The sequence below is a fragment of the Neorhizobium sp. T6_25 genome (assembly GCF_002968555.1).
In the GTDB taxonomy this organism is placed as follows: domain Bacteria; phylum Pseudomonadota; class Alphaproteobacteria; order Rhizobiales; family Rhizobiaceae; genus Neorhizobium.
Map to the genome: position 1 here is coordinate 1 of NZ_PVBL01000022.1, position 57,300 is coordinate 57,300.

Sequence of the window (57,300 nt, forward strand, 5' to 3'; positions counted from 1 at the left end):
AGGAGCATGATATCGGGCCATTCAAAACCAAAGCTGCAGCGATGACTGAAGCAGAGCGCCTTGCTGCCCTGCAGTGACAATGAAACCAGTCAAGCCCTGAATACCCTGGTGTCAGAACAGCGCTTACAAGAGATCACTGTTGCCCCATACCTTGCATTGTTGGTGGACGGCACTTCTGAGACTCAGATCTCTTGCTTTTACGAATATGAAGTCAAGCACTCTTCCTATCGGCAGTGCAGTTCGGGGAAACATGACAGCGACAACCGCTCAGAACCTCCGCCATCCCCCTGTAGCCAATGCGGTGCGCTTTCCATCGACGTGATAGGGGTTGGCAATGAAACCGATAAGGATCTCCCGCCGGCTGATTTATGCGCTTGTCGTGAGCGCGATCGCCGGAGCGATAGCAGCCTCTACTCTCACGATGATCGTCCTACATGGCGGGACCCACGCCACCTATTGCCCATCAGCCAGCGCTTTCTGGATATTCCGCTGCGTGCCGACCCTGAGAGCGCTCCTTATGTTCGGGTGGGTAAGCCTTTTGACCGGAATGCCAGTTTTCATGTTCCTGATCATCATTCTCGGGATTGGGCGGCGGTAGGCCCGACACCAGCGCCCCAGATGAAGGCGATGGGTCCGCCTGTGGACAGTTCGCCTGTGGATAACGGGGAAAGCGGGGATTGATGACTATTCGGCGCCCCGTGACACTCCCCTCCGGAAGTTGGCCGCCCCGCATGTTGGCGGATCTGGCCGCTGCTTATTGCGGCGAGCGCCATGTCGAGGATTTTCTAGAGCGAGTCGGCACGACGTATCCGCAGCCGCGAGTGGTTGACACAACGAGGCGGAAGTTTTGGTATCGGGACGATCTGGACCGCGCCATGAACATCGGAGCGGCTGAAAGCTCATCGGGTATGGGAGCAGCGTTCCGTGCGAAGATCAGGGAAAAGCGGAACAGTGGGACTGCCTAAGCACGTTCACCGCATCACCAAACGCAGGAAGGCGGGCGACGAGACCGTCTACACCTTCTACACGCGGTTCAGAAACACCAAGGACGCTTGGCCGTCCATTGCCCTTCCGGACCCGCTCGAGCGGGAGTTCTCGGAGCGTTTGGCGATCTGCGAGGCGCTGGAACGAGACGGCAAAGGCCTGCTCCTTGACGGGAAGCGGTTGCCTGAACTGAGGAGCAAGGACTTCTGGCCGGAAGCAGAGCGAGCCATCGGCGCTTTCATCAAGCGCGGGCGCGAGGGTATCAAAGACTTCAAGGCGCTGGTCGATGCCTTCCAGAGCGAGACGAACCCGTTTTGGAGCGAGCTCGCTGCTTCCACGCGCCGCGGGTACAAGGCGTCGGGCAATCTGATCGTCGAAATCTGGGGCGATATGATGCCGGGCGACCTCACCACCGTTGACGCTCAGGAAGCCATCGACGCCCTTGGCGAGACCCCGGCTACGGCGAACCAATTCCGAGCGTTCCTGTCTCGCCTCATGGCTTGGGGTGTCCCTCGCGGGTACTGCAAGGCCAACCCTGTTGAACACACAGAGAAGATCCCGGGCGGCGAGCCATGGGTACCGTGGCCGAACTGGGCCTTCGAGACACTTTTCGAGCATGCACCGTTTCACATGCAGATCATTGCCATGTCGGCCTTCTTCACCGGCCAGCGCCAAGGCGACGTCATTGCGATGCTGAAACCGAAGGCTGGCGAGAACGTCATCGCCGTCAGAGCGCAGAAGACGAAGAAGACCGTGTGGATCCCGATCCATTCGGCCTACCGTAAATGGATCGACCGCGTTCCTTCCAACGACAGCCTCATCCTTCATGCCGGATCACGCACCAGGTCTTACAAGACTGCCGACGGTTTCCGGACGGAATGGCAGAAGCTCATGAACGAGGAAGCATTCAAGCGATTCCGGGAAGAACGAATCGTCTTCCACGGCCTGCGAAAAAACGCGGTGATCAATCTTCTGGAGGTCGGCTGCACCGAAAACCAGGTCGGGGCGATCTGCAACATGTCGGCGCAGATGGTTCAGCATTACGGGAGGGAGGTGGCGCTTCGAAGCTTGGCGAGGGACGCCATGAAGCTAATGGAGAGCCGGTGGAGTGAGATCGAGCCGGCAGCTTTCCGGAACAGGAACGGAACGTGAATTGGCAACCGTTTCCAATTCACTGGAAACCATCGCCAAATAATATTCGCTAAGTATTTGAAATAGTGGTGGGTGATGTAGGGCTCGAACCTACGACCCGCTGATTAAGAGTCAGCTGCTCTACCAACTGAGCTAATCACCCAAGAACCGTCTGTGCGAGGCGTGCTCGCCAGCGGTGTGAGGGGCGTATAAAGGGGATCGTTCAGCTTGTCCAGCGGCTCGGCTAAAATTATTCGCCCGACGGGCAAAAAATCCATGAGGTCGGATTTTGCGCCTAACGGAAACCTCTGCGTAGCCCAACAGGCTACGCAAAAACGAAAAGTTTCAAAGTCTTACTGCGTCACAATATCGCAATCATCGACAAGCGGCGAAATTCAAAGATAGAGCGTGCCTTCCGCGACCTTGATTGCCTGGCCGCCGATGCGGGCCCTGGCGATCTCTCCCTCCTTCACGTCGATATGCAGATGGATCAGGGACGGACGCCCCATCTCCACCCCCTGCTCCACCAGCACCGGGTGATGGCCGTCCGGGAGAGCATCGAAATGCCGGATCGCGCCGGAGAGTGCGGCGACGGCAGCGCCCGTGGCCGGATCCTCGGAAATCCCCATGTCCGGCGAGAACATCCGGGCATGGAACTTTGCCTGATGGTTCACGCCGCTGCGGCAATAGACATATGCCGATGCAAGCGCGCCTTCGACGAACGGCGCCGCCTTTTCCCACAAGGCCGTGTCGAATTCGAGGTTCTGCACCGTCGCCAGATTGTGCAGCGGAATCATCAGGAAAGGCACGCCGGCGCTCCAGATGGAAGCGACGTGATTCTCGAAACCGATATCCGTCGATTTGACGCTCAGCGCATCGGCGAGCCCCTGCCGGTCGAGCGGAAGCTCGATCTGCACCGGCTTTCTCGGCAGGTCGAATTCGGCAAATCCGGCCTCGCCGGCCCGAAGCCGTACGGCGCAGCGCACAGGGCCAACATTTTCCTCCAGCACGCAGACAAGATCCATGTCGGGCTGCCCGGCCGCGGGCCCTGACCTATGATTGAGTTCGGCGAGCGCCACTGCCGTTCCGACTGTCGGATGCCCTGCGAAAGGTAATTCCTTGCCCGGCGTGAAGATGCGCAGGCGGGCTGCATAGGCTGCGTTCGCGGAAGACTGAACGAACACCGTCTCGGAGAGATTCATCTCCCTGGCGATCGCCTGCATTTTGTCGTCGGCAAGGTCGTCTCCATCGAGAATCACCGCCAGCGGATTGCCGGCAAGTCGTCTGTCTGTGAAGACGTCATAGATGCTGTAGCGACGGGCCAAACACACCTCCCCGTGTTTCGATGGCGCCAAACTGCCCGACCGGTCGGCTCAAAGCAACCCCTGTTCAGCCCTTCGAATGGCCGAAAAACAGGTCGAGAATCGGGAACATCAATGGGCTGTAGGGATGCGCGCCGCGGTCGGCCGAGCGGATCGCCACGGCTCCGGCAATCTCCTTTTCCTCGTCATGCACCATATGGTCGGCAATGCGCGCCAGCATCTCCTGTGCCGTAAGGTCGAAGCGATAGAAGCGGAAGCCGACGACCCGGTGTCCGCCGTAGCAGGCGAAAAGCTGCCGGTCCGCCTTCGCCTCGGCGAGGTCGAGGCCGGTTTCCTCCCGAACTTCGCGGTACATGTTGGCCTCGAGAGCGAGCTTGCCGTCGACGATGTCCAGAAGATCGAGCGAGCCGGCGGCGCAATAGACCTGACCCGGATTGGCGGTCCTTTCGCTCATCCGGACGGCGATGATCGCCCCATCGGACGAAACGGGCACGGCAAAGCCGAAGAGATGGAAGGCGCCGGCGGGATCAGGCTGTCTCCGCCACCATAAGAGCGTCGAATAGGGGATGACATGCGCCTCGCCAATGATCACGCCGTCCCGGAACGAAAGCCTGTTCTGCAGCACCATCTGGCCGTTGAAGAGATGCGGATTGGCCGTCGCTTCGCGCGCCCAGTTCTCTTCGATCTCGTCCCGGTGCGCGACATAGATGGGATGCGCTCCGGGCAGGACCGAGAGATCGAAAGCCTCGACCTCGAAGACGGTATTTTCAGGCGGCCAGCCGCTGATCGTCTGGATGGTCATCGAAGCTCCAGCGACATCACGACGGGGCAATGGTCCGATGCCTTCGGCCGGTCCCAGCCGATGCGCGGAAACCGTTCCACTTCCTGTCCCGGCGGAAAGACGGTGCGGTAAGGTTGGCCGCCGCGGATGATTTCCGGCACGCTATCGGCGTTGTGCTCGGCGAGCGTCGGCGACAGCCAGATATAATCGAGTTGGCAGAGGTGCTGCTCCTCCGGCCCGCGCGCATGATAGAGCGTCCAGCGATCCATCGCGGCGCGGCGCGTAGTCGGGTTCACCACAAAGCCGTCGTCGGTGAAGACATTCAGCGCACTCACCTCTTCGCGCCGCGGCTCGAACCGGTAACCTTCGCGGCGGGTGCCGATCACCTGCACCTTTTCCTGATAATCGTTCATGTCGCCGCAGATGGCGAAGTTCTTGTCCGCCGTCCGCCCCTCGCCGAAGCGGCGCTCGACGATCTGGCGCACCGCTTTCGCCTCCGCCATGCGAACCGCCATCGTGCCGGTGCGACCATCCTGGCCGTCACGGGCATTGCCCATCGATTTGAAGTGCACGACGAACAGCGAGAACGGCTTGGACCCGATCGTCAGCTCCAGTTCAAGGCAGTCGCGCTTGAAGATCTTGTCATGCGCCTGGTTGCTGAGCGCCAGTTCGTCGTTGAAGAGGCCGAGCTCCTGATAGGTCAGCATGGCGTGGCTGCGCACGTCCCGCACCTCGATCTTCTCGCCGCTGCGGGTCTCCTCGCGCATCAGCACGGCAACGTCGATGCCGCGCGAATCATTGCCCTCGACCAGATATTTCTGGCGATAGCCGTTGCCGACCATGCGGTAGAGATACCCGTATTCGAAGGCCTGCAGGGCCGGCATGCTGTCGACCTCCTGCAGGCAGAGGATGTCGGCGTCCGCTTCCGCGATCGCCAGCGCCGAAAGCTGTCGCGTGTCGTCAGTCTCGGCGATCATCCGGGCCTGTTCGAGCTGCTGGTAGACCGCCTTGTCCTGCACGTCGTAGAGCCGCAGCACCCGGTCCTGCCGGAGCTGATTGCGCCAGCCGGAGAAATCGAAGCGCGTCATCAGGTTTTCAATGTTGAAGGTGCCGAGACGCAGCGACATGAGAGGGATTCCTTTTCTTGGAGAACACCATAACCACGGCGACGCCCGGCTACAATCTCCAGGCCGCGCGGATCACGATCGACAGGCAATCGCCGACCTTGACCGGCTGGCGGCTGAAAGCGCGCAATGCCTGTCCGTCCGGCAGAGCGAGACGCAGCGCATAACGCTCGCCCTCGAACAGCACCGAGAGGACGGTGGCCACCTGTCCTTCCGCCGCGATTTCGACGTCCTGCGGACGGACGAGGATGTCGGCGCGCGGCTCCTGTGCCGGTCCGGTGAGGATCTCCTGCATGGCGGGCCAGTCGAAAAGCCGCCGGTCACCGAATGGTGACGGTAGCGAGAGGATCGCCCCCTGCCCCACGAGGCCGCCGACCAACCGGCCCTCCGGGCGCGCATAGATTTCCTCCGGCGTCGCCACCTGCAGCAGCCGCCCCTCGGACATCACGGCAACGTCGGTGGCAAGCGCCATCGCTTCCGACTGGTCATGGGTGACATAGATCATCGTCGCACCGGATCGGGCATGGAACTCGCGGAACGTCTCTTCCATCTCCTGACGCAGGTGCCGGTCGAGATTGGCGAGCGGCTCGTCGAGCAGCACGACGTCCGGCTCGGTGACGAGGCAGCGGGCAAGCGCAACGCGCTGCCGCTGGCCGCCGGAAAGATCCGCCGGACGGCGGTCCGCGTAGGTTTCGAGGCGGACGGCGGCGAGCGCCTCCCTCACCTTGCGTGCACGTTTTTCGCCCGAAACGCCGCGCACCTTCAAAGGGTAACCGACATTTTCCGCGACGCTCATATGCGGCCAGAGCGCATAGGACTGGAAGACCATCGCCATGTTGCGATGTTCGGGCGACACCATCTCGGCTGCGTCCGCCAGAACGCGCTCGCCGAGCAGGATCGAGCCGTCGCTCGGCTGTTCGAAACCGGCGATCATCCTGAGCACCGTCGTCTTGCCGCAACCGGAAGGCCCGAGCAGCGCCAGGAAGCCGCCTTCGCGTACCGTCAGCGACACGTCGTTGACGGCTGCACGGCCGCCTGTGTCGAACGTCTTGGAGAGGCGGTTGAGGATCAGCTTCGCCACGGTACCACACCTTTCGGCAGTCGTTTCGCCATCAGTTCCAGCACCACCATCATCGCGATCACCATGATGACCACAAGGACGGAGAGTGCAGCCGCGATGTTGAAACTGCCGCTGTCATCGAGATTGTAGATCAGCACGCCAAGCGTCTGGGTGCCAGCCGACCAGAGGAGCGCCGAGACTGTCAGCTCGTTGCAGGCGATCAGGAACACCAGGATCACCGAGGCGCCCGCGGCCGGTGCCACCAGGGGCACGAGAATATCGACGAGCCGGCGCGCGAATCCTGCTCCGGAAAGCCGCGCGGCCTCCTCGAGCGAAGGATCGAGCTGACGGAAGGCGCTGACCACGGGCTTCAGGCTGACGGCGAAGAAACTCGAGAAATAGGCGATCAGGATGATCCAGATCGTCCCGTAGATCGAGATGCCGATCACCGGAATGGGCGCCGCGAACAGCAGGATGAAGGCGACCGCCAGCACGATGCCCGGCAGCGCATAGGGGATTTCCGCCAGCGCCGAAATGAGGCCCACAAAGCGGCTCTTGCTGCGCACCAGGAAATAGCCGGTCAGCACCGTCACCACCAGGAGACCGAAGGCGGTGGCGAGCGACAGCGAAAGGGAATTGGTGAACGCAATGCGCGTCGCGGCCTGGCGGAACAGGATTTCCTCATAGGCCTTGATGGTGACGGTCGCCGGGCTGAGCGGCACGCCGTAGGCAGGCGCCAGCGAGCTTGCGACGAGAGCGATGAGCGGCATGGCGAGTATCAGGAAGATCGTCAGCCAGAGCAGGAGTTCGGCAAACCAGCGCCAGGTGCCAAGCCGGAACACCGCGACCTGCCCCGAAAGGCCTATGACGCGATAGTCGCGGCCGCGCAACACCCGTGCCTCGACCATCAGCCCGATGACCGACAGGACCGCAATCAGGCCGGACAGGACCGAGATGTCCGCGAACGTGCGGGGACCGAAAGCCGCGAATTTCGAATAGATGAGGGTCGGCAGCGTATAGATCCCGGCTGGAATGCCCAGGATTGCCGGAATGCCGAAATTGCCGACGCAGGAAACGAAGGCAATCGCCGCGCCCGCTGCGAGACCCGGCAGCGACAAAGGCAGGATGACATCTTTCAGCACCTGAAAGGACGATGCACCGGAAAGCCTCGCCGCCTCCACCGCATCGCGCGGCAGCGCAAGCAGCCCGGCACGGAGCGACAGGTAGACGAGCGCCGCATTCTGTACGCCGTAGAGGAGCGCGATGCCTCCGATCGAATAGAGCGGCTGCGGTGAGCCGAGAGGCGGCGCGAGCCCTAGCGCCTTCAGGAGCGCGCTGGAAGGCCCGGTCATGCCGATCCAGGCAAGCGCCGTCACCTGCGGCGGGATCATCGTCGGCAGCATGAAGAGGAAACCGAGGAAAGCCTTGCCCCGGATGTCAAACAGCGTCAGCAGCAGCGCGAAGCCACCTCCCAGAACGACGGCTGCGATCATGCCGAAGAAGGAGGTGGACAGCGTGTCATAGACCGACCGCCACAGGCCCGGGTCGGACAGAAGTTCGCTCGCCCCACCCCGAAAGGCGGACATGATTCCGGTCGCGGCGAGCCGGCCGAGCGGCAGCACGCTCAGGCAGAAGATCACGGTTACGACAAAAGGAAACAACCAGCGTGGCTGGCTGTTTCCCTGTTTCTGAGGTCGCGTCATATGGCGCTTATATCAGCCTTTGATGCCGAAGATATCCGCGAAGCCCTTGACGTCCTTCTCCGAGTTCTTGAGCGCCTCGGGAGCGTTGATGGGCAGGACCTTGATCGTCTCGCGCGCCGGGAAGCCGGCCGGTACGGCCATGCCGTTGCGGGCCGGGATGTAGCCGAGCTTCAGGAAGCCTTCCTGGCCCTTCTGGGAAAGCACGTAGTCGATGAACTTCTTGGCATTGTCCGCATGTTTGGTGGAGGCAAGGATCGCTGCCGGCTCGGTGACGGCCGAAACGCCTTCCTTCGGGAAGACGAATTCGACGGGAGCGCCCTTCGCCTTTTCGCGGATCGGCAGGTAGTCGACGACGAAGCCGTAGGCCTTCTCGCCCGAAGCGACGGACTTCAGGATCGCGCCGTTGCCACCGGCGGCAATCGCGCCGTTTGCCTTGAGGTTCTTGTAGTAGTCCCAGCCGAGGCCGGGGATGCCGGAGAGCGTCTGTGCGTGGATAAGGGCGGCACCCGAGGCAAGCGGGCTCGGCATGGTGACGAGGCCCTTGGCTTCCGGCTTGGCAAGGTCTGCCCAGCTGGTCGGCTTCATCGCGGCCTGGGTGTTGTAGATGATGCCGGTGGTGATCAGCTTGGTCGAATGGTAGAAGCCGTCGGCGTCATAGAGGGCCTTGTCGTAATTGGCGGCTTCCGGCGACTTGTAGGCCATCAGCTGGCCTGCCTGCTTCATGCGCTCGAGCGTTACCGTGTCGGCGATCAGGAGAACGTCGGCCGCCGGGTTGCCGGCCTGGATCTCGGCATTGAGCTTGGCCATGATCTGCGGCGTCCCGTCACGCACCCACTGCACGTCGAGCCCCGGATTGGCGGCCTTGAAACCGTCGACGGTCGCCTGGGCGTCCTCGTTCGGCTGGCTGGTATAGAGCACGAGATCGGCGGCCTCGGCGGCGCCGGCAATCATGCCGAAAGCCACGAGGGCGGTGAAAGCGGAAAGAAGGTTCTTCATCGGAGCGTCCCTGTTCGAACATAAGCTGCGGACGATAAGCATTCCTGCTTGACAGCCATGTGACAGGCTGGGGGCAACGCCGATCTTCCAGCATGTTTTACCAGCGGCGACCGAAATACGAAGACTAAATTTACTGTTATTCGATCATTCCGGCACAGCGGCACTGCCGGACCCCGCCACTTCAATTGTTTCGCAACCAAATCCTGCCATCTCGTGCTCCAGGGTATATTTCGGGGGCACAGAATGAAAAGCCGGGACAACTGGGGCGCACGACTGCGCTATGGGTTCGACAAGAGCATGGCGGGCGGCGCGATCGCGCTGATCGGCTGGCTGGCGCTGATATCGCTGATCGTGATCATGATCGCCGGCGCGATACTCGCGGTAACCGGCATCGCGCCGGAAGGCGCCGAGTCGCTCGGCTTCATCGAAGGCACGTGGGAATCGCTGATGCGCACCTTCGATGCCGGCACCATGGGCGCCGACCAGGGCTGGAGTTTCCGCATCATCATGCTGCTGGTCACGCTCGCCGGCATCTTCGTCTTCTCGGCATTGATCGGCGTCATCTCCTCCGGCCTCGAGGAAAAGCTCGACGAGCTGCGCAAGGGGCGCTCGCGGGTACTCGAAACCGAGCACACGATCATCCTCAACTGGTCGCCCTCGATCTTCGACGTCATCTCGGAACTCGTCATCGCCAACCAGAGCCGCCGCAATCCTCGCATCGTCATCATGGCGAACAAGGACAAGGTGGAGATGGAAGACGAAATCGCCACCAAGGTCGTCGATCGCAAGAACACCAAGATCATCTGCCGCAGCGGTGATCCGACCGATCTCTACGATCTCGGCATCGTCAACCCGCAGACGTCGCGGTCGATCATCGTGCTCTCCCCCGAAGGCGAGGACGCGGACCCGCAGGTTATCAAGACGGTGCTTGCGCTGGTCAACGATCCCAACCGGCGGACAGAAAAATACATGATTGCCGCCGAAATCCGCGACGCCGACAATGCCGAAGTGGCAAGGATCGTCGGCGGCGGCGAAATGCAGCTGGTGCTCGCCGACGATCTGATCGCCCGCATCGTCGTCCATACCAGCCGACAGGCGGGCCTGAGCGCGGTCTATTCCGAGCTGCTCGATTTCGACGGCTGCGAAATTTACACGCTCGAACAGCCCGGCCTCGTCGGAAAGTCCTTCGGCAATGCAGTGCTCGCTTACGAGAACAGCACGCTGATCGGCCTCTGCGACAAGGACGGCGCAATCCGCCTCAACCCCGACCCGAACCAGGTGATCGTCGCCGGTGATCGCGCAGTCATCATCGCCGAGGACGACGACTCGATCAAAACCTGGTCCGGCGACATGGGCATCGACAAGAATGCCATCAAGGCCATCGTCAAACGCGGCAAGACTGCCGAACGCACGCTGATCCTTGGCTGGAACCGCCGCGGCCCGATCATCGCGACCGAACTCGTCCGTTACGTGGCCCCCGGCTCGCGGCTGATGATCGCCGCAGACACGCCGGAATTCGAAGACGAGATTGCAGCACTTCACCTCGACAAGGCACTGCTCGCCGTCGATCACCGGGTGATCGACACCAGCAGCCGTTCGGCACTCGATGCCCTCGATATCCCGTCCTACGACCACGTCCTGGTTCTCGGCTACAGCGACAGCATGATGGCGCAATCGGCCGACACCCGTACGCTGATCACCCTGCTGCAGCTCCGCAAGATCGGCGAAAAGGCCGGCAAGCACATCAGCGTGGTCAGCGAGATGATCGACGTACGCAACCGCGAGCTGGCGGAAGTGACCCGCGCCGAGGATTTCGTCGTCAGCAACAAGCTGGTCAGCCTGATGCTGGCTCAAGCCTCCGAAAATGAATCCATGGCGGCGATCTTCGAAGAGCTTCTGGATGAGGCCGGCTCCGAAATCTACATGCGGCCGATGAGCGATTACGTCGATATCTCGAAGCCGGTGAACTTCTTCACCGTGGCGCTCGCGGCCCTTCGCCGCGGCGAAATTGCCATCGGCCACCGCCGTCAGCGGCCAGGCGATGCCGACCTCAGAAATCTCGGCGGCGTGGTGGTCAACCCGCCCCGGTCCGAGGTGACCACCTATTCGGACGGCGACATGCTGATCGTGTTGGCCGCCGACTGACCGGACAGCGGAAAGCATAGGCACCAACAAAAAAGCCTGCCGTTCTGCGGCAGGCTTTTTCCGTGGAGAAAACTTAGAAGGCTCAGGCAGCGGCACGGATGGCGTTGGAGATCAGGCGGCCGAGCCGCTTGATACCCTCGTCGATCATCGCCTCGTCTGCGCAGGAGAAGCTCATGCGCAGCGTATTGGCATTGCTGCCGTCCGCGTAGAACGCCCTCCCCGGAACGAAGGCGACTTTTTCCGTGGCGATCGATTTTGCCAGCAGCTCGGCACCGTCCATGCCTTCCGGCAAAGTCACCCACACGAACATGCCGCCTTCCGGGCGCGTCCAGGTGGCATTCTTCGGCATGTATTTGTCGAGTGCCACCAGCATCGCATCACGCCGCTTGCTGTAGACGGACCTGATCTTGGCGACCTGGGCGTCGAAGCCGCGCGAGGCGACGTGCTCGATGGCGATCTGGTTGATCGTCGAAGAATGCAGGTCCGCCGCCTGCTTCATCAGCACCAGCTTGCGGATAACCGGCATCGCCGCGACCACGAAGCCGACGCGCAGGCCCGGCGCCAGCGTCTTCGAGAAGCTGCCGCTATAGATCGTGCGGGTGTTTTCGATACCGCCCCGGCGGGCGATGTCGAGCGCCATGATCGGCGGAATGGCCTCGCCGTCATACCGCAGGTGCTGATAGGCGGCGTCCTCGAGGATTGCGATATCGAGTTCGTCGGCAAGCGCCAGCAACCTTTCGCGGGCCGCCAGGTCGATCGTCTCGCCGGTCGGATTGGAAAAATCCGCAGACAGATAGGCGAACTTGACGGCGCCGCCGGTCTTGGCCGCGGTGTCGCGGTAGGCTTCCGGCGTGCGATTGCCGTTCAGCGACAGCTGGTCGTAATTCGGTTCATAGGCATTGAAGGCCGAAAGCGCGCCGAGATAGGTCGGCCAGGTAACCAGCGCCGTGTCGTTCGGCGACAGGAACAGCTTGCCGAGATAATCGAGCGCCTGCTGGGATCCGGAGGTTATGAAGACGTTATCGGGCGTGCAATCGATACCGATCTTGGCGACGTCGCGAGCGATCCATTCGCGCAGCGGCTTATAGCCTTCGCTGACGGAATACTGCAGCGCCGCCCCCACCTGGGCGCTGGAAAAAATGTCCGAATAGGCCTCCTTGAAAGCCACGTCCGGAAACAGCGCCGGATCGGGAATCCCGCCTGCGAAAGAGATGATATCGGGCTGGTCGAGCAGCTTCAGCAGTTCGCGGATTTCAGAGGCGCGCATGCGGCTGGAGCGCGTCGCAAAGATTTGTTCCCAATCAAGCACGGGATGTTTCCTCTTATTTCAATTTTCTTTGTCCGAACTTTACACAAAGACCGATAGGTCAGCAAGACTGACCTATCGAGGTAGCTGCGATTTTTTGGACCATTGTGCTTTACCACGAACCGACCTATCTTACCAATAAGCGATCGATGCGCCGGAGGTAAGATCATGGCAGTTGCGACCTTGTCGTCCAAATTCCAGATTTCCATACCCAAGGAAATCCGTGAAAAGCATAATTGGCAAGCTGGGCAGCAATTTGCTTTCATTCCAAAAGGAAAGAGTGTCGTTCTCGTCCCGGTGCCGACACGAGACGAATTGCGAGGAATAGCAAAGGGCGCCGACACGAGCAATTACCGGGACAGGGACGATCGGTACTGATGCGCGTTGTCGATAGCTCGGCATGGATCGAATGGCTGATCGACAGTCCTCTGGCTTCTCGCCTGGCAGGCGAGTTTCCTGAAACGCACGAATTAATCGTGCCTACCATCATTCAAATGGAAATGTGCAAATGGCTGATGCGGGAGAAGGGCGAGGAATCTGCCGACCGCTTCATTTCCTATACAACCGAATGCCTCGTTGTTGAACTCGGCACCGAAATTGCCTTGGATGCGGCCGAAGTTTCCCGCCGTTTCCAGCTCTCGACCGCCGATGCCATCATCTACGCGACGGCAAGGCTCCTCGATGCCGACCTTCTGACCTGCGACCGGCATTTCGAACACCTGCCGCATGTCACCTATGTTCAGAAATCGGGGGCGGAACACTAGTTCCACCCCCGAACTTGAAAGCTTAGTTGACGCTCTTGTCGACCAGCTTGTTCTTGCCGATCCAGGGCATCATGCCGCGCAGCTTGGCGCCGACTTCCTCGATCTGGTGGCTGTCATTCATGCGGCGGATGCCCTTGAAGCGCGAACCGCCGGCGCGGTATTCCTGCATCCAGTCCGAGGTGAACTTGCCGGTCTGAATGTCGTTCAGGACGCGCTTCATCTCGGCCTTGGTTTCAGCGGTGATGATGCGCGGACCGGTAACGTATTCGCCCCACTCGGCCGTGTTGGAGATCGAGTAGTTCATGTTGGCGATGCCGCCTTCATAGATCAGATCGACGATCAGCTTCACTTCGTGCAAGCATTCGAAATAGGCCATTTCCGGCGCATAGCCGGCTTCGGTCAAGGTTTCGAAACCGGCGCGGATCAGTTCAACGAGACCGCCGCAGAGAACGACCTGTTCGCCGAAGAGGTCGGTTTCGCATTCTTCGCGGAAGTTGGTTTCGATGATGCCCGAACGGCCGCCGCCGACGCCGCAGGCGTAGGAGAGAGCGAGTTCAAGCGCGTTGCCGGAAGCGTTCTGGTGAACGGCAACGAGGCAGGGAACGCCGCCGCCCTTCTGGTACTCGCCGCGAACCGTGTGGCCCGGGCCCTTCGGCGCGATCATGACCACGTCGACCGAGGTCTTGGGCTCGATGAGGCCGAAATGGATGTTGAGGCCGTGCGCAAAGGCGATTGCGGCGCCGTCGCGGATGTTGCCGGCAATTTCGGCCTTGTAGATGTCGGCCTGGAGTTCGTCCGGGGTCGCCATCATCATCAGGTCGGCCCACTTGGCGGCCTCGGAAACGGTCATCACCTTGAAGCCGTCGGCTTCCGCCTTCTTGATCGTTCCGGAACCGGCCTTGAGTGCAATCACGACGTTCTTGGCGCCCGAGTCCTTGAGGTTCAGCGCATGCGCGCGACCCTGGCTACCGTAGCCGATGATGGCAACGTTCTTGGACTTGATGAGGTTGATATCGGCATCCCGATCATAATAAACGCGCATCGTTTTTTCCTTCCCTATGCGTGAGGTCTGTTGATGATTGTTATCGTCCAGCGGAGACGCCGAGCACGTCCGCCGATTGTTTCTGCGTGCCGTGCAGCGTGAGGAACGAACCGACCGCCCTCTCCGCCTGGCGCGCATTATCCTTGAGGCCGGGTTCCCCGAGCAACATGCGTACATGCAGGTCGGAAACGATCAGGCCGTAAAGCGTGTGATAGGCGGCATCCGCATTGTCGAAGCGCAGCAGCCCTGCCCTTTTCCCCTGGTCGATCAGCGCCATGGCGCGGCGGTCGATCTGCCGGCGGCCGTGTTCGAGCAGAAGCTTCCCGAGCTTCGATCCTTCCCGGGTCGCCTGGCCGATCGCCAGCCGGTTCAGCGCCAGCGAAACGTCGCCGGCCAGAACGACCAGCAGATCGCGGGCAAAAAGCTCGAGGTGATCACGCAGGAGATCGGCGGTCAGCCGTTCGCCCGAACGCTCGAAGGTGCGCACCTTGCTCGCCTGATGGGCGATCATCGCCGCCAGCAGGCCTTCGCGGTCGCCGAACCACTTGTAGAGGCTTTCCTTGGAGCAATTGGCGGCGCGGGCAAGACCGGAGGTGGTCAGCGCCTTCTCGCCGCCTTCCACGAGCAGCCGAAGCGCCTGTTCCAGAACGGCGTTCTGGCGCGGCGAAAATTCGGGCATGTCGGAGGTATCGGCTCTCACGGTTTTAGATCCTTTTGCGTACCGTACGGTACGGTTCTGCTCGTATAAAGCATCCGCTGCCGCCGTCAAGCCCGTTCTTTCAAGGTCCGATCATCAACGATGAAGGTTTTTAAGCTAGACGTTCCCGGAGCCGATACAATCGCCCGAACGATCAGGAGGACATTCATGAACCGGGTATACAGCGCCATCGCCGCCTTCGCTTTTCTTGCCCTTGCCGCTGTTGCCCATGCCGCCGACAACCGTTGCGGCTGGATCCAGAACCCGACGCCCGGCAACTGGTGGCTGGACGACGCCGAGGACACCTGGACGATCCGCACCCAGGGAAGCGAGGACGAGCCCGAAGGCATGGATCTCATCCCGGACATTTCGGAGCGCGACTATGTCCGCACCAATGGCAGCTACGGTTACGCCTGCGCCTGCATTAAGGTCGATGCGGACGGCGACGGACAGATCACCAAAATCTATACGTTCAAGCAACTCAAGCTCGCCCAGTGCCGCAACGACAAGGCGCTGAAATTCCCCGGTTGATCCCCGAGGGTTTTAGGCCTCGCTATTCCGCCGCGGCCAGGATCGCACCCACGTCACGCAGCGGTGATATGCCGTAGAGCCGGCTGTATTCGCGGCTGAACTGCGACGGGCTCTGGTAGCCGACCCGATGGCCGGCGCTGCCGACATCGAGGCCCTCCAGCAGCATCAGCCGCCGCGCCTCATGCAGGCGCAGCTTCTTCTGGAACTGCACCGGCGTCATCGCCGTCACCGACTTGAAATGATGGTGCAGCGAGGACGGGCTCATGCCGACATGGTCCGCCAGGTCCTCGATCCGCAGCGTGCGGTGGAAATTGGCGCGCAGCCAGGCGACGGCGCGGGCGATGCGGTTGCTGCGGCTTTCGGCGGTCGCGATATGAACAAGCCGTGCGCCGTCGGGCCCGCAAAGCACGCGATAGAGGATTTCCTGCTCGATGAGCGGCGCCATGGCCGCAATATCAGCCGGCCGGTCCAGGAGGCGAAGCAGCCGCGTGGCTGCATCGAGCAATTCCGGAGGCGCGACGTTGGAGACGATGCCGCGCATGGCATCAGTTTCGGAACCAGGCCGTGGAACGTCTACCCGCTCCAGCAGCGCGGACAGGCGGTCCGGATCGATGGCAAGCGCGAAACATAGGTGCGGCACCTCCGGACTTGCGACCGTGACGCGTGAGGTCACCGGCAATTCGATGGAGGTGAGAAGATAATCGCCGACGCCATAGGCAATCGTCTCGTCCCCCAGCTTGACGCTCTTGGTGCCTTGCAGGACCAAACCGAGGCAGGGCCGGTAGTCCATGTAGAGCGGTGCGGTCGGGACCGTCCGCCGGCTGAGCATCAGATTCCCAACGGCCGTGAACACTTCCCCATCCTTCTGAACGTGCCGCGCGGCAATCGAGGCCGCCTCGTGATAGGGATTGAAGGGCAGTGTCATGGAGCCTCCGGAATGAGCAGGTGACCGCTTTTCCTATGCCGACTTGCTCCTGAAACCAACAGGCGGGCGATCACTTTTGCAGGATCGTGCACAAAGCTCGCAGGATCGCTCTAACGCCGTTGCGAGGTCCGGAGGCATAGTCCGCGCGTCCAATTCCCTTCCAACCCCAACAGATGAATGGAGCTCCCATGGCTATTGCAAAAGGCTATGCCGCGACCGACGCGTCGAAACCATTGACGCCTTTCACCTTCGAGCGCCGCGAACCCGATGACGACGACGTCGTCATCTCGGTGCAATATTGCGGCGTCTGCCATTCGGACATCCATCAGGCCCGCAACGAATGGGGCAATTCCCGCTTTCCGATGGTGCCTGGCCATGAAGTGGCCGGCGTCGTTTCGGCCGTCGGCTCCAAGGTCACCAAGTTCAAGGTCGGCGACCGTGTCGGCGTCGGCTGCTTCGTGAATTCCTGCATCGGCTGCGCCACCCGCGATCTCGACTACGAACATTTCCTGCCGGGCCTTACCCAGACCTATAACGACGTCGAGGCCGACGGCACGACGCCGACCTATGGCGGTTATTCCGATTCGATCGTCGTCAAGGAAGGTTATGTCCTCTCCTTCCCGGACAATATTCCGCTCGACGCCGGCGCTCCGCTGCTTTGCGCCGGTATTACGCTCTATTCGCCGCTGCGCCACTGGAAGGCCGGTCCCGGCATGAAAGTCGCGATCGTCGGCATGGGCGGCCTCGGCCACATGGGCGTCAAGCTCGGTGCGGCCATGGGCGCCGATATCACCGTGCTCAGCCAGACGCTGTCGAAAAAGGAAGATGGCCTGAGGCTCGGCGCCAAGGATTATTACGCCACCAGCGACGCCGAGACCTTCGCTAAGCTCGCCGGCACGTTCGACCTGATCATCTGCACGGTCGGCACGACAATCGACTGGAACGCCTATCTCGGCCTCCTGAAGTTCGACGGCTCCATGGTGCTGGTCGGCGTCCCGGAACATGCGGTCCCGGTCCATGCCTTCTCGGTTATCGGCGGCCGCAAGAGTCTTTCGGGCTCGATGATCGGCTCCATCAAGGAAACTCAGGAAATGCTGGATTTCTGCGGCGAGCACGGCATCACGTCCGAGATCGAGAAGATCAGTATCCAGGATATCAACGAAGCCTACGAACGCGTCATCAAGAGCGACGTGCGCTACCGCTTCGTCATCGACATCGCCTCGCTGGCTGCGTGACAGCCCAAAAGGTCGAAACAGAAAGGGCGGTCCACGGACCGCCCTTTTTTATTACGCCGACCATTCCCGGTCGCTGAGATGAGCGTGCCGTCGAAACGATACCGCGATCGTTTCCGGCCTGTTTTCCCTACTTAGGCAGCTTGTCGTCCACGCCTTCGACGTAGAAATTCATGCCGAGCAGGACGCCGTCCTGCGCCTTTTCGCCGGCAGGCAGCCACGCGGTGCCGTCCTGCTTGTTGATCGGGCCGGTGAACGGATGCAGTTCGCCCGACTTGATCTTGGCTTCCGTCTCTTCCGCCATCGCCTTCACGTCGTCCGGCATGTTGGTATAGGGCGCCATGGTCAGGATACCGTCCTTCAGGCCATCCCAGATCTGCTCGGACTTCCAGGTGCCGTCGAGCAGCGCCTGGGTGCGCTTGATGTAATAGGCACCCCAGGTGTCGACGATGGCGGTCAGCTGCGTCTTCGGGCCGGCCGCGATCATGTCGGAGGCCTGGCCGAAGGCGAGGATGCCGCGTTCGGCGGCGACCTGCATCGGAGCGGTGGTGTCGGTGTGCTGGGTCAGGATGTCGACGCCCTGGTCGATCAGCGCCTTGGCGGCATCGGCTTCCTTGCCCGGGTCGAACCAGGTATTGGCCCAGACGACCTTCAGCTTGAAGTTCGGGTTGATCGACTTGGCGCCGAGTTCGAAGGCGTTGATGCCCATCACCACTTCCGGGATCGGGAATGAGGCGATGTAACCGGCGACGCCCTTCTTCGACATCTTCGCGGCAATCTGGCCCTGGATATAACGGCCTTCGTAGAAGCGCGAATTGTAGGTCGCGAGGTTCGGTCCAGCCTTGAAGCCGGTCGCATGCTCGAACTTCACATCGGGGAATTTCGCGGCGACCTTGACGGTGGCATCCATGAAGCCGAAGGACGTCGTGAAGACCAGCGAGCAGCCGGAACGGGCCATGCGCTCGATCGCGCGTTCTGCATCCGGGCCTTCCGGCACGTTTTCGAGGAAGGGCGTTTCGACCTTGGCGCCGAGTGCCTTGTCGAGCTGCTGGCGACCGAGGTCATGGGCCTGGGTCCAGCCGCCATCCGTCTTAGATCCGACGTAGATGAAGCAGACCTTCTTCTTCTCCTGAGCCACGGCGCCGGTCGAAAAACCGCCCATCAGGGCGGCCGATGCGGCAAGGGCGATAATCAGTTTCTTCATTTCCTAACCTCTATTGGCTTGAAGACGTTTTGTTTTTGGTTCCGTGGTCACCGGTCGGGGACAAAGGGTTTCCCGAGCGAGGCCGGCGTATTGATGAGCGTCGTGCGACGATTATGCGAAATGATGATCAGCACGACAATAGTCGCCGCATAAGGAAGTGCGGATAGGAACTGCGACGGGATGACGATGCCGAGGTTCTGCGCCACGATCTGCGCATGCAGTTGGCCGATCCCGACGGCGCCGAAGAGGTACCCGCCGGCCAGAACCCGCCATGGCCGCCAGGAGGCGAACACGACGAGCGCGAGCGCTATCCAGCCGCGGCCGGCCGACATGTTCTCCACCCATTGCGGCGTGTAGACGAGCGAAAGCTGAGCGCCGGCAAGTCCGGCGCAGGCGCCGCCGAACATGACCGCCAGGTAGCGGGTGCGGATGACGTTGATGCCGAGGGCGTGGGCGGAGGCATGGCTGTCGCCGATCGCCCGCAGCTTCAATCCGGTCCGGCTCCTGAACAGGAACCAGTTGATGCCGACGACAAGCGCAATCGATACGTAGAAGATCAGGTCCTGGCGAAAGAGCACGCGACCGAAAAACGGGATGTCCGAAAGGTACGGAAAGACGATCGGCTGCAGCTTGATGCCCGGCTGGCCGACGAAGGCCTCGCCGATCTGGCCGGAGAGACCGAGACCGAGGATGGTCAGCGCAAGGCCGGTGGCGACCTGGTTGGCCACCAGCGTCAGCGTCAGGAAACCGAAGAGCAACGAGAAGATCCCGCCGCCCAGAATGCCGGCGAGGATGCCGATATAGGGTGAGCCCGTCAGTTGCGCGGCCACGAAGGCGCAGGCCGCGCCCATGATCATCATGCCCTCGACGCCGAGGTTCAGCACGCCGGAGCGCTCGGTTACCAGTTCGCCGAGTGCGGCGAGAACCAGCGGGGTCGACGCGGTGATGACGGTGAGAAGGATTGCTTCGAACATCAGGCCTTCACCTCCGCCGTTTTCGCGCCTGCAAAGATCAGCCGGATCCTGTAGTGGATCAGCGTATCGCAGGAGAGCACGAAGAAGAGCAGCAACCCTTGAAAGACGCGGCTGACCTTGTCCGAAATGCCGATCGACAGCTGCGCCGCCTCACCGCCGAGATAGGTCAGCGCCAGAACGAGGCCTGAAGCGATGATCCCGAGCGGGTTGAGCCGCCCGAGGAAGGCGACGATGATCGCCGTGAAACCGTAGCCCGGCGAGATGACCGGCTGGACATGGCCGATCGAGCCGGAGACCTCCGAAATGCCGGCAAGCCCGGCAAGCGCACCCGACAGCAACATCGAGAACCATACCATGCGGCGGGCGGAGAAGCCGGCAAAGCGCCCTGCCCGCTCCGACTGGCCGAGCACCGAGACCTCGAAGCCCTTCAGCATGAAGCGCATCATGAACCAGAGCGCCACGGCGGCGACGATGGCGAAGATGAAGGCCCAGTGAGCGCGGCCGGACGACAGTATCTCCGGCAGTACCGCTTCGATCTGGAAAGTCTTCGTGATCGGGAAATTGTTGCCCTGTGGATCTCGCCATGGGCCGCGGACCAGCCAGTCGAGATAGAGCTGGGCGATATAGACCAGCATCAGGCTGGTCAGGATTTCATTGGTGTTGAAGCGGGTTTTCAGCAGCGCCGGTATGCCGGCATAAAGCGCGCCGCCGATCATCCCGAGGATCAGCATCAGCGGCAGGATCAACGGCGAGTGCCAGTCCGGATACATGACCGGCAGGATCGAACCGGTGATCGCACCGATGGTGAACTGGCCTTCGGCGCCGATATTCCAGTTGTTGGACCGGTAGCAAACCGACAGGCCGACCGCGATCAGGATCAGCGGCGCCGCCTTGATCGCCAGTTCGTGGAGCGACCACACTTCCAGCAGCGGCTCGACAAAGAAGCTGTAGAGAGCGCTGACCGGGTTCTTCCCGAGCAGCCAGAACATGATGGCGCCGAAAAGCAGCGTCAGCGCCAGCGCCAGCAGCGGCGAGAGGACCGAGAACAACGTCGAGACCCGGGCACGCTTCTGGAGCTCAATGCGCATGCGCCGTCTCCGGAATGGGATGGCTTTCGTGGATACCGCCCATCAGCAGACCGATGCGTTCCAAGGTCAGCGTGCCGGCCGGATAGGCCTTGGAGAGACTGCCTTCGGAGATGACGGCGATATTCGTCGCCACCTCGAAAATCTCGTCGAGATCCTGGCTGATCACCACAACAGCCGAGCCCGACCTGGCGAGATCGATCAGCGCCTGGCGGATGCGGCTTGCGGCACCGGCATCGACGCCCCAGGTCGGCTGGTTGACGACGAGTACCGAGGGCTGCCGGTCAAGCTCACGCCCGACGATGAATTTCTGGAGGTTGCCGCCGGAGAGCGAGCCTGCCTGCGGATCCTCGCCGCTCTTGCGGACATCCATCGCCTCGCAGATGCGGCGGGTGGCGGACCGGATCGCGTCGAAGCGGATGACGGAAAACGCGCCGCCGGACAGAAAAGCCTTCTTGTCCGACTGGCTGCGGGCGAGCAGGAGATTGTCCGAAAGCGCCATGGCGGAGACGGCGGCATGGCCGTGGCGCTCTTCCGGCACGAAGCCGGCGCCAAGCAGGCGGCGGCCATTGATGCCGGTGCGGCCGACCGCCTTGCCCCGGATGCGGATCGCCTCGTCTTCGGCGACCGGATATTCGCCCGAGAGCGCATCGAAGAGTTCGCCCTGTCCGTTGCCCGCAACACCGGCGATCGCCAGCACTTCTCCGGCGCGGACCTTCATGGCGATGTTCTTCAGCGAGACTGCAAAAGGCGTGCGCGCCGGAACCGAAAGATTGCTGACCTCGATGCGGATATCGCCGAGTGCCGCCGCATTGTCCCGATGGACTTCGGCAACGTCGGAGCCGACCATCATGCGGGCAAGCGAGGCCGGGGTTTCCTGGCTCGGATCGCAGGCACCGGTGACCTTGCCATGGCGCAGGACCGTTGCGCGATCACAGATGCGGCGCACTTCCTCCAGCCTGTGGCTGATATAGAGAACCGACCGGCCCTCGGCCTTCAGCTTGAACAGCGTCTCGAACAGCCGGTCCGCTTCCTGCGGGGTCAAGACTGAAGTCGGCTCGTCGAGGATGATCAGCTTGGGGTTCTGAAGCAGCGCCCGGACGATCTCGATGCGCTGGCGTTCGCCGACGGACAGGTCCGCCACATGCGCCTGGGGGTCGAGCGGCAGGCCATATGCCTTGGAAAGCGACGCCGCTTCGTCCGAGATCCTGGCGAGCGAAATCTTCGGGTCGAGCGACAGCGCGATGTTTTCCGCGACCGTCAGTGCCTCGAACAGCGAGAAATGCTGGAAGACCATGCCAATGCCGAGGTGGCGGGCCTCGCCCGGCGAGGCGATCGTCACGGGCGCGCCCTGCCAGAGGATCTGGCCGGCGCTTGGCTGCAGCACACCGAAGAGCATTTTTACCAGCGTCGATTTGCCGGCACCGTTTTCACCGAGCAATGCGTGGATTTCGCCGGGAGCGATATCCAAATCGATCGCGTTGCAAGCCGCGAAGCTGCCGAAAAGCTTGGTCAAACCTCGAACCGACAGAAGCGGAACGGTCGCCGGACCCTCGGATAACGTCACTGAACCCCCTCGTTCACCGCGTACCTACCTTCTTCGAGGTTTTTCAGGGCAACGCGGCGTATTGACTTTGACGACGTCCAGCGATCCCTCCGGACATTCGACTGATATTGATACCGTTTTTGTTGCTTCGCACAACACTAAAGAAAAGGCCGTTTCCGGAACGCCCAACTATTTTCCGAGACTGGGGAAAAGCTGCAGAACGCCGCCAATGCAATAGAGGTAGATGCCGCTCAATACGACGCCGTAGACGACCCAGTCGGGCGTATCGAAATGCAGGAGCAGCGAATAGCCGCCGAGCGCGCACCAGATGAGGCAGACGGCCAGATTAAGCGGGCGGAGCCGCTTGACGCGGACGGGATGCAGAAAGTTGATCGGCAGGAAGGTGAGGACAACCGATACGGAGACCAGGACCAGAGCCGCCGTGGCGCTCGCATCGACGACGAATAGCGTAAACACGACCATGTTCCAGACGACCGGAAAGCCGGAAAAAAAGTACTCGTCCGTCTTCATGCCCATGTCGGCATAATAAACGGCGCTTGAGACGACGATCGCGCCGGCGGCGACGAAAGACCATGGCTCGCCGATCATGCCGCTCTGGTAAAGCGCAAACGCCGGCAACAGCACGTAGGTCACGTAGTCGATGATGTTGTCGAGCGTATCGCCCGACCAGTTGGGCAGGACTTCCTTGACCCGCACCTTGCGGGCGATCGGTCCGTCGATGCCGTCGACGAGGAGCGCCAGCCCCAGCCACCAGAACATGTCGACGAAGCGATGCTCGGCTGCCGCGACGACCCCGAGGAAAGCGAGGAACGAACCGGATGCCGTCAGGAGGTGAACCGAGAAGGCGCGAATTTCGGCATACGGAACTTTTTTGTAATTGAAGATTCGTCTGATCACGCGTCAGTCCCGCCTTTCGCTTATCCGGCGAGATATGCGGCCAATCACCGCGCATTGCAACCGGCTTGCCCCAACGCCAGACATAGAGCAGTGCTTTTTCCATGCTGCGCTGCCGTGCCCCATGGATATGCCCGTCGCGAAGCTCTAGATAATCGAGAGTACATTTTGCAGAGCAGGACGACGGACATGCAGCATTTCGAGATCGCCGTGGTGGGCGGGGGACTGGCCGGATCGGTTGCCGCACTGGCGCTCGCGCGTGCCGGCCGCAAGGTGGCGATCATCGCGCCTTCGTCCGAGAAAACCGACGAGCGTACGACCGCACTGATGGACCACTCCATTCGCTTTCTCGAACGACTTGGCGTCTGGGAGGAGATCGCGCCTTCCGCCGCGCCGCTTTCGGTCATGCAGATCGTCGACGGTACCAAGCGGCTGCTGCGCGCGCCGACCGCGCAGTTCCGGGCGCAGGATGTCGGCCTCTACGCCTTCGGCTACAACATACCAAACCGGGCGCTGTCGGAAACGCTGGATGCGGCGGTGGCTGCAGAACGCAATATTACCAACGTCGCCCAGACCGTCGAGACCTTCGATTTCTCGGCCGAGAGAGTGATGCTGACACTGTCGGACGGCACGATTGCCAGCGCCGATTTCGTCGTGGGTGCGGACGGGCGTCAGTCGAAAGCGCGGGAAACGGCCGGCATCGGCGTGCGCCGCTGGTCCTATCCCCAGTCGGCGGTGGTATTGAACTTCGCCCACAGCCTGCCGCACGGCAATGTTTCGACCGAAGTCCATACGGAAAGCGGACCGTTCACCCAGGTTCCCCTGCCCGGCCTGCGCTCCAGCCTCGTCTGGGTGGTGAAGCCGGATGAAGCCCGCCGTCTCGTCGAGCTTCCGACCGAGGAACTGTCGCGGCTGGTCGAAGACCGCATGCAGTCGATGCTCGGCAAGGTGAAGGTCGAAGGCAAGGCACAGGCGTGGCCACTCTCCAGCCTGATGGCAGAGCGGTTCGGCAGGGGTCGGCTGGCGCTGATCGGCGAGGCCGCGCATGCCTTTCCGCCGATCGGAGCGCAGGGCCTCAACCTGTCGCTGCGCGACATCATCGCGCTTTCTGACCTGCTTGCCGCAACCGGCGACCGTCCGGTGCCTGCGGATGCGGGCGATCGCTTCAACCGGCGCCGCGGCCCGGACATCCTCAGCCGCACAGTCGGCGTCGATCTCCTCAACCGTTCGTTGCTATCGGATTTCCTGCCCGTCCAGATGCTGCGCGCCGCCGGCCTGCACATCCTCAGCTACGCGCCGCCGCTTCGCAATCTGCTGATGCGGGAAGGTATCGAACCGGGTCGTGGCCTGCGTGCCGTCGTCGATGCCTTACGGAAAGAGATCCGGCGGTAACGCGCCTGAAGTGATGAGGTAAAGCAGCACCGGCAGCGTTGCCACCGATGCGACCGTAATGATCAGGATGCTCGCCGACGCCCTCTCCTGCCAGACGCCGTATTGCTGGCTGATGACAAAAACGTTGGTCGCCGTCGGCAGCGCCGAAAGCAAAGTCGCGGAATAGATCCAAACGGGATCGAAATTGCCGATCAGCGACAGGACCGCATAGGTGGTCATCGGCAGCACGATCAGCTTGGAGACCGTGATATAGCTGATCTCCACCGGCACGCGCTTGATCGGCCGGAGCGCCAGCGTCACCCCCATGGCAAACAGCGCACAAGGGGCCGCCGCCTGGGCGAGGTAATCGATAAGCCGCTGGAAGGCAGCCGGCGGCTGAACGGCAAATGCCGCGAAGCAGAAACCGAGCGCCGTCGAGATGATGAATGGGTGCAGCACGACTTTCCGGACGATATCGCCGACCACGTGGCTGGCTGGGCGTTTGTCGCCGCCGGCCACCGCCATCATCGCAGGCGCAACGATGAAATGCGCGGCGTTTTCAAAACAGACGATCAGCGCCACCGGCACCGCTGCCGCTTCACCGAAAGCCAGCAGCGCCAGGCCCGGCCCCATATAGCCGATATTGCCGTAGGCGCCGGCAAACGACTGGATGGTGCAATCGGCGAACGAATTGCGACGCAAAAAGAAGCCGATCAGGAAGAGAACGAAGAAGACCAGGTAGGTCGCGCCGATCTCACCGAAGATGAAGTCGGCCCGGGTCAACTGCTCGACCGGGGTGCGGGAAACGAGCTTGAAGAACAGCGCCGGCAGAGCCGCGTAGATGATGAACGTATTCATCCAGCCGAGCGCTTCGGCCGGCTGTTTCGTCGCTCTCGCAGCCAGATAGCCGATGAAGATCAGCCCGAAGAAGGGCAACAGCAATGCAATGATATCGGCCATCGGTTCCCTGCCCGAACGAGCGGGCCGTATTGGAAGACGCTTTTCCGTTAGCCGATTTGCATCAGGATTGGAAAGGTCTGCTGGAACCAGATTGCGGCCGAAGTGACGAAACCGAAGATGAAAGCAAGCCCAGTCAGAATCAGGAAGACCCCCATGACCTTCTCGACCATGCCGAGATGGCGGCGGAAACGGGTGAGGAACCGCATGAACGCACCGGAGAAGCCGGCGGCGATCCAGAACGGCACGGCAAGGCCGAGCGAATAGATGGCGAGCAATGCCGCCCCCTCGCCGACCGTGTCGCGGGATGCCGCGACGCCGAGGATGGCGCCAAGCACCGGGCCGATGCAGGGCGTCCAGCCGAAAGCGAAGGCAAGTCCCATGACATAGGCGCCGGAGAGCGTCGCCGGCTGGCCGCCGCCCTGGAAGCGTGCCTCGCGGGCGAGAAGGCCTATCCGGAAAACCCCTAGAAAATTCAGCCCCATGACGATGATGATCAGGCCGCCGAGCTTCGACAGGAGATCGACATGCTGACGCAACAGCACGCCGATCGTCGAGGCGCCGGCCCCGAGCGCCACGAAGACGGTGGCGAACCCGAGGGTGAAGAACAATGCCGACTTGAGTACCGCCCGCCGTGTTCCGCCCCCCGAATCGATAACCGCCGCCCCTCCGCCGCCGCGGAACTGCTCGACCGAAATGCCCGCCATATAACAGAGATAGGGCGGCACGAGCGGCAGCACGCAAGGAGAGAGAAACGACAATGCGCCGGCAAGAAGCGCGCTCAGCAGGGATATTTCGGCAATCGACACGTGTGGCTCCGGATGGCGGGCTTTCCGGGAGCCCGCGTCTTACGCTTGAGGTAATGGCCGAACGCGGCGAATGCCAATCACCTTTTCGCACCGCGGCGGAAAAGCGTCAGATAGCCGCATTTTTGCTGTTTTTGCGGGTTGACCGCAAGGGGTCACCTGCCTATGTTCCGCGCACTTTCAAGGACGCGCTTACCCGCGGCCGCGGGAGAGCGTAGCTCAGCTGGTAGAGCAACTGACTTTTAATCAGTAGGTCTCGGGTTCGAACCCCGACGCTCTCACCATACCCAAATTCAATCATACACTTAAACGGCACCAATGCGATTGCAGTGGTTTGGTGTGCATGGGCCAAGGCTCCGCGCGCTGTCTCGTTCGCAGTGGCGGATAGAATCGCTGCGCACTGCTTCGTCACAATGTGGGTGGACGAAATCCGGCCGGTCTGTCACAAGCCGATCAGGACGCGACTGCCGTTAACTTTAGAACGGGGTCGGGCGACCGATTGACGTCACGTCGCTGCCACGAGATCACGTCGGCCGTCCTTTCTTAGATCCGGTCCTGGATCACGCTCAAACGCATCGAAAAAGCCCCGCCTCACCCATTACAATTTGCTCATCTTCAGAGCGGATGCCATTCATTACAGCCAGATCACGTTTGCGGCTGCAAATCGCGGGCGGGCGAAAACTCCGGGTGCAGCGTCAAGCCCTTGAAATAGCTTATTTCGTGAGATCAAAGACGTCTCCGGAGCGGAGCATTTGGCCTAAAGTTCGGCAAATGGGGCCTTCCAAACCTTATTTATTATTAAGCTGACCTTCGAGGCTTAGAGGCGTATTTCTGTCTTCAAGACTGAATGCTGCCGACGGCCGGAGAGGCCGTGACGGCAGAGCCAGTTTCACAACCGTTTGCCGAAGGTGGAGCTCAGATATGCGCTCGCTCGTCCCGATAAACCAGCCTTCCCCCGTGTCGCCGGCGTCCTGCCCGGTCATGCACCTCACCGGACCGCCCAGCGATCGACTTCGATAGCCAGGCGTTCGAAGTCGCTTCACCCGCGTTCCCGTGAACCGGTTTCTGATGCGACGGCTTTCTCCAAGGCCGGCTTTTCAGCTCCGCAAATCTCCAGAACCCCAACCGATCGGCCGCGCTCACCCGCGCAGCTCCGATCCTGTTCGCCCCAAAGCGCCGCCTCCCGTCGCAAGGGCTGCAGATTGAAAGGAAGACCTCCATGTCAAATATCCTTCGCAGACATCGGATCGCGGCACTTCTTGGCGCCGCCATCATCGCTGTCCCGCTCTCCGTGCCGGTCATTCTCGGCACCAATGCGGCGCATGCAGCAACCACGGCAACGGCTGCTGCCGGCTCAGTTTCGGGCATCGTCGCTCCGGGTGGTTCGTTCGCACCGATCGTTTCCGCCGACAAACCGGCCGTCGTCACCATCACCACCACGATGAAGGCGCAGAACGTCGCTTCGGACGACAGCTCGCCCTTGGACGACAATTCGCCGTTCGACGAACAGTTCCGGCAGTTCTTCGGCCAGCAGGGCATTCCCATGCCGCGCCATATGCCGCAGCAGCGTCAGGCTCCCCGGACCGAAGCTCTCGGCTCCGGCTTTGTCGTCACGGCCGACGGTTACATCGTCACCAACAATCACGTGATCGACAACGCGATCGATATCAAGGTGACGCTCGACGACGGCACCGACGTCCCGGCCAAGCTGATCGGCGCCGACGCGAAATCCGATCTCGCCGTCATCAAGATCAACGCGCCGAAGCCGCTGGCGACGATCGCCTGGGGCGATTCGGACAAGCTCAATGCCGGCGACCAGATTCTGGCAATCGGCAATCCGTTCGGCATCGGCACGACCGTCACCGCCGGCATCGTTTCAGCCCGCGGCCGCGATCTCCACAGCGGCCCCTATGACGATTTCATCCAGATCGATGCACCGATCAATCATGGCAATTCCGGCGGCCCGCTGGTCGATCTCGAAGGCAAGGTCGTCGGTATCAATACGGCAATCTATTCCCCCAACGGCGGCAGTGTCGGTGTCGGCTTTGCCATCCCGTCCGACCAGGCCCAGAAGGTCGTCGCCAAGCTGATGAAGGACGGCTCAATCGAGCATGGCTTCATCGGGGTGCAGATCCAGCCGGTGACGGCGGATGTGGCTAGCGCCATAGGCCTCGACAAGCCGGAAGGCGCGCTGGTCGCCAATGTCAACGACGACACGCCGGCGGCCAAGGCCGGCATCCGGACCGGCGACGTCATTACCGCGCTCGGCGGCCAACAGATCAAGTCGCCGCGGGATTTGTCACGCATGGTGGCCGACCTGACGCCCGGCGCAAAGGAGGGCCTGACCGTCTGGCGTCAGGGCCAAAGCCGCAATCTCAGCATCACTGTTGGCGGCAACGAGCCCGACCAGCAGCAGGTTTCTGCCGACAAGGGTGACAAGTCCACGCAGAGTGCCCAGCGCGTTCCGACCATCGGCATCGGTCTTGCCGATCTTACGCCGGATATCCGCGAGGCGCTCAACCTGCCGCGTCGGGAAAACGGCGCAGTGATCGAAAGCGTTGCCCCCGACAAGCCGGCTGCCGACGCCGGCCTGCAGGCCGGAGATATCATCGTCTCGATCAACCAGCAGCCTGTGACGTCGGCGAAGGAAGCCAAGGCGGCGGTCGCGGAAGCCGGCAAGTCCGGGCGCAAGTCCGTCCTGCTCCTCATCCAGCGCGGCGAGAACCAGACCTTCGTCGCGGTCCCCTTCTCGATCGGCTGAACATCGGCCTCGCCTGATCATCTCGCCGCCGCCCGGTTGTCGCGACCGGGCGGCGGTCGTTTGGTCCCGCCCACACTCCTGTCCAACGCGGCGACGAGTTCTGCAAACCTTGCCCTTGCCCGAGCAAGCACCAGCGCATCGGCGATCGGTTTGTCGACAACGTCCTCCAGAGCCCGAGACACCCGGCGGGCCGCTCTCTTCAAGTCGCCGGGAGCGGCTTCGGCAGCCACGATCTCGGTCGCCAGGATATACATTCGCCGATAGCTCCTTGCTTCGGCGGCCGCCCTCATCCACGTCCTAGGGAAATCAGTCATCCGGGCTTAGATGGGAGCCGCCGGCGGAAAGTCAGCCGCGCCGTAACGGTAGAGTCAATCTCGCTTTAACCAAAACTTAGGCGTGAATTATCATCTCCTGATGAAACCCACGCCGGAACCTTCCTAGACAAAAGACGTTTGCCCGGCCGAAGGAGCGTCTTATGCGCGTTATATTCGTGGTCATGATCGTTTCGGTGCTCAGCATCCTGGCATTCAAATATGCCGATCAGTCGCTTGGCGGTGGCGACATCATGGCCTCACCCACGGAACTCTCGGCCCAGAACTGACACGATGGCGTGAGGCCGGAACCTTCCTGTTTTCCGGGGGTTGTCAGGATGGAGAGGAGCCGTAGTCATGAGCGCCCAGAATGTCCTGATTGCCTTGGGATCCGCCATCGCGGGCGGCCTTGTCGTTACCCTTCTGATGCATCCCGCCGGACCGACCGCCAGCACGAAATCGGATCGCCTCAGCGGCCCTCCGGCGGAGACCGCCTTCCTGCCGGAACGCTTCGGCGTTCCAGGTTCGACACAGTGATCGCGACGCGGTAAAATTGGAATCTGAAATGCGGAAAGGCCGGCGCCTCTTTCCAAGCGCCGGCCTTTGTATGTCCAGCAATCAGTGAACGGCCTTGCCGCCCTCTTCTTCTTCGAATGTCACCGCGACATCGCCGTCTGCCGAAAGACGGACCCTGTCGCCTTCGATATCGGCGACCAGTTCCAGCGGAATGAAGTGGTGGTGGCCTCGATGGCCGCCCTCGCCGCTGTCCTTCTTCGTCAACTTGATACGGCTGCCTTCGACGTGGTCGACCGTTCCAACATGGGCACCATCCGCGCCGATGACTTCGGCGTGTTCCTTGATTCTTGCAGCATCGATCATGGGAAATCTCCTTTTCTGCGTTTCGACAACGCATGAATGGGAATATCGATGCATGCTCTTCGAAATTGGGAGGCTTTCACAAAACAGGCCACTCGCGGAGAACGTCCCGAACTGCTGCCCACGCTTTCGGTCGAGTATACCTTTGGTTTTATTGGTCAGGGTGAACACAAGATCATGGCCAGCGTGGCAGGCGCCTCGGGCGGTCAGAATAGCTGCGAAAGCGCAAGCCAACGCAGAGAATTTCCAACCATAATACTGTAAGTATACCCGTATTTTTATGCACCATTACTATTTGCAGGCTTTAAGCACAGGACGAAACGGAAATTATTCTTTCGCCTCCATAGGTTACCGATATTTAAGTTTTATCATTTCCGGTTTCATGTCATTGAGAGAGCAGAAGAATTCCCTCCGGCGACCACGCTTCCGGCGGATTTGCGCCGCAGGACGGCGCAGCGGGAGATTTAGTCCCGGTTGTATCGCTACCCAGCAAAGGACAGACCGTTGAACGTGCAGAACACCCCCGACCCGGCAACAAAGACCAGCGGCACGCCCGATCTCGCCGCGATCCTGGCCAATTCGGGAAACCAGCGCAAGAAGCGCCGCTGGGTCTGGCCGACGGTCCTTATCGTTGTCGTTGCCGCTGCGGCAGGCGCTTACAGCTATTTCGGCAGCAGCGGCCCGCGCTACGACTACACCACCCAGCCGGCAAAGCGCGGCGGCCTCTCGGTCATCGTCACGGCGACCGGCTCGGTCCAGCCGACCGATCAGGTGGACATATCGAGCGAATTGTCGGGTACCGTCCGCAAGGTCAATGTCAGCTACAACAGCGCGGTGAAACAGGGAGACGTGCTCGCCGAGCTCGACACCAACAAGCAGGAAGCGGATGTCCAGAGCGCCCGCGCCCAGTTGGCTTCGGCAAGGGCCAACGTGCTGAAGGCCGAAGCGGAAGCGGCCTCGGCCAAGAATTCGCTCGACCGCCTGACCGGGCTCGTCAGCAACCGCATTTCGACCCAGCAGGAGCTGGACGCGGCGAAATTCACCTATGATTCGGCGCTCGCCACCAAGGCCGTCAACGAGGCGTCCGTTCTTTCCGCCGAAGCCAATCTGCGGCTCTCGGAGCTCAATCTTCTCAAGCTCAAGATCGTTTCGCCGATCGATGGCATCGTGCTGACGCGCGACGTGGATCCGGGGGCGACCGTCGCCTCCTCACTGAATGCGCCGGTGCTCTTCACCATCGCCGGAGACCTGAAGCGCATGGAGTTACAGGTCGCGGTCGACGAGGCGGATGTCGGCCATGTCCAGGAAGGCCAGTCGGCGAAATTCTCGGTCGACGCCTATCCCGATCGCAACTTTCCGGCCACCATCCAGGCAGTGCGCTTTGCATCCGAAACCGTCTCCAACGTCGTCACCTACAAGGCGATCCTGACTGTCGACAATGCCGACCTGCTGCTGCGTCCCGGCATGACGGCAACTGCGGACATCACCGTGCAATCGGTCACCGACGCGCTTCTCGTGCCGAACTCGGCGCTGCGCTACTCGCCGCCGACGACGGCGCGCAGCCGCGGCAATTTCCTCACCCGGCTCTTCGCACCGCCCCGGCCGCGCGGCAATCGCGGTGGCGACAATGCATCGAGTGCAGGCCGTGCCGTCTGGGTCCTGCGCGCTGGCGTGCCGACCCGGGTTCAGGTCGAGACCGGCCCGACCGACGGGCAGTTCACGGTGCTGAAATCCGGCGAGGTCAAGCAAGGCGATCTGCTGATCACGGACGCCGTCGCCAGGGCGAGCTGAGGAGGGTTTTGATGACGCTCCCTCCCATCATCACCTTCAGGCAGGTCTCGAAGTTCTACGGGCACGGCGAAGCGACGATCCGCGCTCTCGATCATATCGACCTGTCGATCACGGCGGGCGAGTTCGTATCGATCATGGGGCCGTCCGGTTCCGGCAAGTCCACCGCGATGAACATCATCGGCGGGCTCGACGTGCCTTCATCCGGTGAATATCTGTTCCAGGGCATTCCGACGAGTGGCTTCGACCGCGCGCAGCTGACGCTGCTGCGGCGTCACATGCTCGGCTTCGTGTTCCAGGGGTTCAACCTGCTCGCCCGCACATCCGCCGTCGAAAATGTCGAACTGCCGCTGGTCTATCGGGGCATGGATCACCGCGAGCGGCGCAAACGTGCGCTCGTCGCGCTGGAACAGGTGGGCCTCAAGGGGCGCGAGGGCCATACGACGCAGGAACTGTCGGGCGGCCAGCAGCAGCGCGTGGCGATCGCGCGCGCCATCGTCACCGATCCCGCCGTGCTGCTTGCCGACGAACCGACCGGCAATCTCGACACCAGGACCAGCGCAGAGATCATGGAACTGATCACCCGGCTCAATCGCGACAACGGCATTACCGTGATCATGGTCACTCACGAAGAGGACATCGCCGCCTATGGCAAGCGGCTCCTGCGCTTCATCGACGGTCATCTCGCTTCGGATCAGGCGCAGGTGAAGGAGCACGACCATGTTCTTTGAGACGGCGAAATTGGCCTGGCGTGCGATCAGCCGCAACATGCTGCGTTCCTTCCTCACCGTGCTCGGCGTGGTCATCGGTGTCGCGGCGGTGATCGCCATGGTGACGGTCGGCAACGGCACGACGGCGAAGGTGCAGGCCGAACTGTCCCGCCTCGGCACGAACACGCTTTTCGTCCGTCCGGGTCAATGGGGACCGGGACGCGCCAGCAGCGAGGCCAAGCGCTTCAACGACAAGGATGTCCTGGCGATCCAGGAACAGGTGGCCGGGCTTCGCGCCGTGGCGCCCGTGAACCGCGGCACCGCGACCGTGATTGCCGGCGGCGCCAACCATTCGTCGAGCGTGATCGGCACCAACAATGATTATCTGATCGCCCAGGACTGGGATCTGTCTCTCGGCCGGTCGTTCCTCGCCAACGAAGATCGTGGCAGCCAGGCTGCCTGCATCATCGGCGAGACCGTGCGCAAGGAACTCTTTGGCGCAGCCAACCCGGTCGGGCAGAATATCCGTGTCAGCAATGTCGCCTGCCCGGTGGTCGGCGTGCTTGCCGTCAAGGGCCAGTCCGGCATGGGCGACGACCAGGACGACACGGTCATCATGCCCTTGAAACTCCACCAGCGGCGGATCGGCGGCACGACGACGATCAGCAGCATCATCCTGTCGGCGCAGGATGGTGTGGCGACCACAAAGGTCCAGTCGGACGTCGAAAGCCTGCTGCGCGAACGGCGCAGGATCGCGATCGGCCGCGAGGACGATTTCTCGGTCAACGACATGTCGCAGGTCGCCGCCGCAATGACCGGCACGACGGTGCTGCTGACCGGCCTGCTCGGCGCGGTGGCGGCTGTCAGCCTGCTGGTCGGCGGAATCGGCATCATGAACATCATGCTGGTTTCGGTCACCGAACGCACCCGCGAGATCGGCATTCGCCTCGCGATCGGTGCCCTTGAGCGGCAGGTGCTGACCCAGTTTCTCGTCGAGGCGGTGATGCTGTCGATCTTCGGCGGCGTCAGCGGCATCGTTGCCGGCCTTGCGCTTGCGTATGGTGTCGTCAGCTTCCTCGGCGTGCCCTTCGTCGCCAGCCCGACGATCATCCTGCTTGCCTTCGCCTTCTCGGCGGCGATCGGCATGGTGTTCGGCTATTTCCCCGCCCGGCGTGCGGCGCAGCTCAATCCGATCGAAGCGCTCCGGCACGAATGACCAAAGCGCCTCTGGCCGCCGGGGGCGCCGACGAACAACTGTATACTGCAGACTGATATATCAGCTCGGCTTGCCATTCTAAATGCGACATGTCATCTTCTGATATATCAGAGAGGATTACCATGGCATCCGAAGCTGAATCGCTCAGCAGACAGGCCTATCACCGGCTTGAAACCCTGATTGTCACCATGAAGCTGCCGCCCGGCGCACTGGTAACGGAAAAGCAGCTCATCGGCCTTGCGGGCCAAGGCCGCACGCCAGTGCGCGAAGCGATCCAGAAACTCGAATGGCAGGGATTGATGCGGGTGCGCCCGCGCGTCGGGCTGCAGGTCACTGAGATTATCGAGAGCGACCACGAAAACATCATGCAGGTGCGGCGCCAGCTTGAACCGGTTGCAGCAGCCTTGGTGGCGGAACATGCCAGCGATGAGCAACGCAGCGCCCTCCTCGACTGCGCCAAGGCGATGGGTGCCGCTGCGGCGACCGGTGACATTCATGGCTTCCTGGATGCCGACAAGCGTTTCGACGAGGTTCTGGAGGAGGCCTGCCCCAACCGGTTCCTGACCTCGGCGCTGGCGCCGCTCCAGACCCATTCGCGGCGGCGGTGGTTTTCGACGGCCTCTATCGAACGGCTGGATCAGGCGGTAACCCAGCATGTCGCCGTCATCCGCGCCATCCGGGCGGGCGACGTCGAAGCGGCACGAAGAGCGATGGAGACGCTCCTCGCCCATCTGACGAATTCATGAGGTAATCAGGCGTGAACTTCGGCTTCGCGCTGCTTTGCGAGCGCGGCAAGATCCGCAGGCTTCAGCTCAACCGACTCGCCGCAACCGCAGGCAGACGTCTGGTTTGGATTGACGAAGGTGAAGCCCGAACGCATCTGCGTGACTTCGAAATCCATCTGGGTGCCGAGGAGATAAAGCACGGCGGAAGGCTCGATCCAGACGCTCGCGCCGTCGTACTCGATCATGTCGTCCTTGGCATTGGGCTCGGTGACGAGATCGACCGTGTATTCCATGCCGGCGCAGCCGCCCTTCTTGATCCCCACGCGCAGGCCCTTGGCCTCCGGTCCGGAACTGGCGACGAGCTGCTTGACGCGGGTCGCGGCGGCATCGGTCATGGTCATAATGGCGAAGCCCATGGGCTCATTCTCCTTCCGCACACGGATTCAAGGTCCGGTGTTTCACGATTCAAATGTAGTACCGACCGATTAATCGATCAATACCAGCCGACAGCCACCTGGGCTTCTTCGGACATGCGCTCCGGCGTCCACGGCGGATCGAATGTCATCTCGACTTCGACACCGGACACGCCTTCGACGGCGCCGACGGCGTTTTCCACCCAGCCCGGCATTTCGCCGGCGACCGGGCAGCCTGGCGCAGTCAGCGTCATCATGATCTTCACCATGCGGTCGTCCTCGATGTCGATCTTGTAGATCAGACCGAGTTCGAAGATGTCGGCAGGGATTTCCGGATCATAGACCGTTTTTAGCGCTCCGATCACGTCGTCGCTCAGTCGCGCCAACTCATCGGCCGGAATAGCGGATTGGATCAGTCCCTCGCGGGCGTCCCACTTCAATTCCGTTTCATCGGCGGCCATGGCAATAGTCCTCAAGCAAAGAATTTTCGCGCGTAGTCGAGCGCATCGGCCAGCGCATCCACTTCGGCACGGGTATTATACATGCCGAACGATGCCCTGCATGTGGAGGTGACGCCGAAGCGCTTCAAGAGCGGCATGGCGCAATGGGTGCCGGCGCGGACAGCCACGCCCTTACGGTCGATCACCATCGAGACGTCATGGGCGTGGACGCCCGCAAGCTCGAAGGAGAAGATGCCGCCCTTGCCCGGCGCATTGCCGATGATCCGCAGCGAGTTGATGGCGCGCAGGCGTTCCACCGCGTAGGCGGCCAAATCCGCCTCGTGGCGGGCGATCGCGGCACGGCCGATCTTGTCCATGTAGTCGAGCGCGTAGCCGAGCCCGATCGCCTGGACGATCGGCGGCGTACCCGCCTCGAAACGATGCGGCGGATCGTTGTAAGTAACGATATCCTCGGTGACGTCGACGATCATCTCGCCGCCGCCCTGGAACGGCCGCATCTCCCTCAGCCGGTCCGACTTGCCGTAAAGCACGCCGATGCCGGACGGACCGTAAAGCTTGTGCCCGGTCATCACGTACCAGTCGCAATCGATGTCGCGGACATCGACCGGCATGTGCACGGCGCCCTGGCTGCCGTCGATCAGAACTGGAATGCCACGCTCATGGGCGATGCGGCAGACTTCCTTGACCGGAACCACGGTGCCGAGCGCGTTCGACATATGGGTGATGGCGACGAGCTTGGTCTTATTGGTGAGAGACTTTTCGAAATCCTCGATATGGAAGGCACCCTCGTCGTCGACCGGCACCCAGACCAGCTTGGCGCCCTGCCGCTCGCGGATGAAATGCCAGGGCACGATGTTGGAATGGTGCTCCATGATCGTCACGACGATCTCGTCGTCGGCACCGATATTCGGCATGCCCCAGCCGTAGGCGACCGTGTTGATCGCCTCGGTCGAGTTCTTGGTGAAGACGATCTCGTCCACCGAACCGGCATTCAGGAACCGGCGCACCTTTTCGCGCGACGCCTCATAGGCTTCGGTCGCGGCATTCGAGAGGAAATGCAGGCCGCGATGGACGTTCGCATATTCGCTGGAATAGGCGTGGCTGATCGCGTCGATCACCACCTGCGGCTTCTGGGCCGAGGCGCCGTTGTCGAGATAGACCAGCGGCTTGCCGTGCACCATCGTCGACAGGATCGGAAAATCCCGGCGGATCGCTTCCACATCGTAGGTCGTCGAGGGTGCACTCTGGTCCATATCAGGCCCCTTCTCAGGCGTGTTTTTCAAGCCAGGCCGAGATGACGCCTTCCAGCGCCTCGACCAGCTTTTCTTCCTCGAGTTCCTCGACGATCTCGGCAACGAAGGCATTGACCAGCATGGCCCGCGCCTTGTTTTCCGGAACGCCGCGCGCCATCAGGTAGAAGAGATGGCTGCTCTCGATATCGGCAACCGTCGCGCCATGGCCGCAGACCACGTCGTCGGCGAAGATTTCGAGCTCGGGCTTGGCCGAGAACCCGCCATCCTCGGTCAACAGAAGCGTGTTGCAGGACATCTTGGCATCGGTTTTCTGGGCATCCGGAGCGACCCGGATCATGCCCTGGAAAACACCGTTGGCGCGGTCGAACACGACGTTGCGGATGATCTCCGTCGAGTTGGTGTTCGGCACGTTGTGGCCGAGAACCAGCGTGACGTCGGTGTGGCTTTCGCCGCCGAGCAGGTTGACCCCGCGCAGCGTCAGTTCGGCACCCTCGCCGGCCACGTCGATTCGCAGTTCCTGGCGCACCAGCTTGCCGCCGGCATTGATGACGAACAGCCGAAGCTTGGCATCGGTGCCGAGCTTTACGCGGATCTGGCCGAGATGGGTGTCCTCTGCGGCCTGCTGCTGCAGGATGATCCAGGTGATGTCAGCGCCGTCCTCCAGCGCGATGTCACTTATCGAGGACACAAGCGCTGAACCTTCCGCCACCGACCGGTGACGCTCGATGATCGTCGCCTTGGAGGCGGCGCCGAAGGAGACCGGGAAGCGCGTATGAACCTGGCCGGCGCCGTGCAAGGCCTGCAGTTCGATCGGCGCGTCCAATTCCGTATTGGCCGGAACGGCGATCGCATAACCATCGCGCACGAAGCTGCCGTTGATGCGGCCGATCGCGTCGTCCTTGTCGAGCGCCGTCAGGCCGGCCGCGGCTGAGCCGTCGGCGAGCCTGTCCCTGAAGAGCGCGATCTCGATGCCGTCAACGGCGGCCTTCGCATCGGCAGTACCCTGCAGGATCGAAAGGACCTTCGATCCCTCGACCAGAGGCGCGGCCGGATCGATTGCCGAGACGGTAGCGGCGTCCGGGAGGACACGCAGCAGGTTCTTGAGGTCGGTATAATGCCAGGCCTCGATGCGGCGTGTCGGCAGGCCGGACTTCTTGAGATCGTCCAGAAGCCGGTCCCGCGTGCCGATCACGGCGCCATTGCCCGGCAGTTCGCCGATCTGCGCGCCGAAGGCTTCGACCAGCGCGGTTTCCGCAGCCGTGAGGCGGCTTGTCGTCTGCATGTTCATGACAACATCCTTCCCTTCGGGCCGCTTAAGCCGCTTCTCCGATGATATCGGCATAGCCGTTCTCTTCCAGCTCAAGCGCAAGCGCCTTGTCGCCGGAGCGGATGATCTGACCCTTGTAGAGCACATGAACCGTGTCCGGCACGATGTAGTCGAGCAGGCGCTGATAGTGGGTGATGACGATGGTGGCGCGGTCCGGCGACTTCAGCGCGTTGACGCCGTCGGCGACGATCTTCAGCGCGTCGATGTCGAGGCCGCTGTCGGTCTCGTCGAGGATGCAAAGCTTCGGCTCGAGCAGCGCCATCTGCAGGATCTCGGCGCGCTTCTTTTCGCCGCCGGAGAAACCGACGTTGAGCGGGCGGCGCAGCATGGCCTGGTCGATCTTCAGCTTGTCGGCGGCGTCCTTGACGCGGCGGATGAAGTCCGGTGTCGTCAGTTCCGCTTCGCCGCGCGCCTTGCGCTGCTCGTTCATCGCAACCTTCAGGAACTGCATGGTGGCAACGCCCGGAATTTCGAGCGGGTACTGGAAGGCGAGGAAGATGCCCTTGGAAGCCCGCTCGGCCGGGTCGAGTTCCAGGATGCTCTCGCCGTTATAGAGGATGTCGCCCTCGGTGACTTCGTAATCCTGGCGGCCCGACAGGATGTAGGAGAGGGTCGACTTGCCGGAGCCGTTCGGGCCCATGATGGCCGCGATTTCGCCAGCCTTCACGGTGAGGTTCAGGCCGCGGATGATCTCGGTGCCGTCTTCGGCGATGCGGGCGTGCAGGTTCTTGATCTCAAGCATGGTCCAATTCCTAGTTTGTTATGTGATGAGCGACACTCGCTAGACGATCACAGGCTCGCCGCAGGCTATCGCTATTTTGAGATGCTCGACGGCAGTCCCACATTCTCTCAACGAAGCCACACAAGACTTCATTGTATCCGATACCCTGTTTCGCTCTTACGCCACGCGCTGGTACTAGGTCGGATCGAAGGTCGCGCTTTGCTTTTCGAGCAATATCCACAAGTTTAGCTTTGGGATCCACTAAAGTCTCAGGGTCTTGTGGTACGGCATTTTGCGAAACCCCAAGAAAATCTGAAAAATGAACTCTATCCGCCATCAGCCAGCTTTCGGTTTCTCTTACGGCAATCCGGAATACGAATTTATTAGGTTGATCTATCTTATGGAACCAATCAGCCTTCATGGACGGTGCACATTTTGCGGCATCTAGATCAGTCAGCAAAACGATGACATTTCGTGCCGCCATACCTGCAAAATCGTGCATCTTTGACTTCAAATACCCGAACCCGTTTCTACGAAGAGTCTGAATCTCGACCTTCTCGCCGATCTCAGTGTGGATCATCTTTAGGCCAACTGCTTCGCTAAGAACATCCTCCGTAGCTAAGTACAAAAACGTCATGCGAAAATGTCCATTTGCAACGAGGCTCCTGAGACTTTCTGCGCACGAGGTAGCACCACCTCGGCTGGAGAAAACCCTGAATCCATCGCCTCAAGCTCCGCATCCGTTGCTTGACTGATAGCTGTTCCTTCATTGGAAGGCTGTAGAATCAGAAGACTGCGCCCATCAATACCTGCGTTACCGAGTAAAGACTTACTATGCGTCGTTACGATTATCTGGCGCTTCTTCTTTGTTGATTTCTGAACCTTTTCAATCAATCGAGGTAGCTGGGCAACAATTTCCTCATTAAGCGACAGCTCTGGTTCCTCAAGCAACAGTAACGACGTACCATCTAATAAAAGCCAGAAGAGCGAAATCAATCGTAACGTTCCATCAGAAAATTGATCCTCCCGCTGTATTGCACCGCGAGGACGATGATGAATGTAGCGAACCTCAAGATGAGGCGTTCCGGAAATCTCATCGCGGACAAAATCCAATTGTTCAACCTGCGGAATGACCTCTTTCAACACCTTCTCTATTCGCGCCAATCTCCGCTTTCTGGTCGCTTCACTTGTCCGCGCGATGCGCTCCATAAAGCCTTGACCGAATGGGTCATCCTCCAGTTTGCGCCCACCGATAAGATCACCAAATTTGAGGAGCTGTGGAACGACATGCAGATAGTTCGTAGCTCCGAAGAACTCAGCCAATTCTCGAAACTGGGCATTGGCTTGTATCTGCTCAAGGGCGGTCTGCGTAAGACGCTCGCTGTCCGCTCGGTCCTGCTTATCGGGCCGCTTGATCAAAACCTCTTCGTTACCTTCACCGTCATATTTGGTAACAACCTCTTCTACAATTAAAAGACGATGAGCACCCTTGCCTTCTGTGTTGAACGAAAGTTTGTATTTCCAAATTGGAAAAGCGTCATCAGCAGAGTTTGATATCTCAATCTCGAGCCCAATCTCTGGATTAGTTCGAGCACGCAGACATCTCAGTTTTTTTAACGTACCGCGATCACTGACGGCTTTCTGCAACCCACCGCCTGTGGACTTCGCAACGTCACGGAGGAAACGAAAAACGTCCAAGAAGTTTGATTTACCGGATGCATTGATCCCGAGCACATATGTCACATCGCGCAGAGTCGCATCAGCACTTTTGAAATTTCGCCAATTTTGCAAATGCAACTTCGTGATTATCATGATCGGATATCTTTCCTCGTGGATTTATCCCACACTTCCCTCGAGCGAGATGCCGATCAGCTTCTGGGCCTCGACGGCGAATTCCATCGGCAACTGCTGGATGACGTCCTTGACGAAGCCGTTGACGATCAGGGCGATAGCTTCCTCTTCGGGAATGCCGCGCTGCATGACGTAGAACTTCTGGTCCTCGGAAATCTTCGAGGTCGTTGCTTCGTGCTCGATCTGTGCCGATGCGTTCTTCACATCGATATAGGGCACGGTGTGCGCACCGCACTGGTCACCGATCAGGAGCGAGTCGCAATTGGTGAAGTTGCGGGCATTCGAAGCTTTGCGGTTGATCGACACCTGACCGCGATAGGTATTGTTCGAATTGCCGGCGGAAATGCCCTTCGAGATGATGCGGCTCGACGTGTTCTTGCCGAGATGGATCATCTTGGTGCCGCTGTCGATCTGCTGATAACCGTTGGACACGGCGATCGAATAGAACTCGCCGCGGCTATCGTCGCCGCGAAGAATGCAGCTCGGATATTTCCAGGTGATCGCCGAACCGGTCTCGACCTGCGTCCAGGAGATCTTCGAGCGGGCGCCACGGCAATCGCCGCGTTTGGTGACGAAGTTGTAGATCCCGCCTTTCCCTTGCGCATCGCCCGGGTACCAGTTCTGCACCGTCGAATACTTGATCTCCGCATCGTCGAGGGCGATGAGTTCGACCACGGCGGCGTGGAGCTGGTTCTCGTCACGCTGAGGAGCCGTGCAGCCTTCGAGGTAGGAAACGTAAGCGCCTTCCTCGGCGATGATCAGCGTGCGCTCGAACTGGCCGGTGTTCTTCTCGTTGATGCGGAAATAGGTGGACAGCTCCATCGGGCACCGCACGCCCTTCGGCACGAAGACGAAGGAACCGTCTGTGAACACGGCGGCGTTCAGCGTCGCATAGAAATTGTCCGAGGTCGGAACGACCGAGCCCAGATATTTCTTGATCAGCTCGGGATGTTCGCGGATCGCCTCGGAGATCGACATGAAGATCACGCCGGCCTTCTGAAGTTCCTTCTTGAAGGTGGTCACGACCGAGACGGAGTCGAAGACGGCGTCGACGGCGACCCTGGGCGTCTCGACGCCAGCCAGAATCTCCTGTTCGCGCAGCGGAATGCCGAGCTTCTCGTAGACCCTCAACAGTTCCGGATCGACTTCTTCGAGCGACTTCGGGCCGGCGGTGCTTTTAGGCGCGGCGTAATAGTAAAGGTCGTTGAAGTCGATCTTCGGATATTCGACGCGTGCCCAGGTGGGCTCTTCCATGGTCAGCCAGCGACGATAGGCGTCGAGACGCCATTCCAGCATCCATTCCGGCTCCTGCTTCTTGGCCGAGATGAAACGGATGATATCTTCCGAAAGACCCTTTGGCGCCTTGTCCACTTCGATGACGGTTTCGAAACCGTATTTGTACTGGTCCACATCGATTAGGCGAACCTGATCGATTGTTTCCTGCACGGCAGCCATGTTCATACTCCAATTCTTGCCGGTTCAAATTCCGGCAATTCTTGTCATCAATCCGGGGGGGACAATTGCCTCCCTTATGTAGGCGCCAGAAGGCGGTTTTCACACCTTTTGGCAAGCGGAAATTTGCGCATGCGCAATTTTGAAAGCGGTCACGCCGCCTCGCCCGCCGGTTTTCGCCGGCCGGCAATCTTTGCGAGGGCGGCCAGCGCCCGCGCGATATCATCTTCCGTCGTGTCGACGCCGAGCGAAATCCGCAGAGCACCGAGCTTCGGATCGTGCCCCATTGCCGTCAGAACATGGCTTTCGCCAACCTTTCCGGCCGAGCAGGCGGAGCCGGCGGACAGCGCGATGCCTTCGAGATCGAAAGCGATCTGGCCGGTCTCCGACTTCAGCCCTGGCAAAGTGAAAAAGCAGGTATTCGCTACGCGCAGAACTCCCTCGCCATGAATAATCGCATCGGGCGCCGCCTGGCGCATTCCCGCTTCCAGGCGGTTGCGCAACTCTTCGATCGCGGCATTGCGGTCATGAAGGTTTTCGCGCACGGCCTGGGCCGCCGCGCCGAACCCGACCACGGCATGGAAATTCTCGGTGCCGGAGCGATGGCCCTTTTCCTGGCCGCCGCCGCGGATCAGCGGTTTCGGCATCAGCACCTCGCCGCGCGAGACGAGCGCGCCGACTCCCTTCGGACCGCCGATCTTGTGCGACGACAGGATCAGGAAATCCGCATCCAGGGCATTGATGTCCACCGGAATGCGGCCAACCGCCTGCACGGCGTCCACCACCATCAGGCCGCCATGGGCATGGGCGATCGCCGCCGCTTCCCGCACTGGCTGCATAATGCCGGTCTCGTTGTTCACCAGCATCACGGCGACCATCGGCATGCCGGTGCTGCCGTCGTGTTCGGCCAGCAGCGCCTCGAGCGCGGAAAGATCGACGATGCCAGCCGGCGTCACCGGCACTTCGGTCACCTGGGCCGGATCGAAGCGACCACCTTCGCGGATCGCCGGATGCTCGATCGCCGAAACATACACGCGTCCCACCGTCAAAGGCGCCCGGCCCATGCGGAAATCCGGGGTCAGGACGTGGTTGGCCGCTTCCGTCGCGCCGCTGACGAACGTCACATGTGCAGGCTCTGCACCGACCAGCGCCGCCACCTGCCGGCGCGCCTTGTCGATTGCCGCACGCGCCGCCCTGCCCTCGCCATGAACCGACGAGGCATTTCCCGGCAACTGCAGCGCATCCAGCATGGCGGCGCGGGCCGGCGCGCTCAACGGCGCGGTCGCGTTCCAGTCCAGATATGTGCGGTTCAGCGCCATTGCCTGATCGGCTTCCGTTTCTAGATAGATGTTGAATTACAGATGGGGCGGACGGGGACCCGCATTTTCCTTGAAATTTCCGTCGGCCTTGCCGTAAGAGACATCGCATCGGGCGCGCATCCAGCATGCAGCCCAAAGTTTCGAATGGTTCTAAACTGAGTTTTAGAAAAGCTGAGCGGCTTCGTCAAGTCCAACTCGACGTGATACTCGTCTAGAACCTGAACATATTGACCGGAGTACCGATGCCCGAAGTCATTTTCAACGGCCCAGCCGGCCGCCTTGAAGGTCGTTACCAGCCATCCAGGGAAAAGAGCGCCCCGATCGCCATCATCCTGCACCCGCATCCGCAGTTTGGCGGCACGATGAACAACCAGATCGTCTACCAGCTCTTTTACATGTTCCAGAAGCGCGGTTTTACGACACTGCGGTTCAATTTTCGCGGTATCGGTCGCAGCCAGGGCGAATTCGACCATGGCGCCGGCGAACTTTCGGATGCCGCCTCGGCGCTCGACTGGGTGCAGAGCCTGCATCCCGATTCGAAGAGCTGTTGGGTCGCCGGTTATTCCTTCGGCGCCTGGATCGGCATGCAACTTCTGATGCGCCGGCCGGAAATCGAAGGGTTCATGTCGATCGCGCCGCAGCCGAACACCTACGATTTCTCGTTCCTCGCCCCCTGCCCGTCATCCGGCCTGATCATCAACGGCGACAGCGACAAGGTCGCGCCCGAAAAGGACGTCAACGGGCTCGTCGAAAAGCTGAAGACGCAGAAGGGCATCCTGATCACGCACCGGATGGTCGAAGGCGCCAATCACTTCTTCAACGGTCAGGTGGACACGCTGATGGGCGAATGCGAGGATTATCTCGACCGTCGCCTCAACGGCGAACTGGTGCCGGAACCGGCGGCCAAGCGTATTCGCTGATCGCTTCCAGAACTGTTGGTAAAAACTACAGGAATGGCCGCCTCGGCGGCCATTTTCATTTGACGGCCTTGATCGATTTCGGCTGCGGGGAGCCGATATGCGGCGCCTGCCTGACGCGGTTGCGGCCGGAGCGCTTGGCTTCGTAGAGAGCGGCATCGGCGTCCCGCATCGCCCCTGCAAGATCGCCGCCCGGCGCAAGCTCCGCCACGCCGAAACTCGCGGTCACCGCGAAGGAGGGCGGAAGCCCGCTTACAGCTATCCCCATCGTCCCGCCCCTGAGCGCCTGCGCAGACAGTGTTGCCATGTCGAGCGTCGTACTCGGCAGGAAGATTGCGAATTCTTCGCCGCCGATACGGCCGACCACCGCATTTTTGGCAGCGCTTGTCTGCAACAGATCGCCGAAGGCCCGGATCACCAGGTCGCCACCGTGGTGGCCATAGGTGTCGTTGATCCGCTTGAAATGATCGAGATCGCAGATGATCACCGCATGCGCGGCCTTCGGCGCCAGCGCCATCGCGGCCTTGACGCCATTCTCGAAGCCGCGGCGATTGGCGAGACCCGAAAGCGCATCCTTTTCCGAATTGCTGCGCTCGTCCGCCATGATCTCCAGGACGAGAACCGACAGCAGCGTCAATCCGACCGCGACCATCAGCACGGCCGTCGAGCTCTGCGAGATCAGCGCGTAATTGGTGCCGATATAATCCTTGGCGGTCGTGCCCGCCCCCGCAATCACGGCAAGGCTCGCCTTGGCGAAGAAATGCAGGCCGGTCGCCAGCAGTAGATAACCAAGCGCCCGGTCGATCGCCAGGCGGCGGGTCGATGAAAAGACGGCCGCCGAACTCGAGAGGAGCACCAATGCAAACGGTGTCTGGTAGGAAAAGGCATGTGCGGCCGTTCCGCGCGGCAGGTCGTAGATCAGCAGGTCGAGGCCGATGCCCGCCGCAAGGAAACAGCCCGCCCAGATGGGTGCGACCTTGCGGCCGTAAAGAGAGCCGACACCGACCCTGAGCAAGGTCATGCCGCCAAGCACCGATGCGAAGGCGCAGATTGCCCAGAATTTCGTGAGATACGCATAGGCGACCAGCAATTCGCAGACTGACGAGAGCGAGGCGACGGTAAAAGCGGCGGCAAACCAGAGCGCAGCCGTCCGCGAGCGGCTGCGTGTGGAAACCACAACGAAAACCGCGCCGAAGCATATGGCGATGATAAAATTCACCGCGAGGAAAAAGGCAGCCCCGTTCATCAGCCCATCAGTGCAGGAGACCTGCACACCACCCGGTTACCGTGTCCGGGCCGGATGTTAAAAGCGTATGAAACAAGAAACCGTTAATGCATAAACTGCCTTTTCACACTCACTATTGCGTCTCGGGAACTGCACGGTCCCTTGCTGACCGCCGCCCATTCGTCGCGCTGATCACACCCAACATCACTTTTGAAGTGATTACCGGCAAAAACAGTGCTAGAGGCGCGGCCACATATCCAAAACCCCACCCTGCCAGAGTTAGATCATGTCCAGGTTCAAGTCCGATTTCCTCCGCACGCTCGACGAGCGCGGTTTCATCCACCAGGTCTCCGACGAAACCGGGCTCGACGAACTGTTTTCCAAGGAAATCGTCACCGGCTATATCGGCTTCGACCCGACGGCGCCAAGCCTGCACGCCGGCAGCCTGATCCAGATCATGATGCTGCACTGGATGCAGAAGACCGGCCACCGGCCGATCTCGCTGATGGGAGGCGGCACCGGCATGGTCGGCGACCCCTCGTTCAAGGACGAAGCCCGCCAGCTGATGACCATCGACACAATCGAGGGCAATATCGCTTCGATCAAGCGCGTCTTCTCGAACTATCTCGCCTATGGCGAAGGCCCGAAGGATGGGCTGATGATCAACAATGCCGACTGGCTGCGCAGCCTCAACTACCTCGAATTCCTGCGCGACGTCGGCCGGCACTTCTCGGTCAACCGGATGCTGTCGTTCGAGAGCGTCAAGACGCGCCTCGATCGCGAGCAGTCGCTGTCCTTCCTGGAATTCAACTACATGATCCTCCAGGCCTATGACTTCGTGGAACTGGCCAAGCGGACCGGCTGCCGGCTGCAGATGGGCGGCTCGGACCAGTGGGGTAATATCGTCAACGGTATCGACCTCGGTCACCGCATGGGGACGCAGCAGCTTTTCGCGCTGACTTCGCCGCTGCTGACGACGTCCTCCGGCGCCAAGATGGGCAAGTCGGCGACGGGCGCCATCTGGCTCAACCCGGACATGCTGTCGGCCTATGATTTCTGGCAGTACTGGCGCAACACCGAGGATGCCGACGTCCCGCGCTTCCTGAAGCTCTACACGACGCTGCCGATGGACGAGATCGCGCGGCTTTCTGCCCTCGGCGGCTCGGAGATCAACGAGGTCAAGAAGATCCTCGCAACCGAGATCACGGCCATCCTGCACGGTCGCCCAGCGGCGGAAGAAGCAGCGGAGACCGCCCGCAAGACGTTCGAGGAAGGCGGGCTTTCCGAAAACCTGCCGTCGGTCGAGGTTCCCGCTGCCGATCTCGAAACCGGAATCGGCCTCCTGTCGCTGATCGTGCGCGCCGGTCTTGCCGGTTCGAACGGGGAAGCACGCCGTCACGTCCAGGGCGGCGCGGTGCGCATCAACGACCAGGCCGTCAGCGACGAACGCATGACCATCGGCACCGGCGAAATTACCGGCGACGGCGTCATCAAGCTCTCGCTCGGCAAGAAGAAGCACATCCTGGTGCGCCCGGCCTGAACCGCTCTCCTCAGCAATGAATTGAAACGGGCCGGTTTCGCGGCCCTTTTTCATTGGAGTTCAAAGATCTGGTTCATTGGAATTCAAAGATCTGGCGGAAAATGCCGGGCGCGATCAGCGACAGCGGGTTGACGGTCAGCCTCGGCTTTTCGAACGGGCCTTCGAGCTTGAAGGTGATGCCGAGCAGGCCGCGGTCGCGGCCATTGCCGAGAATGGCACCGATCAGCGGCAGCTCGCCGAAAAGTCGGTTCAGGCCGTAAGCCGGCATGAACGTCCCGGTCATATCCATATTGCCCTTGGCGTCGCGTACCAGGCCCTGGAAGGTCGCACCGATCTGCTCGCCCCGCACCACGCCGTTTTCTATGGCGAACGAGCCATTGCGATAAAGCAGGCTTGCAAAACCGCGCTGGAATTTTGCCGAATTGACATCGATGTTCTTTTTGGTGGCCGTGTTGAGGCTGCGGCCTTCCTGGTCCGGCGTCGCCACGAGAGACTGGAGCTTGGTTTCGTTGACCAGCGCGAAATTGCGCAGATCGATGGCACCGGTCCAGGCATCGCCCTGCGCCTTCAGGCGCAGGTTCAGGAGCCCGCCGCGCATGTTGTCGTAGAGGTTCATGAAGCGGATGATAGCGCCCGCGTCGCCGCTGGTGATCGAGATCGTGTCGCCTGCATTCATCTCGCTGACGACCGCCTGCCCGCTTTCCGTCGAGCCGGAAAAATCGGCCGTCGAGATATTGCCGCCGCGGCTTGAAAACAGGAACGACACGTTCGAGAGGGTCTGGTCGTTGAAGCCGATCATGCGGTCGAGCTTGCCACGGACGGTGGCGTTGCTCGTATCGTCGTCACCTCGCTTGGCGCCGCTGCCGCTCTTTCCGCCTCCGCGGATCTTGGTGACGACAGGCCGCATATCGACGACGGAGCCGCTGATCGAGACGTCGAAATTGCCCTTGGTGCGTTTGACGCTCACCGCATAATTGTCGGACGGCGAGAGCTGCATATGCGAGAAGTCCGCCGACGTCAGGCTCCCGCCATTGAGCGCGAAGCTGCCGCGCGCACCAAAACCGTCGCCGGAGAGTTCGAAGTTGCGGATATCGGAACGCTCTCCCGTGTCAGACAGCTCGAATTGCGCCTTGGCCGGAATGCCGCCGCCCTTGGTCCAGCCGAGCCACGGGATCGAAAGCGTCGCCCGGCTGAGATCGAGCGAGACCGTCTGACGGGTTTCATCGATCCGCGTCAGCTGAGCCGTCACCGTCCCGTCAATGACGTCTGAGAGGCCGGGAGCGAGTTTTTCTCGCTGATCGTTGTTGAGAACGGTCTTGATGATCCGCTCGCGTTTTGTCGGAGAGGCCGGACCGACGGGTTCGACCAGCGTGATATCGGCCGGCACGTCATCGATCTTCCCTTTGGCACTGAGCCGTGCCGTCAGGTTGTCGATGTCGAGCGTGCCATCGAGATCGCCAATCTTGCGACCTGAAAAATGCGGGCCGAGATCGACGCCTTCGAGAGCGACATGGGCGTTCCAGGTGGGCTTCGGCGGGTTGTGCGCCAGGATCAGCCCCATATGGGCCTTGAGATCAACGCGCGCATGGCCGGTAAAATCCTCCGGCTTGAATTCGGTCCCCTTCAACGCATTGATCGGCCGGAAATTCGCAAGCTCGGTCATCGCGTCGGCAGGTCCCGCAATCTTGAGCGAAAGGTCCGCCATCAAAGGCTTGGCATAGGTGGACGGGATCGAGAACCGGCCGCCTTCGACGGCGACGAACCGACCGGACGGGAAGAAGGAGGACGCACGCGCGACATCGACCTGCATCACCTCGCCTTTCAAATCGAACCGGCCGTCGATATCGCGCAGCGGGGGCACGTCGCCTGGCAGGTTGATCCGGGCATCGGCGAGATCGAAGCCGATCTGCAGCTCGTTCTTGTCGAGCTCCATCGGAATGCCCGGCCCCTTCATCCGGCCGGCCGGAATGAAGACGGCGATCGAACCGTTGGTAATGGTGCCGCCGAACATATTGTCCATCACCCAGTCGCGCGGTTTCCGCGCCATCCAGAACGGCCAGAGCTGTTTGACCCCGGTTACTTCCATATGCGGCAGTTGCGCCCCGAAACTGATCTCGGGAGACTGGTTGCCGAACTGCACTTTCAAGGATCCAGCCATGCGGCCGAGGGGGCTGGAAACCGCCATTTCATCGAACTGAAGCTCGCGATCCGCCGACAGGTAACGCCCGTTCGCCTTGAGGTCGAAGCGCGCAGGCTGCTCGCTTGTCGTGGCGCCGACGGCCGTCGCCCCGCTGAACAGAACGTCGAGGCCGAAACCGGGACGCTTGTCGTCCGGATTGAGCCTGTCGAGATCGATCATCGCGCCCGTGAACGGCAGGATGGTCGGGCCGAAACGGGCCTCGGACTTCAGCAGCTCGATCGAGTTCTTCGAAAAGTCGTAGGCGACATTGATATTGGCGCCGCTCAAGGTCTGTTCAATGCCGTCGAAATAGAAATGGCCGGGCGATTGGCGAAGCGTCGCGGTGATAGCCGGCTTTACGGCCTCGCGTGAGCGAACCGCCGAGAGATCGAGATCGAGGGAGCCCTCGATCCCTTCGCGCGGCCGGCCGTCCTCGGTTCGCTGCAGCATGAAAGATGTCACCTCGAGGCCCGTCAGTTTGGCCGAGAGCGACGAGGTGACCCCTTCGACGGTCTTCGACGCTGCCACGAGAACCGCCTTGCGGCCGTTGAGGCTGATCGCACCGTTGATCTCGACCTCACCTTCGGCGCTGCGCGTCAGCTCGAGATCGTCGACGGCCAGCGCGATCGGCTTGCGTCCAGGTGCTGCCGGCAGCAGGATTTCGATGCCGGCGATGCTGACGGAGCCCGTCCCGGTTCGCTCGATGAGCGCGCGTGCTTCGTCGAGGCGCTGGAAAATTTCTTCCAGCAGCGCCGGCATGGCATCGATGCGGACTTCCGAGATCGGCAACGGATCGCCGGAGGGCAATTGCGCGGTGTCGAGACGGATATGTTCCGCCTCCATATGCTTGATCGACACCCGGCCGCCGAGAAGCGCCAGCGGATCGACAGCCATGCGCATGGCGCCGGCGCGGCTGAGATGTTGTCCGGTGGCCTGTTCGACGATATCGACGTCGCGTGCCTCCAGCGCAAGGCGCAACCTCGAATCAAACCGGATGGCCGTCGAGCCGACAGTGGCCACATAACGCGGACCGATGGCGTTGTTGATGGCGCTCTGGGCGCGCGACGAAAGCGTGCTGTCGACCATGCCGCCCTCGATCGCGAAAACGGCGCTGCCGATCGCAAGAAACACCAGCAGGAGGAAAAGCAGCACGGTCTTGCCGAATCGCCTGCCCCGCCGGCTTGGCAGCGGGCAGTGCACGATGATCGGATCTTCGACCTGCGCGGAAGGCAATTCATGCAGCGGAACGAGTTCTTTCCGGCTGAAACTGACCCTTTCTCCGCGAATTTCCGACATCAGGCTGAGGACTCGTCTTTCTGCAATGGTATTCGGACCGGGCGCGACTGCTCTGGACGTCGCTCGGGCGAATATATACCGATTGCGGCAAATATCACTCACGATACCGGCGAAAGAAAGGAAATCCATGGCCAACCTGACCATTGGCGACATCGCACCGGACTTCGAACTTCCACGCGACGGCGGCGGCATCGTTTCCCTCAAGGCTTTTTCGGGAAAACCGGTCGTCCTCTACTTCTATCCCAAGGACGACACCGAAGCCTGCACCAAGGAAGCGATCTCGTTTACGGGCCTTTTAGCCGATTTCGAAAAGGCCGGCGCGCCGGTCATCGGCGTATCGCCCGACAGCGTCAAGAAGCATGACAAGTTCGCCAAGAAACACGCGCTTTCGGTCATTCTCGCGGCCGACGAGGACACCTCCCTTGCCAATCTCTACGGCGTCTGGAAGGAGAAGAGCATGTATGGCCGCACCTATATGGGTGTGGAACGCACGACCTTCCTGATCGGTGCCGACGGGCGCATCGCCCGGATTTGGCCGAAGGTGAAGGTAAAAGGGCATGCCGAGGAGGTGCTTGAAAGCCTCAAGGCGCTGTAAGGCAGGAGACGTCGATGGCGGGCGAGTTTTCGATCACGTCGCTTCGGGGCGGCGCAACGGCGGCAATCCTGTCGGCCGATCTCGATATCAAGACGCGGATGGCGCAGGAGACCGCCACCCGCTGGTTCGAACGGCGGCTGTCGCTCCGCTCGCCGCTCGATCCGCCCCTGCCCGAGCGGCCCGGCCGGCCGGCAAAGCCCGAGCTGGTGCCGCCGAAGGCAGTTGGCAAACGTTCGCTGCACACCGTCAACGGCCGTATCGCGACGCTGCATGCGATCGCCCATATCGAGCTCAACGCCGTCGACCTGGCGCTCGACATCGTCGCTCGCTTTGCGACGGAGCCGGTGCCGAACTCCTTCTTCGACGGATGGATGCAGGTGGCTTTCGAGGAGGCTAAACATTTCCGCATGGTGCGGGCTCGGCTGAGCGACATGGGCGCCGACTATGGCGACATGCCCGCCCATGACGGCCTCTGGCAGGCCGCCCATTCCACCCGCAACGACCTCACCGCCCGCCTTGCCGTCGTGCCGCTCATTCTCGAAGCCCGCGGGCTCGACGTAACGCCATCGCTGCAGGCGAAGATGCGCGAGACCGGCGATCTCGAAAGTGCAGCTGTTCTCGACGTGATCTACAATGACGAAAAGGGCCATGTGGCGATCGGCGCGAAATGGTTCCGCTTCCTGTGCGCCCGCGAGCGCAAGGATCCGGCAGCGACGTTCCAGCAGCTGGTGCGGGCCAATTTCCGCGGATCGCTCAAGGCGCCATTCAACGATATCGCCCGGGCCGAGGCGGGCCTGACGCCGTCATTCTACAGGTCGCTGACCTCCACCAGCTACGCTTGAACGCCTCGAATTAAAGCGTTCGTTAACCATATCCATGTGTAATCCCACCAATGGGAACAGCGGCCGGACGAGTCGCATCTCCGGGAGATCCGCGTGGCGAAGGGAACCGAAAACCGGGTGTTTGGGAAGCGGGCGCCCCAGCACGTTCTCATTTTCGCCAGCGGTGAAAAGATCCGCCACATGACCATCCGGCCCTGGATGGCCGCCTTGACCTTCTGTTTTCTCGGCGTTTTCGCGATCGGCTATCTCGGTGCCACCTCCTATCTGGTAATCCGCGACGACCTGATCGGCGCGACCATGGCGCGGCAGGCTCGCATGCAGCACGATTACGAGGATCGGATCGCCGCGCTGCGCGCCCAGCTCGACCGCATCACCTCGCGGCAGCTTCTCGACCAGCAGGTGGTCGAGCAAAAAGTCGAAAAGCTGCTGGAACAGCAGAACGCCCTCTTTTCGCGCCACGGCAAACTTGGTTCTCTTCTGAACCGCGCCGAGGAGTCCGGCCTCACGACGCCGGAAACACCGGCGCCGACCGCGCTTCAGCCGCCGGGCAAGGAACGCCAGGCTTCGCTTTCCGGTGGCAGCGGCGGCGTCAAGGCGATCGAGAAACTCCTCTCCGGCGAAACTTCCGCCACGCCGCTCCAGACGTCGACCGCGCTTGGTTATGCGCCGCTCCGCGAAAACATCGCCGACAGGGCCGATCGGGTCTTCTCCAGAGTGACGCTGTCGCTGAAGAACATCGAGAAGGAACAGCTTGCGAAGATCGCCAACCTGACGACCGGCGCCTCGGAAACCGCAGATGCGATCGCTGCAATCCTGAAGCGGACCGGCGTCGAGGTGGCATCCGCAGACAATGTGACGGAAGATTCCACGAGCGGCGTTGGTGGCCCCTATGTCGCGCCGCAAACCCAGATCGGCGCCTTCGATGCCTCGCTCGACGAACTCGATGCCGCGCTGAGCCGGCTGGAAGCCGTGCGCGAGACGGCGCGAGACCTACCCTTCGGCAATCCCGCGCCCGGCCGTCCGGTCACCAGCCGCTACGGCAACCGCATCGATCCCTTCCTCGGCCGGCTTGCGCTGCATGCGGGCATCGATTTTCAGGCCTCGACCGGCGACGACGTGAAAAGCACCGGCGCCGGCAAGGTGGTTTCGGCGGGCTTTGCCAGCGGTTATGGCAACATGGTCGAGATCGACCATGGCCAGGGCATCACCACGCGTTACGGCCATATGTCGAAAATCCTGGTGAAGGAAGGTGACGAAGTGGCTGCCGCGGACGTGATCGGCAAGGCAGGCTCGACCGGCCGCTCCACCGGCCCGCACGTCCACTACGAGGTCCGCCGCGACGGCAATCCCATCGATCCCGTGCACTTCCTCAATGCCGGCATGAAGCTCACCACCTACCTCAATTGAGGTAAGCTGTCGGCCAAAAGGCAATCCTTTGCCGGCGGAACGATAGCCGGCTTGCCCCGCGAGCATCTTCATTCACCAATCCGGCGGCCAATCGCCTTGCTTTCCTTGACTTTTGGACATTTTGGTCCTATGTCGCGGGCCAGTTGTCGAGCAGCCATGCATCGACTCCCATAGTGTTCGTACAGAACCGGAACGGAAACAGAATTCCCTTTGACCACATTTGCTGATCTTGGCCTGAGCCAGAAAGTCCTCTCCGCTGTCACAGACGCGGGTTATACGATCCCCACGCCGATCCAGGAAGGGGCAATCCCGCATGCGCTGCAGCGCCGCGATATCTGCGGCATCGCACAGACAGGCACGGGCAAGACGGCATCCTTCGTTCTCCCGATGCTGACGCTTCTGGAAAAGGGCCGCGCCCGCGCCCGCATGCCGCGTACGCTGATCCTCGAGCCGACCCGCGAACTCGCCGCACAGGTCGCCGAAAATTTTGAAAAATACGGCAAGAACCACAAGCTCAACGTCGCGCTTTTGATCGGCGGCGTGTCCTTCGACGACCAGGACCGCAAGCTGGAACGCGGCGCCGACGTGCTGATCTGCACGCCCGGCCGCTTGCTCGACCATTGCGAGCGCGGCAAGCTGCTGATGACCGGCGTCGAAATCCTCGTCATCGACGAAGCCGACCGCATGCTCGACATGGGTTTCATCCCGGATATCGAGCGGATCGCTAAGATGATCCCCTTCACCCGGCAGACACTGTTCTTCTCGGCCACCATGCCGCCGGAGATCCAGAAGCTCGCCGACCGCTTCCTGCAGAACCCGGAGCGGATCGAAGTCGCCAAGCCCTCGTCGACCGCCAAGACGGTGACGCAGCGCCTCGTCGCTTCGCACAACAAGGATTATGAGAAGCGCGCCGTGCTGCGCGATCTCATCAAGGCCCAGGACGATCTGAAGAACGCAATCATCTTCTGCAATCGTAAGGTCGACGTCGCCGATCTTTTCCGTTCGCTCGAGCGGCATGGCTTCTCGGTCGGCGCGCTGCATGGCGACATGGACCAGCGTTCGCGCACGACGATGCTGCAGAGCTTCCGTGACGGCAATATCCAGCTGCTGGTCGCTTCCGACGTTGCCGCACGCGGCCTCGATCTTCCGGATGTCGGCCACGTCTTCAACTTCGACGTACCGATCCATGCGGAGGACTATGTCCACCGCATCGGCCGGACGGGCCGCGCCGGTCGTTCGGGCCGCGCGTTTACCCTCGTCACCCGCTCCGACACCAAATATCTCGACGCCATCGAGAAGCTCATCAACGAGAAGATCGAATGGCTGAACGGCGACATCTCCGCCCTTCCGGCACCGATGGAAAGCCATGAGAGCGAACGTGGTGGTCGCAAGGGCCGGGATCGTGATAAGGAGCGCGGCCGCGGCAGACGAAGCGATTCGGGACGTGCTGATTCCGGGCGCGGGGATTCGAGTCACAAGGCTGACACGAAGACCCAAGATAATCAGATTGAAGCAGTCGAAGAGGCATTTGTGGAAGCTAGGGTGGAAACCGTGAAACCGGAACGCAAGGCAGACAGGAAACCGCAGAGCAATGGCGGCAACCGCAACTCGCGGCCGACACCTGCCCCGGCACCCGCAAACGACGACAATCGCGAGCGTCGCCAGCGTTACCACCGCGATCACGACGACGGCCCTACCCCGATCGGCTTCGGCGACGATATTCCGGCTTTCATGCTGATCGTCGCAAACGGCGGCAAGGCTTAACACTTCCGTGTTCACGCCCGGCGTTGATTTCCCTGGCGTCGGTGCCGGGCTGGTGATTCTGCGCGACGACGGCAAGGTTCTACTTTGCCGTCGCCTCAAGGCGCCGGAAGCGGGCTTCTGGAATATTGTTGGCGGCAAGGTCGATCCGATGGAACCTTCCTCGGAAGCCGCCCGCCGCGAGGCGGAGGAAGAAACTGGCCTCAGCATCGGCAAGGTCGATTTTCTCTGCGTGGCCGAAGAGATCATCGAAGCCGACCGGCAGCACTGGGTCTCGCTGATCTACGTCACCAAGGATTTCACCGGTGAGCCTTCACTCACCGAGCCCGACAAGCTGTCGGATATCGGCTGGTTCGACCCTCACAACCCGCCTCTGCCGCTTTCGGCCTTTTCCGCCAGGGCCTTCGCACATCTTCCAAAATGAACTCAAGCAAAAGCCGCTCCGGAAAACCGAAGCGGCCGACTTGATGAAATCATTTTGACAGAATTTCCGGACGCGACCCTGGCCGAGAGATTCGGCAGCCCACGCCCCTCAATACGAGGCGAACCTATGCGCTTCACATTCTGTCCGGCAAGATGCGAAATCTAGCACTCGAGGATCAGGCTCAGGATTTCGAGTTGGCGCGCACGGCCGCGTCGAATGCGAGCCGCACCCATTTGCGCATCTCGTCGGGGTCGTCGAAGGCGTCTTCCGGCACCGACCAATAGGGCATCAGCACCGGCTTTCCCTTCTTTCCCTCATAGAACCATTGCCTGGCGCCAGCCGCTTCGAATTCCGGCGCACTGACGGCATCCACCTTCAGCATGATCTCGCCGCGCAGATCGATCGCAACGATCAAACCATCGTAATAGATGCCCTTGCCGCCGAACATGCGGCGGATCGAGACCGGGCCGAGCCCCTCAAACATTTCCTCGATGTCGGAATTGTCCATTCGCCTACCTTTTCAAAATCCCGCCGGCGGCCGTCACCGCCTCCGGCGTATCGACGTCCAGATGCGCGGCGGGACCTATATCGACGTCGATCACCGAAAGTCCGGAGTTTTCGATGAGCGCGCGGGCACCGACATCGCCTTCCAGCCTCAACACGGCATCGAAAGCGATCCGCGGGAGAATAATCGGGTTGCCGCGTTTTCCGTCCGAGACCGAACGGACCACGACCCCGCCGCCGGCCTGCCGAAAGGCGGCGATCAGCATGTTCAGATGCTCCGTCGTGACGCCCGGCATGTCGGCCAGCATGACCAGGATGCCGTCCTTCTGGGCCAGTTCCGGACTGGAGAAACCGGCAACCAGCGAACTTGCCATGCCGGAGGCGTAGTCCGGATTGAAGTGAGAGCTGATATCGAGGCCGGCCAGCACCGTCTCGATCTCGTCGCGTCGATGACCGGTTACGGCGATGACAGGCGAGGCCTGCGAGGCCAGCAGGATACCGGCGGTGCGGCGGACAAGCGGAATGCCGTCGAACTCGGCGAGCAGTTTGTGCGGCCCGTCCTTGCCCATGCGCCGCGCCTGGCCGGCGGCAAGCATCAGGGCACCGACAGACAATGTCGCCGCCTTTTCCGCCGTGGCATCGCGCGGGCGCGGGCGGGTCGGGATCTCCATCAACAGGCCGCCGACGCCCATGCCGGTGATATCGAAGGAGGTCGGCGTCTCGCCGGCCATCAGCCGGTTCAACACCCAGTCGAAACCGTTTTCCTTCGGGGAGCGCGCGCAGCCCGGCGCACCCAGCACCGGGACCTTGCCGATCCGCCCGAGA

53 protein-coding genes and 2 tRNA genes (1 of these 55 only partly in view) are annotated in these 57,300 nt (G+C 61.4%); 22 read left to right on the plus strand and 33 right to left on the minus strand.

From position 1 onward, the window contains the following. The first annotated feature begins 951 nt into the window (after positions 1-951). The gene (locus C5L10_RS23965; protein WP_105431701.1) at positions 952-2,136 is read left to right on the plus strand and encodes a tyrosine-type recombinase/integrase; all 1,185 of its coding nucleotides are present in this window, start codon (positions 952-954) and stop codon (positions 2,134-2,136) included. A gap of 66 nt (positions 2,137-2,202) precedes the next feature. Here C5L10_RS23965 and C5L10_RS23970 read toward each other — a convergent pair. The 7 genes from C5L10_RS23970 to C5L10_RS24000 all read right to left on the minus strand — a co-directional run bounded on the left by C5L10_RS23970 (position 2,203) and on the right by C5L10_RS24000 (position 9,101). Continuing rightward, positions 2,203-2,278: transfer RNA gene (locus C5L10_RS23970), tRNA-Lys, on the minus strand. 232 nt (positions 2,279-2,510) lie between these two features. Then, positions 2,511-3,440, minus strand: coding sequence for a PhzF family phenazine biosynthesis protein (locus C5L10_RS23975; RefSeq protein ID WP_105431702.1), 930 nt, complete (start codon positions 3,438-3,440; stop codon positions 2,511-2,513). 64 nt (positions 3,441-3,504) lie between these two features. Beyond that, positions 3,505-4,239, minus strand: coding sequence for a DNA mismatch repair protein MutT (locus tag C5L10_RS23980; RefSeq protein ID WP_105431703.1), 735 nt, complete (start codon positions 4,237-4,239; stop codon positions 3,505-3,507). Continuing rightward, complete coding sequence (locus tag C5L10_RS23985) at positions 4,236-5,345, minus strand: endonuclease/exonuclease/phosphatase family protein (RefSeq protein WP_105431704.1); 1,110 nt, start codon at positions 5,343-5,345, stop codon at positions 4,236-4,238. The genes C5L10_RS23980 and C5L10_RS23985 overlap by 4 nt, the downstream gene beginning before the upstream one ends. 49 nt (positions 5,346-5,394) lie before the next feature. Beyond that, on the minus strand, positions 5,395-6,423 hold the full coding sequence (locus C5L10_RS23990; protein WP_105431705.1) for an ABC transporter ATP-binding protein: 1,029 nt from the start codon (positions 6,421-6,423) through the stop codon (positions 5,395-5,397). Next, positions 6,411-8,105, minus strand: a complete 1,695-nt coding sequence (locus C5L10_RS23995; RefSeq protein WP_105431706.1) for an iron ABC transporter permease — start codon at positions 8,103-8,105, stop codon at positions 6,411-6,413. The genes C5L10_RS23990 and C5L10_RS23995 overlap by 13 nt, the downstream gene beginning before the upstream one ends. 12 nt (positions 8,106-8,117) lie before the next feature. Next, positions 8,118-9,101: an ABC transporter substrate-binding protein gene (locus C5L10_RS24000; protein ID WP_046636347.1), complete on the minus strand. Its 984-nt coding sequence runs from the start codon at positions 9,099-9,101 to the stop codon at positions 8,118-8,120. A gap of 243 nt (positions 9,102-9,344) precedes the next feature. On the opposite strand from C5L10_RS24000, the gene C5L10_RS24005 reads away from it, so the two are divergent. Continuing rightward, on the plus strand, positions 9,345-11,246 hold the full coding sequence (locus C5L10_RS24005) for a hypothetical protein (protein WP_105431707.1): 1,902 nt from the start codon (positions 9,345-9,347) through the stop codon (positions 11,244-11,246). A gap of 82 nt (positions 11,247-11,328) precedes the next feature. Here the strand turns inward: C5L10_RS24005 and C5L10_RS24010 are convergent, their stop codons facing one another. After that, complete coding sequence (locus tag C5L10_RS24010; protein ID WP_105431708.1) at positions 11,329-12,555, minus strand: PLP-dependent aminotransferase family protein; 1,227 nt, start codon at positions 12,553-12,555, stop codon at positions 11,329-11,331. Between the two features lie 165 nt (positions 12,556-12,720). On the opposite strand from C5L10_RS24010, the gene C5L10_RS24015 reads away from it, so the two are divergent. Continuing rightward, positions 12,721-12,930 (plus strand): AbrB/MazE/SpoVT family DNA-binding domain-containing protein, encoded by a 210-nt coding sequence (locus tag C5L10_RS24015; protein WP_046636350.1) that lies wholly within the window; start codon positions 12,721-12,723, stop codon positions 12,928-12,930. Next, on the plus strand, positions 12,930-13,316 hold the full coding sequence (locus C5L10_RS24020) for a type II toxin-antitoxin system VapC family toxin (protein ID WP_105431709.1): 387 nt from the start codon (positions 12,930-12,932) through the stop codon (positions 13,314-13,316). The genes C5L10_RS24015 and C5L10_RS24020 overlap by 1 nt, the downstream gene beginning before the upstream one ends. A 22-nt stretch (positions 13,317-13,338) precedes the next feature. On the opposite strand, the gene ilvC is transcribed toward C5L10_RS24020, so the two are convergent. Together ilvC and C5L10_RS24030 are read right to left on the minus strand one after the other, a co-directional pair. Beyond that, the gene (ilvC, locus tag C5L10_RS24025) at positions 13,339-14,358 is read right to left on the minus strand and encodes a ketol-acid reductoisomerase (RefSeq protein WP_105431710.1); all 1,020 of its coding nucleotides are present in this window, start codon (positions 14,356-14,358) and stop codon (positions 13,339-13,341) included. A 40-nt stretch (positions 14,359-14,398) separates the two neighbouring features. After that, positions 14,399-15,037, minus strand: a complete 639-nt coding sequence (locus tag C5L10_RS24030; RefSeq protein WP_105431711.1) for a TetR/AcrR family transcriptional regulator — start codon at positions 15,035-15,037, stop codon at positions 14,399-14,401. A gap of 186 nt (positions 15,038-15,223) precedes the next feature. Between C5L10_RS24030 and C5L10_RS24035 the strand changes: the two genes are divergently transcribed. Further along, a complete protein-coding gene (locus C5L10_RS24035; protein ID WP_105431712.1) occupies positions 15,224-15,586 on the plus strand; it encodes a DUF4087 domain-containing protein in 363 nt (120 codons plus the stop codon). Between the two features lie 22 nt (positions 15,587-15,608). Here C5L10_RS24035 and C5L10_RS24040 read toward each other — a convergent pair whose 3' ends face one another. Beyond that, on the minus strand, positions 15,609-16,511 hold the full coding sequence (locus tag C5L10_RS24040; RefSeq protein ID WP_105431713.1) for an AraC family transcriptional regulator: 903 nt from the start codon (positions 16,509-16,511) through the stop codon (positions 15,609-15,611). A 188-nt stretch (positions 16,512-16,699) separates the two neighbouring features. Between C5L10_RS24040 and C5L10_RS24045 the strand changes: the two genes are divergently transcribed. Then, entirely contained in the window at positions 16,700-17,746 is a 1,047-nt protein-coding gene (locus C5L10_RS24045; protein WP_105431714.1) for an NAD(P)-dependent alcohol dehydrogenase, read from the plus strand. A 127-nt stretch (positions 17,747-17,873) separates the two neighbouring features. On the opposite strand, the gene C5L10_RS24050 is transcribed toward C5L10_RS24045, so the two are convergent. The 5 genes from C5L10_RS24050 to pcsA all read right to left on the minus strand — a co-directional run bounded on the left by C5L10_RS24050 (position 17,874) and on the right by pcsA (position 23,470). Then, positions 17,874-18,947, minus strand: coding sequence for a BMP family ABC transporter substrate-binding protein (locus C5L10_RS24050; RefSeq protein WP_046636355.1), 1,074 nt, complete (start codon positions 18,945-18,947; stop codon positions 17,874-17,876). 47 nt (positions 18,948-18,994) lie between these two features. After that, positions 18,995-19,921 carry an ABC transporter permease gene (locus C5L10_RS24055; RefSeq protein WP_105431715.1) on the minus strand — a complete coding sequence of 309 codons (927 nt, stop codon included), beginning with the start codon at positions 19,919-19,921 and terminating at the stop codon, positions 18,995-18,997. Beyond that, the gene (locus tag C5L10_RS24060; protein WP_105431716.1) at positions 19,921-21,009 is read right to left on the minus strand and encodes an ABC transporter permease; all 1,089 of its coding nucleotides are present in this window, start codon (positions 21,007-21,009) and stop codon (positions 19,921-19,923) included. The genes C5L10_RS24055 and C5L10_RS24060 overlap by 1 nt, the downstream gene beginning before the upstream one ends. Next, positions 20,999-22,573, minus strand: coding sequence for an ABC transporter ATP-binding protein (locus tag C5L10_RS24065; RefSeq protein ID WP_105431717.1), 1,575 nt, complete (start codon positions 22,571-22,573; stop codon positions 20,999-21,001). Before C5L10_RS24065 ends, C5L10_RS24060 begins: the two co-directional genes overlap by 11 nt. Before the next feature lie 168 nt (positions 22,574-22,741). Continuing rightward, entirely contained in the window at positions 22,742-23,470 is a 729-nt protein-coding gene (gene pcsA, locus C5L10_RS24070; protein WP_046626454.1) for a phosphatidylcholine synthase, read from the minus strand. 186 nt (positions 23,471-23,656) lie between these two features. Between pcsA and C5L10_RS24075 the strand changes: the two genes are divergently transcribed. Continuing rightward, on the plus strand, positions 23,657-24,859 hold the full coding sequence (locus C5L10_RS24075; protein ID WP_105431718.1) for a UbiH/UbiF family hydroxylase: 1,203 nt from the start codon (positions 23,657-23,659) through the stop codon (positions 24,857-24,859). Here C5L10_RS24075 and C5L10_RS24080 read toward each other — a convergent pair. After that, positions 24,836-25,798 carry an AEC family transporter gene (locus tag C5L10_RS24080; RefSeq protein ID WP_105431719.1) on the minus strand — a complete coding sequence of 321 codons (963 nt, stop codon included), beginning with the start codon at positions 25,796-25,798 and terminating at the stop codon, positions 24,836-24,838. The genes C5L10_RS24075 and C5L10_RS24080 overlap by 24 nt on opposite strands. 47 nt (positions 25,799-25,845) lie before the next feature. After that, on the minus strand, positions 25,846-26,604 hold the full coding sequence (locus tag C5L10_RS24085) for a cytochrome c biogenesis CcdA family protein (RefSeq protein WP_105431720.1): 759 nt from the start codon (positions 26,602-26,604) through the stop codon (positions 25,846-25,848). Between the two features lie 205 nt (positions 26,605-26,809). Here C5L10_RS24085 and C5L10_RS24090 point away from each other — a divergent pair. Further along, positions 26,810-26,885, plus strand: a tRNA-Lys gene (locus C5L10_RS24090). A gap of 935 nt (positions 26,886-27,820) precedes the next feature. Continuing rightward, positions 27,821-29,362: a DegQ family serine endoprotease gene (locus C5L10_RS24095; protein ID WP_105431721.1), complete on the plus strand. Its 1,542-nt coding sequence runs from the start codon at positions 27,821-27,823 to the stop codon at positions 29,360-29,362. A gap of 17 nt (positions 29,363-29,379) precedes the next feature. On the opposite strand, the gene C5L10_RS24100 is transcribed toward C5L10_RS24095, so the two are convergent. Beyond that, complete coding sequence (locus C5L10_RS24100; protein WP_172717143.1) at positions 29,380-29,616, minus strand: hypothetical protein; 237 nt, start codon at positions 29,614-29,616, stop codon at positions 29,380-29,382. A 221-nt stretch (positions 29,617-29,837) separates the two neighbouring features. Between C5L10_RS24100 and C5L10_RS34745 the strand changes: the two genes are divergently transcribed. Together C5L10_RS34745 and C5L10_RS24105 are read left to right on the plus strand one after the other, a co-directional pair. Beyond that, entirely contained in the window at positions 29,838-29,963 is a 126-nt protein-coding gene (locus tag C5L10_RS34745; RefSeq protein ID WP_256384724.1) for a hypothetical protein, read from the plus strand. A gap of 67 nt (positions 29,964-30,030) precedes the next feature. Beyond that, entirely contained in the window at positions 30,031-30,210 is a 180-nt protein-coding gene (locus C5L10_RS24105) for a hypothetical protein (RefSeq protein WP_046667096.1), read from the plus strand. Between the two features lie 81 nt (positions 30,211-30,291). Here C5L10_RS24105 and C5L10_RS24110 read toward each other — a convergent pair whose 3' ends face one another. Then, positions 30,292-30,552 carry a DUF2171 domain-containing protein gene (locus C5L10_RS24110; protein WP_105431723.1) on the minus strand — a complete coding sequence of 87 codons (261 nt, stop codon included), beginning with the start codon at positions 30,550-30,552 and terminating at the stop codon, positions 30,292-30,294. A 501-nt stretch (positions 30,553-31,053) separates the two neighbouring features. Here C5L10_RS24110 and C5L10_RS24115 point away from each other — a divergent pair. From C5L10_RS24115 to C5L10_RS24130, 4 genes are all read left to right on the plus strand, one after another. Further along, positions 31,054-32,340, plus strand: coding sequence for an efflux RND transporter periplasmic adaptor subunit (locus C5L10_RS24115; RefSeq protein ID WP_371411979.1), 1,287 nt, complete (start codon positions 31,054-31,056; stop codon positions 32,338-32,340). Positions 32,341-32,351: 11 nt separating this feature from the next. Next, entirely contained in the window at positions 32,352-33,068 is a 717-nt protein-coding gene (locus C5L10_RS24120; protein WP_105431724.1) for an ABC transporter ATP-binding protein, read from the plus strand. Continuing rightward, entirely contained in the window at positions 33,058-34,263 is a 1,206-nt protein-coding gene (locus C5L10_RS24125; RefSeq protein WP_105431725.1) for an ABC transporter permease, read from the plus strand. The genes C5L10_RS24120 and C5L10_RS24125 overlap by 11 nt, the downstream gene beginning before the upstream one ends. A gap of 122 nt (positions 34,264-34,385) precedes the next feature. Beyond that, positions 34,386-35,009, plus strand: coding sequence for a GntR family transcriptional regulator (locus C5L10_RS24130; RefSeq protein ID WP_105431726.1), 624 nt, complete (start codon positions 34,386-34,388; stop codon positions 35,007-35,009). A 5-nt stretch (positions 35,010-35,014) separates the two neighbouring features. Here the strand turns inward: C5L10_RS24130 and sufA are convergent, their stop codons facing one another. From sufA to C5L10_RS24175, 9 genes are all read right to left on the minus strand, one after another. After that, positions 35,015-35,404: a Fe-S cluster assembly scaffold SufA gene (gene sufA / locus C5L10_RS24135; protein ID WP_105431727.1), complete on the minus strand. Its 390-nt coding sequence runs from the start codon at positions 35,402-35,404 to the stop codon at positions 35,015-35,017. Between the two features lie 77 nt (positions 35,405-35,481). Then, positions 35,482-35,862 carry an SUF system Fe-S cluster assembly protein gene (locus C5L10_RS24140; RefSeq protein WP_038586774.1) on the minus strand — a complete coding sequence of 127 codons (381 nt, stop codon included), beginning with the start codon at positions 35,860-35,862 and terminating at the stop codon, positions 35,482-35,484. 11 nt (positions 35,863-35,873) lie between these two features. Then, a complete protein-coding gene (locus C5L10_RS24145; protein WP_105431728.1) occupies positions 35,874-37,115 on the minus strand; it encodes a cysteine desulfurase in 1,242 nt (413 codons plus the stop codon). A 13-nt stretch (positions 37,116-37,128) separates the two neighbouring features. Next, complete coding sequence (gene sufD, locus C5L10_RS24150) at positions 37,129-38,403, minus strand: Fe-S cluster assembly protein SufD (RefSeq protein WP_105431729.1); 1,275 nt, start codon at positions 38,401-38,403, stop codon at positions 37,129-37,131. A 25-nt stretch (positions 38,404-38,428) separates the two neighbouring features. After that, a complete protein-coding gene (gene sufC / locus C5L10_RS24155; RefSeq protein WP_046667105.1) occupies positions 38,429-39,184 on the minus strand; it encodes a Fe-S cluster assembly ATPase SufC in 756 nt (251 codons plus the stop codon). Between the two features lie 10 nt (positions 39,185-39,194). Next, positions 39,195-39,800: a hypothetical protein gene (locus C5L10_RS24160; protein WP_105431730.1), complete on the minus strand. Its 606-nt coding sequence runs from the start codon at positions 39,798-39,800 to the stop codon at positions 39,195-39,197. Next, on the minus strand, positions 39,797-40,975 hold the full coding sequence (locus C5L10_RS24165; RefSeq protein WP_105431731.1) for an AAA family ATPase: 1,179 nt from the start codon (positions 40,973-40,975) through the stop codon (positions 39,797-39,799). The genes C5L10_RS24160 and C5L10_RS24165 overlap by 4 nt, the downstream gene beginning before the upstream one ends. Before the next feature lie 24 nt (positions 40,976-40,999). Next, complete coding sequence (gene sufB / locus C5L10_RS24170) at positions 41,000-42,469, minus strand: Fe-S cluster assembly protein SufB (protein ID WP_046667171.1); 1,470 nt, start codon at positions 42,467-42,469, stop codon at positions 41,000-41,002. A 149-nt stretch (positions 42,470-42,618) separates the two neighbouring features. After that, positions 42,619-43,785, minus strand: a complete 1,167-nt coding sequence (locus tag C5L10_RS24175) for a cysteine desulfurase family protein (RefSeq protein ID WP_105431732.1) — start codon at positions 43,783-43,785, stop codon at positions 42,619-42,621. A gap of 242 nt (positions 43,786-44,027) precedes the next feature. Between C5L10_RS24175 and C5L10_RS24180 the strand changes: the two genes are divergently transcribed. Continuing rightward, entirely contained in the window at positions 44,028-44,705 is a 678-nt protein-coding gene (locus C5L10_RS24180) for an alpha/beta hydrolase (RefSeq protein ID WP_046611567.1), read from the plus strand. A gap of 55 nt (positions 44,706-44,760) precedes the next feature. Here the strand turns inward: C5L10_RS24180 and C5L10_RS24185 are convergent, their stop codons facing one another. Further along, positions 44,761-45,948: a diguanylate cyclase gene (locus tag C5L10_RS24185; protein ID WP_105431733.1), complete on the minus strand. Its 1,188-nt coding sequence runs from the start codon at positions 45,946-45,948 to the stop codon at positions 44,761-44,763. A gap of 265 nt (positions 45,949-46,213) precedes the next feature. Between C5L10_RS24185 and tyrS the strand changes: the two genes are divergently transcribed. Continuing rightward, the gene (gene tyrS / locus C5L10_RS24190) at positions 46,214-47,467 is read left to right on the plus strand and encodes a tyrosine--tRNA ligase (RefSeq protein ID WP_105431734.1); all 1,254 of its coding nucleotides are present in this window, start codon (positions 46,214-46,216) and stop codon (positions 47,465-47,467) included. Between the two features lie 73 nt (positions 47,468-47,540). Here the strand turns inward: tyrS and C5L10_RS24195 are convergent, their stop codons facing one another. Then, positions 47,541-50,942, minus strand: a complete 3,402-nt coding sequence (locus C5L10_RS24195) for an AsmA-like C-terminal domain-containing protein (protein WP_105431735.1) — start codon at positions 50,940-50,942, stop codon at positions 47,541-47,543. Between the two features lie 127 nt (positions 50,943-51,069). On the opposite strand from C5L10_RS24195, the gene bcp reads away from it, so the two are divergent. The 5 genes from bcp (at position 51,070) to C5L10_RS24220 (ending at position 55,971) form a co-directional block, all read left to right on the plus strand. Then, positions 51,070-51,537, plus strand: coding sequence for a thioredoxin-dependent thiol peroxidase (gene bcp / locus C5L10_RS24200; protein ID WP_105431736.1), 468 nt, complete (start codon positions 51,070-51,072; stop codon positions 51,535-51,537). 14 nt (positions 51,538-51,551) lie between these two features. After that, positions 51,552-52,379 carry a ferritin-like domain-containing protein gene (locus C5L10_RS24205; RefSeq protein ID WP_105431737.1) on the plus strand — a complete coding sequence of 276 codons (828 nt, stop codon included), beginning with the start codon at positions 51,552-51,554 and terminating at the stop codon, positions 52,377-52,379. Between the two features lie 93 nt (positions 52,380-52,472). Next, entirely contained in the window at positions 52,473-53,786 is a 1,314-nt protein-coding gene (locus C5L10_RS24210; protein ID WP_105431738.1) for a M23 family metallopeptidase, read from the plus strand. Between the two features lie 210 nt (positions 53,787-53,996). Beyond that, a complete protein-coding gene (locus C5L10_RS24215; protein WP_046667114.1) occupies positions 53,997-55,550 on the plus strand; it encodes a DEAD/DEAH box helicase in 1,554 nt (517 codons plus the stop codon). A gap of 7 nt (positions 55,551-55,557) precedes the next feature. Continuing rightward, positions 55,558-55,971: an NUDIX domain-containing protein gene (locus C5L10_RS24220; RefSeq protein ID WP_105431739.1), complete on the plus strand. Its 414-nt coding sequence runs from the start codon at positions 55,558-55,560 to the stop codon at positions 55,969-55,971. Positions 55,972-56,152: 181 nt separating this feature from the next. On the opposite strand, the gene C5L10_RS24225 is transcribed toward C5L10_RS24220, so the two are convergent. Both C5L10_RS24225 and C5L10_RS24230 read right to left on the minus strand, forming a co-directional pair. Then, entirely contained in the window at positions 56,153-56,479 is a 327-nt protein-coding gene (locus tag C5L10_RS24225; RefSeq protein ID WP_105431740.1) for a TfoX/Sxy family protein, read from the minus strand. Positions 56,480-56,483: 4 nt separating this feature from the next. Further along, on the minus strand, positions 56,484-57,300 hold the 3' end of the coding sequence (locus C5L10_RS24230; protein ID WP_105431741.1) for an NTP transferase domain-containing protein. It continues 818 nt past the right edge of the window; 817 of the gene's 1,635 nt are visible here — the last part of the coding sequence; its start codon lies beyond the right edge, outside the window — the gene reads right to left on this strand; the stop codon is at positions 56,484-56,486.

Bases quoted from the DNA above. Each gene is read 5' to 3' on its own strand.
- C5L10_RS24000 (WP_046636347.1), bottom strand. From the start codon at position 9,101: ATGAAGAACCTTCTTTCCGCTTTCACCGCCCTCGTGGCTTTCGGCATG.
- sufB (WP_046667171.1), bottom strand. From the start codon at position 42,469: ATGGCTGCCGTGCAGGAAACAATCGATCAGGTTCGCCTAATCGATGTG.
- C5L10_RS24225 (WP_105431740.1), bottom strand. From the start codon at position 56,479: ATGGACAATTCCGACATCGAGGAAATGTTTGAGGGGCTCGGCCCGGTC.
- C5L10_RS24005 (WP_105431707.1), top strand. From the start codon at position 9,345: ATGAAAAGCCGGGACAACTGGGGCGCACGACTGCGCTATGGGTTCGAC.
- C5L10_RS24105 (WP_046667096.1), top strand. From the start codon at position 30,031: ATGAGCGCCCAGAATGTCCTGATTGCCTTGGGATCCGCCATCGCGGGC.
- C5L10_RS24015 (WP_046636350.1), top strand. From the start codon at position 12,721: ATGGCAGTTGCGACCTTGTCGTCCAAATTCCAGATTTCCATACCCAAG.
- C5L10_RS24165 (WP_105431731.1), bottom strand. From the start codon at position 40,975: ATGATAATCACGAAGTTGCATTTGCAAAATTGGCGAAATTTCAAAAGT.
- C5L10_RS24145 (WP_105431728.1), bottom strand. From the start codon at position 37,115: ATGGACCAGAGTGCACCCTCGACGACCTACGATGTGGAAGCGATCCGC.
- C5L10_RS24075 (WP_105431718.1), top strand. From the start codon at position 23,657: ATGCAGCATTTCGAGATCGCCGTGGTGGGCGGGGGACTGGCCGGATCG.
- sufD (WP_105431729.1), bottom strand. From the start codon at position 38,403: ATGAACATGCAGACGACAAGCCGCCTCACGGCTGCGGAAACCGCGCTG.
- C5L10_RS34745 (WP_256384724.1), top strand. From the start codon at position 29,838: ATGCGCGTTATATTCGTGGTCATGATCGTTTCGGTGCTCAGCATCCTG.
- C5L10_RS24185 (WP_105431733.1), bottom strand. From the start codon at position 45,948: ATGAACGGGGCTGCCTTTTTCCTCGCGGTGAATTTTATCATCGCCATA.
- bcp (WP_105431736.1), top strand. From the start codon at position 51,070: ATGGCCAACCTGACCATTGGCGACATCGCACCGGACTTCGAACTTCCA.
- C5L10_RS24080 (WP_105431719.1), bottom strand. From the start codon at position 25,798: ATGGCCGATATCATTGCATTGCTGTTGCCCTTCTTCGGGCTGATCTTC.
- C5L10_RS24040 (WP_105431713.1), bottom strand. From the start codon at position 16,511: ATGACACTGCCCTTCAATCCCTATCACGAGGCGGCCTCGATTGCCGCG.
- C5L10_RS24180 (WP_046611567.1), top strand. From the start codon at position 44,028: ATGCCCGAAGTCATTTTCAACGGCCCAGCCGGCCGCCTTGAAGGTCGT.
- C5L10_RS24100 (WP_172717143.1), bottom strand. From the start codon at position 29,616: ATGTATATCCTGGCGACCGAGATCGTGGCTGCCGAAGCCGCTCCCGGC.
- C5L10_RS24050 (WP_046636355.1), bottom strand. From the start codon at position 18,947: ATGAAGAAACTGATTATCGCCCTTGCCGCATCGGCCGCCCTGATGGGC.
- C5L10_RS23995 (WP_105431706.1), bottom strand. From the start codon at position 8,105: ATGACGCGACCTCAGAAACAGGGAAACAGCCAGCCACGCTGGTTGTTT.
- C5L10_RS24125 (WP_105431725.1), top strand. From the start codon at position 33,058: ATGTTCTTTGAGACGGCGAAATTGGCCTGGCGTGCGATCAGCCGCAAC.
- C5L10_RS24055 (WP_105431715.1), bottom strand. From the start codon at position 19,921: ATGTTCGAAGCAATCCTTCTCACCGTCATCACCGCGTCGACCCCGCTG.
- C5L10_RS24160 (WP_105431730.1), bottom strand. From the start codon at position 39,800: ATGACGTTTTTGTACTTAGCTACGGAGGATGTTCTTAGCGAAGCAGTT.
- ilvC (WP_105431710.1), bottom strand. From the start codon at position 14,358: ATGCGCGTTTATTATGATCGGGATGCCGATATCAACCTCATCAAGTCC.
- C5L10_RS24020 (WP_105431709.1), top strand. From the start codon at position 12,930: ATGCGCGTTGTCGATAGCTCGGCATGGATCGAATGGCTGATCGACAGT.
- C5L10_RS24045 (WP_105431714.1), top strand. From the start codon at position 16,700: ATGGCTATTGCAAAAGGCTATGCCGCGACCGACGCGTCGAAACCATTG.
- C5L10_RS24175 (WP_105431732.1), bottom strand. From the start codon at position 43,785: ATGGCGCTGAACCGCACATATCTGGACTGGAACGCGACCGCGCCGTTG.
- tyrS (WP_105431734.1), top strand. From the start codon at position 46,214: ATGTCCAGGTTCAAGTCCGATTTCCTCCGCACGCTCGACGAGCGCGGT.
- C5L10_RS24110 (WP_105431723.1), bottom strand. From the start codon at position 30,552: ATGATCGATGCTGCAAGAATCAAGGAACACGCCGAAGTCATCGGCGCG.
- C5L10_RS23980 (WP_105431703.1), bottom strand. From the start codon at position 4,239: ATGACCATCCAGACGATCAGCGGCTGGCCGCCTGAAAATACCGTCTTC.
- C5L10_RS24060 (WP_105431716.1), bottom strand. From the start codon at position 21,009: ATGCGCATTGAGCTCCAGAAGCGTGCCCGGGTCTCGACGTTGTTCTCG.
- C5L10_RS24130 (WP_105431726.1), top strand. From the start codon at position 34,386: ATGGCATCCGAAGCTGAATCGCTCAGCAGACAGGCCTATCACCGGCTT.
- sufA (WP_105431727.1), bottom strand. From the start codon at position 35,404: ATGGGCTTCGCCATTATGACCATGACCGATGCCGCCGCGACCCGCGTC.
- C5L10_RS24035 (WP_105431712.1), top strand. From the start codon at position 15,224: ATGAACCGGGTATACAGCGCCATCGCCGCCTTCGCTTTTCTTGCCCTT.
- C5L10_RS24195 (WP_105431735.1), bottom strand. From the start codon at position 50,942: ATGTCGGAAATTCGCGGAGAAAGGGTCAGTTTCAGCCGGAAAGAACTC.
- C5L10_RS24030 (WP_105431711.1), bottom strand. From the start codon at position 15,037: ATGCCCGAATTTTCGCCGCGCCAGAACGCCGTTCTGGAACAGGCGCTT.
- C5L10_RS23985 (WP_105431704.1), bottom strand. From the start codon at position 5,345: ATGTCGCTGCGTCTCGGCACCTTCAACATTGAAAACCTGATGACGCGC.
- C5L10_RS24140 (WP_038586774.1), bottom strand. From the start codon at position 35,862: ATGGCCGCCGATGAAACGGAATTGAAGTGGGACGCCCGCGAGGGACTG.
- C5L10_RS24120 (WP_105431724.1), top strand. From the start codon at position 32,352: ATGACGCTCCCTCCCATCATCACCTTCAGGCAGGTCTCGAAGTTCTAC.
- sufC (WP_046667105.1), bottom strand. From the start codon at position 39,184: ATGCTTGAGATCAAGAACCTGCACGCCCGCATCGCCGAAGACGGCACC.
- C5L10_RS24095 (WP_105431721.1), top strand. From the start codon at position 27,821: ATGTCAAATATCCTTCGCAGACATCGGATCGCGGCACTTCTTGGCGCC.
- C5L10_RS24205 (WP_105431737.1), top strand. From the start codon at position 51,552: ATGGCGGGCGAGTTTTCGATCACGTCGCTTCGGGGCGGCGCAACGGCG.